The sequence below is a fragment of the Bacillus sp. lyk4-R2A-2 genome (assembly GCF_030209735.1).
GTDB classification, from domain to species: domain Bacteria; phylum Bacillota; class Bacilli; order Bacillales; family Bacillaceae; genus Bacillus; species Bacillus pumilus.
This window is the reverse complement of the sequence record NZ_JARVRK010000003.1, coordinates 1-56686: the sequence shown is the minus strand read 5'-3', so window position 1 is coordinate 56686 and position 56686 is coordinate 1. Positions and strand designations below refer to the sequence as shown.

72 protein-coding genes, 1 pseudogene and 2 other annotated features (1 of these 75 cut by a window edge) are annotated in these 56686 nt (G+C 42.1%); all 73 genes and pseudogenes read right to left on the bottom strand.

Annotation, left to right across the window (positions count from 1 at the left end; all coding sequences use genetic code 11):
• A protein-coding gene (locus tag QRN39_RS02655) for a serine hydrolase (protein ID WP_284906171.1) crosses the window boundary here: on the bottom strand, positions 1–927 show its 5' portion. 72 nt of this gene lie to the left of the window's left edge; the window shows 927 of its 999 coding nt (coding positions 1–927); the start codon lies at positions 925–927; its stop codon lies beyond the left edge, outside the window.
• Positions 928–1039: 112 nt separating this feature from the next.
• The gene (locus QRN39_RS02650; protein ID WP_212046746.1) at positions 1040–1513 is read right to left on the bottom strand and encodes a GNAT family N-acetyltransferase; all 474 of its coding nucleotides are present in this window, start codon (positions 1511–1513) and stop codon (positions 1040–1042) included.
• 31 nt (positions 1514–1544) lie between these two features.
• The gene (locus QRN39_RS02645; protein ID WP_284906170.1) at positions 1545–2291 is read right to left on the bottom strand and encodes an amidohydrolase family protein; all 747 of its coding nucleotides are present in this window, start codon (positions 2289–2291) and stop codon (positions 1545–1547) included.
• Between the two features lie 98 nt (positions 2292–2389).
• Entirely contained in the window at positions 2390–2905 is a 516-nt protein-coding gene (locus tag QRN39_RS02640) for a GNAT family N-acetyltransferase (protein ID WP_212046748.1), read from the bottom strand.
• Between the two features lie 189 nt (positions 2906–3094).
• On the bottom strand, positions 3095–3487 hold the full coding sequence (rpsI, locus tag QRN39_RS02635) for a 30S ribosomal protein S9 (protein ID WP_003217273.1): 393 nt from the start codon (positions 3485–3487) through the stop codon (positions 3095–3097).
• Between the two features lie 20 nt (positions 3488–3507).
• A complete protein-coding gene (gene rplM / locus QRN39_RS02630) occupies positions 3508–3945 on the bottom strand; it encodes a 50S ribosomal protein L13 (RefSeq protein ID WP_003217042.1) in 438 nt (145 codons plus the stop codon).
• Positions 3946–4111: 166 nt separating this feature from the next.
• Positions 4112–4855, bottom strand: coding sequence for a tRNA pseudouridine(38-40) synthase TruA (gene truA / locus QRN39_RS02625; RefSeq protein WP_113386637.1), 744 nt, complete (start codon positions 4853–4855; stop codon positions 4112–4114).
• An 11-nt stretch (positions 4856–4866) separates the two neighbouring features.
• Entirely contained in the window at positions 4867–5664 is a 798-nt protein-coding gene (locus QRN39_RS02620; RefSeq protein ID WP_003217024.1) for an energy-coupling factor transporter transmembrane component T family protein, read from the bottom strand.
• Positions 5661–6530: an energy-coupling factor ABC transporter ATP-binding protein gene (locus tag QRN39_RS02615; RefSeq protein ID WP_003216922.1), complete on the bottom strand. Its 870-nt coding sequence runs from the start codon at positions 6528–6530 to the stop codon at positions 5661–5663. The genes QRN39_RS02620 and QRN39_RS02615 overlap by 4 nt, the downstream gene beginning before the upstream one ends.
• Positions 6506–7348, bottom strand: a complete 843-nt coding sequence (locus tag QRN39_RS02610; RefSeq protein ID WP_050945818.1) for an energy-coupling factor ABC transporter ATP-binding protein — start codon at positions 7346–7348, stop codon at positions 6506–6508. The genes QRN39_RS02615 and QRN39_RS02610 overlap by 25 nt, the downstream gene beginning before the upstream one ends.
• Before the next feature lie 124 nt (positions 7349–7472).
• A complete protein-coding gene (rplQ, locus tag QRN39_RS02605) occupies positions 7473–7835 on the bottom strand; it encodes a 50S ribosomal protein L17 (RefSeq protein ID WP_003216944.1) in 363 nt (120 codons plus the stop codon).
• Between the two features lie 76 nt (positions 7836–7911).
• On the bottom strand, positions 7912–8856 hold the full coding sequence (locus QRN39_RS02600; RefSeq protein ID WP_003217009.1) for a DNA-directed RNA polymerase subunit alpha: 945 nt from the start codon (positions 8854–8856) through the stop codon (positions 7912–7914).
• 175 nt (positions 8857–9031) lie between these two features.
• Positions 9032–9427, bottom strand: a complete 396-nt coding sequence (gene rpsK / locus QRN39_RS02595; RefSeq protein WP_003217231.1) for a 30S ribosomal protein S11 — start codon at positions 9425–9427, stop codon at positions 9032–9034.
• 20 nt (positions 9428–9447) lie between these two features.
• Positions 9448–9813, bottom strand: coding sequence for a 30S ribosomal protein S13 (rpsM, locus tag QRN39_RS02590; protein WP_003217023.1), 366 nt, complete (start codon positions 9811–9813; stop codon positions 9448–9450).
• A 21-nt stretch (positions 9814–9834) separates the two neighbouring features.
• Complete coding sequence (gene rpmJ, locus QRN39_RS02585; RefSeq protein WP_003156543.1) at positions 9835–9948, bottom strand: 50S ribosomal protein L36; 114 nt, start codon at positions 9946–9948, stop codon at positions 9835–9837.
• A gap of 31 nt (positions 9949–9979) precedes the next feature.
• Positions 9980–10198, bottom strand: coding sequence for a translation initiation factor IF-1 (gene infA / locus QRN39_RS02580; protein WP_003217190.1), 219 nt, complete (start codon positions 10196–10198; stop codon positions 9980–9982).
• A pseudogene (locus QRN39_RS02575) lies at positions 10176–10483 on the bottom strand (KOW domain-containing RNA-binding protein). Before QRN39_RS02575 ends, infA begins: the two are co-directional and overlap by 23 nt.
• A 27-nt stretch (positions 10484–10510) precedes the next feature.
• Positions 10511–11257, bottom strand: a complete 747-nt coding sequence (gene map, locus QRN39_RS02570) for a type I methionyl aminopeptidase (protein ID WP_003217210.1) — start codon at positions 11255–11257, stop codon at positions 10511–10513.
• Positions 11254–11907, bottom strand: coding sequence for an adenylate kinase (locus QRN39_RS02565; RefSeq protein WP_253621931.1), 654 nt, complete (start codon positions 11905–11907; stop codon positions 11254–11256). The genes map and QRN39_RS02565 overlap by 4 nt, the downstream gene beginning before the upstream one ends.
• A gap of 55 nt (positions 11908–11962) precedes the next feature.
• Positions 11963–13255: a preprotein translocase subunit SecY gene (gene secY / locus QRN39_RS02560; RefSeq protein ID WP_012008710.1), complete on the bottom strand. Its 1293-nt coding sequence runs from the start codon at positions 13253–13255 to the stop codon at positions 11963–11965.
• A gap of 1 nt (position 13256) precedes the next feature.
• On the bottom strand, positions 13257–13697 hold the full coding sequence (gene rplO / locus QRN39_RS02555) for a 50S ribosomal protein L15 (protein WP_003216888.1): 441 nt from the start codon (positions 13695–13697) through the stop codon (positions 13257–13259).
• A 29-nt stretch (positions 13698–13726) separates the two neighbouring features.
• On the bottom strand, positions 13727–13909 hold the full coding sequence (rpmD, locus tag QRN39_RS02550) for a 50S ribosomal protein L30 (RefSeq protein WP_003217067.1): 183 nt from the start codon (positions 13907–13909) through the stop codon (positions 13727–13729).
• A 13-nt stretch (positions 13910–13922) separates the two neighbouring features.
• Positions 13923–14423, bottom strand: a complete 501-nt coding sequence (gene rpsE, locus QRN39_RS02545) for a 30S ribosomal protein S5 (RefSeq protein WP_003217179.1) — start codon at positions 14421–14423, stop codon at positions 13923–13925.
• 24 nt (positions 14424–14447) lie between these two features.
• Complete coding sequence (rplR, locus tag QRN39_RS02540; protein ID WP_003216951.1) at positions 14448–14810, bottom strand: 50S ribosomal protein L18; 363 nt, start codon at positions 14808–14810, stop codon at positions 14448–14450.
• 32 nt (positions 14811–14842) lie between these two features.
• Positions 14843–15379, bottom strand: coding sequence for a 50S ribosomal protein L6 (gene rplF, locus QRN39_RS02535; protein ID WP_003217186.1), 537 nt, complete (start codon positions 15377–15379; stop codon positions 14843–14845).
• A 31-nt stretch (positions 15380–15410) separates the two neighbouring features.
• Positions 15411–15809 (bottom strand): 30S ribosomal protein S8, encoded by a 399-nt coding sequence (rpsH, locus tag QRN39_RS02530; RefSeq protein WP_003217040.1) that lies wholly within the window; start codon positions 15807–15809, stop codon positions 15411–15413.
• Between the two features lie 31 nt (positions 15810–15840).
• Positions 15841–16026 carry a 30S ribosomal protein S14 gene (gene rpsN / locus QRN39_RS02525; protein WP_008356542.1) on the bottom strand — a complete coding sequence of 62 codons (186 nt, stop codon included), beginning with the start codon at positions 16024–16026 and terminating at the stop codon, positions 15841–15843.
• Between the two features lie 22 nt (positions 16027–16048).
• Positions 16049–16588 (bottom strand): 50S ribosomal protein L5, encoded by a 540-nt coding sequence (gene rplE / locus QRN39_RS02520; RefSeq protein ID WP_003217159.1) that lies wholly within the window; start codon positions 16586–16588, stop codon positions 16049–16051.
• Positions 16589–16613: 25 nt separating this feature from the next.
• Positions 16614–16925: a 50S ribosomal protein L24 gene (gene rplX / locus QRN39_RS02515; protein ID WP_003217151.1), complete on the bottom strand. Its 312-nt coding sequence runs from the start codon at positions 16923–16925 to the stop codon at positions 16614–16616.
• Positions 16926–16960: 35 nt separating this feature from the next.
• The gene (rplN, locus tag QRN39_RS02510) at positions 16961–17329 is read right to left on the bottom strand and encodes a 50S ribosomal protein L14 (protein ID WP_003216882.1); all 369 of its coding nucleotides are present in this window, start codon (positions 17327–17329) and stop codon (positions 16961–16963) included.
• A 39-nt stretch (positions 17330–17368) separates the two neighbouring features.
• Positions 17369–17632 (bottom strand): 30S ribosomal protein S17, encoded by a 264-nt coding sequence (gene rpsQ, locus QRN39_RS02505; protein ID WP_003216906.1) that lies wholly within the window; start codon positions 17630–17632, stop codon positions 17369–17371.
• Between the two features lie 25 nt (positions 17633–17657).
• Entirely contained in the window at positions 17658–17858 is a 201-nt protein-coding gene (gene rpmC / locus QRN39_RS02500) for a 50S ribosomal protein L29 (protein WP_003217155.1), read from the bottom strand.
• Positions 17848–18282, bottom strand: a complete 435-nt coding sequence (gene rplP / locus QRN39_RS02495; RefSeq protein WP_003217039.1) for a 50S ribosomal protein L16 — start codon at positions 18280–18282, stop codon at positions 17848–17850. The genes rpmC and rplP overlap by 11 nt, the downstream gene beginning before the upstream one ends.
• A gap of 1 nt (position 18283) precedes the next feature.
• The gene (gene rpsC, locus QRN39_RS02490; RefSeq protein ID WP_003217241.1) at positions 18284–18940 is read right to left on the bottom strand and encodes a 30S ribosomal protein S3; all 657 of its coding nucleotides are present in this window, start codon (positions 18938–18940) and stop codon (positions 18284–18286) included.
• 3 nt (positions 18941–18943) lie between these two features.
• Positions 18944–19285 (bottom strand): 50S ribosomal protein L22, encoded by a 342-nt coding sequence (gene rplV, locus QRN39_RS02485; RefSeq protein ID WP_007496316.1) that lies wholly within the window; start codon positions 19283–19285, stop codon positions 18944–18946.
• Positions 19286–19302: 17 nt separating this feature from the next.
• On the bottom strand, positions 19303–19581 hold the full coding sequence (gene rpsS / locus QRN39_RS02480; RefSeq protein WP_003216920.1) for a 30S ribosomal protein S19: 279 nt from the start codon (positions 19579–19581) through the stop codon (positions 19303–19305).
• 57 nt (positions 19582–19638) lie between these two features.
• The gene (rplB, locus tag QRN39_RS02475; RefSeq protein ID WP_003217065.1) at positions 19639–20472 is read right to left on the bottom strand and encodes a 50S ribosomal protein L2; all 834 of its coding nucleotides are present in this window, start codon (positions 20470–20472) and stop codon (positions 19639–19641) included.
• A gap of 28 nt (positions 20473–20500) precedes the next feature.
• Complete coding sequence (rplW, locus tag QRN39_RS02470) at positions 20501–20788, bottom strand: 50S ribosomal protein L23 (protein WP_003217016.1); 288 nt, start codon at positions 20786–20788, stop codon at positions 20501–20503.
• Positions 20788–21411, bottom strand: coding sequence for a 50S ribosomal protein L4 (gene rplD, locus QRN39_RS02465; RefSeq protein WP_284906169.1), 624 nt, complete (start codon positions 21409–21411; stop codon positions 20788–20790). Before rplD ends, rplW begins: the two co-directional genes overlap by 1 nt.
• 27 nt (positions 21412–21438) lie before the next feature.
• On the bottom strand, positions 21439–22068 hold the full coding sequence (gene rplC / locus QRN39_RS02460) for a 50S ribosomal protein L3 (RefSeq protein ID WP_003217069.1): 630 nt from the start codon (positions 22066–22068) through the stop codon (positions 21439–21441).
• A 37-nt stretch (positions 22069–22105) separates the two neighbouring features.
• Positions 22106–22414, bottom strand: coding sequence for a 30S ribosomal protein S10 (rpsJ, locus tag QRN39_RS02455; RefSeq protein WP_003156464.1), 309 nt, complete (start codon positions 22412–22414; stop codon positions 22106–22108).
• A 218-nt stretch (positions 22415–22632) separates the two neighbouring features.
• Positions 22633–23592, bottom strand: coding sequence for an alpha/beta fold hydrolase (locus tag QRN39_RS02450; protein WP_284906153.1), 960 nt, complete (start codon positions 23590–23592; stop codon positions 22633–22635).
• A gap of 109 nt (positions 23593–23701) precedes the next feature.
• Entirely contained in the window at positions 23702–24892 is a 1191-nt protein-coding gene (gene tuf / locus QRN39_RS02445; RefSeq protein ID WP_003217109.1) for an elongation factor Tu, read from the bottom strand.
• Positions 24893–25010: 118 nt separating this feature from the next.
• Entirely contained in the window at positions 25011–27089 is a 2079-nt protein-coding gene (fusA, locus tag QRN39_RS02440) for an elongation factor G (protein ID WP_050945820.1), read from the bottom strand.
• 54 nt (positions 27090–27143) lie between these two features.
• On the bottom strand, positions 27144–27614 hold the full coding sequence (gene rpsG, locus QRN39_RS02435) for a 30S ribosomal protein S7 (protein WP_003216884.1): 471 nt from the start codon (positions 27612–27614) through the stop codon (positions 27144–27146).
• Between the two features lie 120 nt (positions 27615–27734).
• Entirely contained in the window at positions 27735–28154 is a 420-nt protein-coding gene (gene rpsL, locus QRN39_RS02430; protein WP_003216962.1) for a 30S ribosomal protein S12, read from the bottom strand.
• A 112-nt stretch (positions 28155–28266) separates the two neighbouring features.
• Positions 28267–28515, bottom strand: coding sequence for a 50S ribosomal protein L7ae-like protein (locus QRN39_RS02425; protein WP_003216985.1), 249 nt, complete (start codon positions 28513–28515; stop codon positions 28267–28269).
• A gap of 145 nt (positions 28516–28660) precedes the next feature.
• Positions 28661–32260, bottom strand: coding sequence for a DNA-directed RNA polymerase subunit beta' (gene rpoC / locus QRN39_RS02420; RefSeq protein ID WP_050945821.1), 3600 nt, complete (start codon positions 32258–32260; stop codon positions 28661–28663).
• A 61-nt stretch (positions 32261–32321) separates the two neighbouring features.
• A complete protein-coding gene (rpoB, locus tag QRN39_RS02415; protein WP_003217223.1) occupies positions 32322–35903 on the bottom strand; it encodes a DNA-directed RNA polymerase subunit beta in 3582 nt (1193 codons plus the stop codon).
• Positions 35904–36158: 255 nt separating this feature from the next.
• Positions 36159–36764, bottom strand: a complete 606-nt coding sequence (locus QRN39_RS02410; RefSeq protein WP_034620762.1) for a class I SAM-dependent methyltransferase — start codon at positions 36762–36764, stop codon at positions 36159–36161.
• 96 nt (positions 36765–36860) lie between these two features.
• On the bottom strand, positions 36861–37226 hold the full coding sequence (gene rplL / locus QRN39_RS02405) for a 50S ribosomal protein L7/L12 (protein WP_003216952.1): 366 nt from the start codon (positions 37224–37226) through the stop codon (positions 36861–36863).
• Between the two features lie 41 nt (positions 37227–37267).
• Positions 37268–37768 (bottom strand): 50S ribosomal protein L10, encoded by a 501-nt coding sequence (rplJ, locus tag QRN39_RS02400; RefSeq protein ID WP_003217048.1) that lies wholly within the window; start codon positions 37766–37768, stop codon positions 37268–37270.
• Positions 37769–37837: 69 nt separating this feature from the next.
• Positions 37838–37978 (bottom strand) — a sequence feature (ribosomal protein L10 leader region).
• 48 nt (positions 37979–38026) lie between these two features.
• Positions 38027–38725, bottom strand: a complete 699-nt coding sequence (gene rplA, locus QRN39_RS02395; protein WP_003217271.1) for a 50S ribosomal protein L1 — start codon at positions 38723–38725, stop codon at positions 38027–38029.
• A gap of 99 nt (positions 38726–38824) precedes the next feature.
• Positions 38825–39250, bottom strand: coding sequence for a 50S ribosomal protein L11 (gene rplK / locus QRN39_RS02390; protein WP_003216956.1), 426 nt, complete (start codon positions 39248–39250; stop codon positions 38825–38827).
• A 171-nt stretch (positions 39251–39421) separates the two neighbouring features.
• A complete protein-coding gene (nusG, locus tag QRN39_RS02385; protein WP_003217197.1) occupies positions 39422–39955 on the bottom strand; it encodes a transcription termination/antitermination protein NusG in 534 nt (177 codons plus the stop codon).
• A gap of 170 nt (positions 39956–40125) precedes the next feature.
• Complete coding sequence (secE, locus tag QRN39_RS02380; RefSeq protein ID WP_003216942.1) at positions 40126–40302, bottom strand: preprotein translocase subunit SecE; 177 nt, start codon at positions 40300–40302, stop codon at positions 40126–40128.
• A 35-nt stretch (positions 40303–40337) separates the two neighbouring features.
• The gene (rpmG, locus tag QRN39_RS02375; RefSeq protein WP_012008694.1) at positions 40338–40487 is read right to left on the bottom strand and encodes a 50S ribosomal protein L33; all 150 of its coding nucleotides are present in this window, start codon (positions 40485–40487) and stop codon (positions 40338–40340) included.
• Between the two features lie 76 nt (positions 40488–40563).
• Positions 40564–41220 (bottom strand): RNA polymerase sporulation sigma factor SigH, encoded by a 657-nt coding sequence (gene sigH / locus QRN39_RS02370; protein WP_003217132.1) that lies wholly within the window; start codon positions 41218–41220, stop codon positions 40564–40566.
• A 63-nt stretch (positions 41221–41283) separates the two neighbouring features.
• Positions 41284–41796: a ribosome-dependent mRNA decay endonuclease Rae1/YacP gene (rae1, locus tag QRN39_RS02365; RefSeq protein ID WP_003216949.1), complete on the bottom strand. Its 513-nt coding sequence runs from the start codon at positions 41794–41796 to the stop codon at positions 41284–41286.
• A gap of 2 nt (positions 41797–41798) precedes the next feature.
• Positions 41799–42548, bottom strand: a complete 750-nt coding sequence (rlmB, locus tag QRN39_RS02360) for a 23S rRNA (guanosine(2251)-2'-O)-methyltransferase RlmB (protein WP_003217141.1) — start codon at positions 42546–42548, stop codon at positions 41799–41801.
• The gene (locus tag QRN39_RS02355) at positions 42532–42963 is read right to left on the bottom strand and encodes a Mini-ribonuclease 3 (protein WP_003217007.1); all 432 of its coding nucleotides are present in this window, start codon (positions 42961–42963) and stop codon (positions 42532–42534) included. Before QRN39_RS02355 ends, rlmB begins: the two co-directional genes overlap by 17 nt.
• A gap of 3 nt (positions 42964–42966) precedes the next feature.
• Positions 42967–44367 (bottom strand): cysteine--tRNA ligase, encoded by a 1401-nt coding sequence (cysS, locus tag QRN39_RS02350; protein ID WP_284906147.1) that lies wholly within the window; start codon positions 44365–44367, stop codon positions 42967–42969.
• A complete protein-coding gene (gene cysE / locus QRN39_RS02345; RefSeq protein ID WP_475647800.1) occupies positions 44364–45095 on the bottom strand; it encodes a serine O-acetyltransferase in 732 nt (243 codons plus the stop codon). Before cysE ends, cysS begins: the two co-directional genes overlap by 4 nt.
• A gap of 2 nt (positions 45096–45097) precedes the next feature.
• Positions 45098–45329: a binding site (T-box leader), on the bottom strand.
• Positions 45329–46780: a glutamate--tRNA ligase gene (gene gltX, locus QRN39_RS02340; RefSeq protein WP_284906144.1), complete on the bottom strand. Its 1452-nt coding sequence runs from the start codon at positions 46778–46780 to the stop codon at positions 45329–45331. It overlaps the preceding feature by 1 nt.
• A 94-nt stretch (positions 46781–46874) precedes the next feature.
• The gene (gene ispF, locus QRN39_RS02335) at positions 46875–47351 is read right to left on the bottom strand and encodes a 2-C-methyl-D-erythritol 2,4-cyclodiphosphate synthase (RefSeq protein ID WP_003216928.1); all 477 of its coding nucleotides are present in this window, start codon (positions 47349–47351) and stop codon (positions 46875–46877) included.
• 3 nt (positions 47352–47354) lie between these two features.
• On the bottom strand, positions 47355–48044 hold the full coding sequence (ispD, locus tag QRN39_RS02330) for a 2-C-methyl-D-erythritol 4-phosphate cytidylyltransferase (RefSeq protein WP_003217158.1): 690 nt from the start codon (positions 48042–48044) through the stop codon (positions 47355–47357).
• 13 nt (positions 48045–48057) lie between these two features.
• On the bottom strand, positions 48058–49158 hold the full coding sequence (locus QRN39_RS02325) for a PIN/TRAM domain-containing protein (protein WP_284906143.1): 1101 nt from the start codon (positions 49156–49158) through the stop codon (positions 48058–48060).
• Positions 49159–49311: 153 nt separating this feature from the next.
• Positions 49312–50391, bottom strand: coding sequence for a DNA integrity scanning diadenylate cyclase DisA (gene disA / locus QRN39_RS02320; protein WP_284906141.1), 1080 nt, complete (start codon positions 50389–50391; stop codon positions 49312–49314).
• A gap of 2 nt (positions 50392–50393) precedes the next feature.
• The gene (gene radA, locus QRN39_RS02315) at positions 50394–51773 is read right to left on the bottom strand and encodes a DNA repair protein RadA (protein ID WP_034620767.1); all 1380 of its coding nucleotides are present in this window, start codon (positions 51771–51773) and stop codon (positions 50394–50396) included.
• Positions 51774–51865: 92 nt separating this feature from the next.
• Positions 51866–54301: an ATP-dependent protease ATP-binding subunit ClpC gene (gene clpC, locus QRN39_RS02310; protein WP_003216969.1), complete on the bottom strand. Its 2436-nt coding sequence runs from the start codon at positions 54299–54301 to the stop codon at positions 51866–51868.
• A complete protein-coding gene (mcsB, locus tag QRN39_RS02305; RefSeq protein WP_003217181.1) occupies positions 54298–55389 on the bottom strand; it encodes a protein-arginine kinase McsB in 1092 nt (363 codons plus the stop codon). Before mcsB ends, clpC begins: the two co-directional genes overlap by 4 nt.
• A gap of 4 nt (positions 55390–55393) precedes the next feature.
• A complete protein-coding gene (mcsA, locus tag QRN39_RS02300; RefSeq protein ID WP_034620770.1) occupies positions 55394–55951 on the bottom strand; it encodes a protein-arginine kinase activator protein McsA in 558 nt (185 codons plus the stop codon).
• Positions 55952–55965: 14 nt separating this feature from the next.
• Complete coding sequence (locus tag QRN39_RS02295; protein ID WP_003217184.1) at positions 55966–56430, bottom strand: CtsR family transcriptional regulator; 465 nt, start codon at positions 56428–56430, stop codon at positions 55966–55968.
• Positions 56431–56686 lie beyond the last annotated feature (256 nt).

Sequence of the window (56686 nt, the reverse complement as noted above, 5' to 3'; positions counted from 1 at the left end):
GAATACTTCCTCAATCCAGTGAGAATTGTTCGCTTTCGGATCATTGATAAAAAGAGTGATGGATATAGAGGATGTTTCTGTTCTTCGATATAAAGCAGCTGTGAAAACAAACAATGTTGCTCCGCCTTTATACCAAAGATATTGATCTGTTTCCTTTTTGAATGTTTCTCCCAGTACGATTTGGCTAAAAAGACTTTTTTCTTCTGTTGTTAACAGCTCATCCTGCAGACGTTTCATAAGATGTGCATATTGATTCGTTGTAGACTTTGTCATCTTTTGCGTCAGTAATGATTGAATACGCAAGCTTAACAAGTTCTTTTTCATCAATTTTTCTTCTAACGCCTTTTTTTGCTCTTGGTTATTTTTCATGATATTAAAAATCTCAATCATCAGAGATTTGTATTGCTCATCAGTTACACCGCTCATTTTCTTTAATGCATCCCGCCGATGATTAGATACATAGGCTGGCCACAACAGCTTGGGTGTCAGCGGCATGAGTTCATCATGTTCTGTAAGACCCGCTTGTTTCATCCGATCATTGATCTTATCTAAGCCGAGCCGGTCAATCAAATAATCAGTACAAGCATTCGAACTGACTTGCATCATCCCTTTGGCAACATCTAATAAAGTTGCATGCTCAGAAAAATCGTTGACCTCCAGCCAGTATGTGTGAGCACCGCCATCGGTTCTATCAATATAAAACCGCTCTATGTCCGCCAATGCCACTTTTTCATCTAGCTTGCTGTCACCGCTAGAGACGGTTTTAACAAAATGAAACAAAACCATTAATTTCACCGTACTTGCAAGTGGTGTTTTTTGATTACCATTCCAATCTAATACCACATCTTCATTTTCAATGATTGTCGCTGATACGTCCTTTTTGTTTTTTGTGACAAATGTCAAAAGATCTTCCTTTGTTTTATTCAAATGTTTCTCCTTTCCCAACCACTATAGATTCTCATCTTTAATATAACAAATATTTGAAATAAAGGCACAAAAAAAGAAGTGGTTTGTGAATCCCCTCCGCTTCTTAATGATTTTATTCATGAGGCAGTTGCAGCTTCATCCCATCATGCGTAGCTTCAAAGCCCAACTTTTCGTAAAAACGGCGTGCATCTGGTCTCTGTTTGTCTGTTGTTAGCTGAATCATATGACAACCGCGGTCACTTGCGTGCTGAATAGCCTTTTTTATCAACATCGTGCCAATTCCTTTCCCTCTATGAGACGAGGCCGTACGAACTCCTTCTATTGAAGCTCTCCATCCTCCTTGATGTGCAAGAAATGGCGTCATGGTTAATTGGAGAACACCAACAGCTTCTTCCTGATCACACGCAACAATGAGTTCAATATTTGGATCAGCATCCATTGAATGAAAGGCTTCGATATAGCTTTCTAACAATGGTTGCGTGTAACGCTCTCTTTTTTGACCTAACATATCATCCGCGAGCATGAAGACGATTTTATCGAGATCATCCAGCTTGGCTTCTCTGAATGTCAGTTGACTGAACCCCATTGAACACACCTCCTATGAACTGAAGTGGAACTTATTGACCAAAATACCATTGATGCGCGTTCTTATATAAGATGTGATCAGCTGCTTTTTCATCAAAGAGCTGTTGAATCAACTCAACATCACCGTATTCAAATGGACGCTTCGCCCTTGTGGATGGAAGGTCTGTACCAAACATCAGTGCATCAGGATTCGTTTGATAAATGGATGTCAACGCATGTTCAACGTTTAAATCGACACGTCCAAAACCTGTTGCTTTTACCCGAACTCCTTTATCAACCAGCTTGAGCAAATGTGGCAAACCTTCTTCCGATAAGCCTAAATGATCAATCGAAACGGCTGGTAGCTGTTCAAGCGTAGATGAGATGTCAGGGAGATGCTTAGCGTCTATGTAGAGCTCACTATGCCATCCCGCCAGCTCATACACCCTTCTCGCAAAATAATCGAGCTTCGAAATATCCTCCGAACCGCCACGCTTCACATTAAAACGTAAAGCCTTCACCCCATGTTGATCCAAATGAACAATCTCATCATCAGTTGCCGTAAAAGGTAATTGAGTCACGCCGCAAAAATCTGGCCCCAGTTCATCTAGCGCTTTCAACAAATAGCCTTGATCAAAGCCTTGAAATGACCCTGAGACGATGGCTCCACCTACAATCCCCAGATCAGCCGTCTCTCTCCTATAATCATTCACCACATAACTAGGGGGTGTATACCCTTGGTTTTCTTGAATGGGAAAATCAAAATCAATGATATGAAAATGTGCATCAAAGATCCTCATGCTTGGCGCCCCTCTTCTGCTTATTTGATCTGATTATATCAATAGCGAAAGCCAAGGGATATTTGGAATGACGAATTACTTCATATCATGAAAACTTATCAAGTTTTCCATTCCTCACTTAAGATGGCATAGTAAAACTCATCCCACCACTCATTTCCTTGTGGGATACATTTTTCAAAATATCCTTCTCTTCTCATCCCCATTTTCTCCATCACTCTCCACGATGGCACATTTTCAGGCTGACAAGTGGCAATGATCCGATGTAAATTCATTGTGTGAAAGCCATGATGCAGTACAGCATAGGCTGCTTCAGATGCATAGCCTTTGTTTTGATATACAGGATTGAAAACCCAGCCAATTTCATACGTGTGATCACCAAAGTAAGGATGAAATGCGATATGCCCGATGCATGTATGATCTTCTTTTAATAGGACAGCGACATACTTAGCATCTTCATGACGATTATTTTTGACAAATTCCTTCGCATCTACTTTAGAAAATACATCTTCCGGAATATACTTCATCACTACCGGATCAGATGTATAAGCATAGACATCCTGCCAATCATCATCAGCAAATGGACGAATGAGACATCTTTCTGTCGTTAGATTCATAGGACAGCCTCCATCTTTTTTAACAAAAAACTTCTATACTCATATTTTATACGTATTCAAGAGGAAGAGACCAGTTATGATCTATCACATAAAAAGCACAAAAAAAAGCACCAGCACGAAGCTGATGCTTTTTTTATAAGGTTTGTTTGTAACAAACCTTTGTAAAACGTCCATACAATATAAAATTGATTAACGTTTTGAGAACTGAGGTGCGCGACGTGCGCCTTTAAGACCGTATTTCTTACGCTCTTTCATACGAGGGTCACGAGTAAGAAGTCCAGCACGTTTAAGTGATGTACGGTACTCAGGATCTACTTCTAGAAGAGCACGAGAGATACCGTGACGAATTGCTCCAGCTTGACCAGAGAATCCACCACCGTGAACAGTTACAAGAACATCGTAGCTGTTAGCTGTTTCTGTGATGTTCAAAGGCTGTTTCACGTCTTCGATTAAAGCAGCGAATGGAATGTATTCAGTAATTTCACGATTATTAACGACGATACGGCCTTCACCTGGAACTAAGCGAACGCGCGCTACAGAACTTTTACGACGACCTGTACCGTAATATTGAACCTGTGCCAAATTGTTAACCTCCCTTATAATTAACCGCGAAGTTCGTAAACTTCAGGTTGTTGTGCTTGATGTGGATGCTCAGAACCACGGTACACATTTAATTTTTTGAACATTTGACGGCCTAATGGACCCTTTGGAAGCATACCTTTGATAGCAAGCTCCAACATTTTTTCAGGGTAGTTTGTACGCATCTCAAGAGCAGTTCTTTGTTTCAAACCACCTGGGTGCATTGTGTGACGGTAGTAAATTTTGTCCGTCAATTTCTTACCTGTTAATTCGATTTTCTCAGCATTGATGATGATGACGTGATCACCTGTATCAACGTGTGGTGTATAAGTTGGTTTGTGCTTACCGCGCAAAAGTGATGCTACTTCAGTAGAAAGACGACCTAGAGTCTTGCCTGCCGCATCAACAACTAGCCATTTGCGCTCAATTGTGCTTGCGTTCGCCATTGGTGTTGTACGCATGAGTTTCCCTCCTAAATAAATCAATGATTTTTCCTTGAATCAAATGCTACGTTCTATTTCAAAACACAAGATAAGTCTTCCGGGGCTTATTTGTGGGGTTGAAATACATACCATATGATATCTTATAACTTTCTGCTTCCTGTGTCAAGAACATGTTACACCTGGTTTAGTTGTCATAGAAAACTTCCCATAAATACAGTCCGTGACTAGGCGCAGTCTTGCCTGCCGCTTCGCGATTTCGGGCGGCAAGCATGGCTTTTATCTCATCAGGGTGAAATTTACCAGATCCGATTTCAAGTAACGTTCCAGCGAAAATTCGCACCATGTTGTATAAAAATCCATTTCCTCTCACACGCATTTCAAGCCCGTCTGAGACGTTTTTCCACTCGAGGGTGTAAATCTCTCTCACCTTGTCCTGGACCTCTGTATTGGCCGCACAAAAGCTTGTGAAGTCGTGTGTGCCAATGAGGTGCCCAGCAGCTTCTCTCATTTTGTCTGCATCCAGCCGGTAAGGAAAGTGGCAGGCATACTGTCTCGTGAACACATTTTGGTGCGTTTCCGTTGAGACCTTATAACGGTACTCCTTCGAAACGACACTAAAACGTGCATGAAACGACTCATCCACTTCCTCAGCCTTTAGAACCCGGATGTCATCCGGCAGGAGACTGTTGAGGGCAAAAGGCCATCTTTCCATCGGAATCGAGAGCGGCGTGTCGAAATGGATGACCTGCCCCTTCGCATGGACGCCACTGTCCGTCCGGCCAGAAGCCACAATCGGAATCAGTTCATCCTGTTTATGCATTCTTGCAAGAGCAGACTCGATCTCCGTCTGAACAGTCCGCTGCCCAGGCTGCACCTGATAGCCTTTAAAATGTGTCCCATCGTAGGATACGGTACATTTGACCTTCATCTAGGAATCACCTAATTTCTCAGAAATACAAGGAGTGCTGTTAACAGGATGAATAGGAGCAGTGTGAACGTGTCTTTCATGCCCCAGACAAGCTGACGGTATTTCGTCCGCCCTTCTCCTCCGCGGTAGCCTCTCGCTTCCATAGCGGTCGCCAGTTCCTCTGCACGCTTAAACGCACTGACGAAAAGCGGGACAAGTAAAGGAACGATGGCTTTCATGCGATCTTTAAGAGGTCCGCTTGTAAAATCAACACCTCTTGCCATTTGCGCCTTCATGATTTTGTCCGTCTCTTCTAGTAAAGTTGGAATGAACCGAAGAGAGATGGACATCATGAGAGCAAGCTCATGAACGGGCAGTTTGATTTTACGGAATGGGTGAAGCAGCTTTTCCATACCGTCTGTCACTTCTATAGGCGTTGTGGTTAACGTCAGAAGTGTCGTCATCATGATGAGATAGACAAAACGGAGAGAAATGAAAATCCCCTGCTTTAGACCTTCTTCATAAATATTTAAAAAACCAAAGTGAAATAGCAAGGCGCCATCCTTTGTCATGAAGATATGCAGTATGAAGGTAAACAGGACAATCCATAGGATCGGCTTCATTCCTTTGAGAATAAAGTATAGCGGCACCTGAGAAACCATCACCACAAGGAGGGTAAAGACACCTAAAAGCCCGTAAGTGATGTAATTATTAGCAAAAAAGACAATAAAGACAAAAAAGAAAATTGATAACAGCTTTGTCCTTGGATCAAGACGATGGACAAAGGATGAACCTGGCACATACTTGCCGATAATCATACTATCCATCATGATGTCGTGTCCTCCTGATAAAGAGCTGTTAAGGCTTCTGCCATTTCATCCATGGTCAGAAGCGGCCTTGGAAACGTAATGCCCAGCTTTTTTTCTACAGTCTGCTGGAATTTAATCGTTTCTGGGAGGTCGAGACCAAACGAAGACATGTCTGTACGATTGGCAAACAATTCTCTCGGCGTACCTGTCGCCTTCACCGTTCCTTTATGCATCACAATCATTTGATCCGCATAATGAGCTGCATCCTCCATACTGTGTGTAACCAGAATCGTGGTGAGGTTTGCCTTTTGATGAAGCTCATAGAACATGTCCATGATTTCCTTACGTCCGCGTGGATCTAATCCTGCAGTCGGCTCATCCAGCACAAGCACTTCTGGCTCCATCGCTAGAACACCTGCAATCGCCACACGTCTCATTTGACCGCCGCTTAGTTCAAAGGGAGATCGAGATAATAAGGATTCAGGAAGACCAACTAGCTTCAGCATTTCCTTCGCCTTTGCTTCTGCCTTCTCCTGAGGAACACCGAAATTCATCGGACCAAAGCAGATATCCTTAAGGATCGTTTCTTCAAAGAGCTGATGCTCAGGAAACTGAAACACGATGCCTACTTTTTTCCGAAGTGACTTTAAATCCTTCTGCTTTTTATTGGCTTGTAAGATGGTATCCCCAAGCGCAATGCTCCCCTTCGTTGGTTTGAGCAAGCCATTTAAATGCTGCAGCAACGTGGACTTGCCAGAGCCCGTATGACCAATGACAGCGACATAGCTGCCCTCTTGAATGGAAGCATTGACATCATACAAAGCGAGACGCTCAAACGGCGTTTTCATTTGATAACGATGCTCTAATTCTTTGATCGTAATGTCCATAGCTCTTTCACCAATCCTTCTTGTGTCAAATGGGCATTTGCAAGCGGTACACCTTGCTGCTTCAATTGTTTGCTCAGCCGATAGGAGAATGGCAGATCAAGTCCAATTTGAACTAGCTCTTCGTCTAGTTCAAATACTTCCTCTGGGGTTCCCTCGGCAAATTTTTTCCCGCCATTCATGACAATGACCCGGTCTGCCTTGGCGGCCTCGTCTAAATCATGTGTAATGGAAATGACTGTGACCGTCCCTTGTTCCTTCAATAGTCTAACAGTCTCTAACACTTCTTCACGGCCAATCGGATCAAGCATCGATGTTGCTTCATCCAAGATCATGATGTCAGGGCTTGCGGCAAGTACACCTGCAATAGCGACTCTCTGCTTTTGCCCGCCTGATAGATGGTGCGGCTCTTGATCAAGAAACTCCTGCATATTGACCTGTTTGACAGCCCAATCTACACGTTCTATCATCAATTCCCGCTCAACCCCGTTATTTTCTAAACCAAAAGCCACATCATCACGAACCGTTGAGCCAACGAATTGGTTATCTGGGTTTTGAAAGACCATTCCGACCTTTTTGCGAATATCCCAGACACTCTCTTCTTTCAGCTCAATCTCTCCAACCTTGACCGTTCCAGCATCCGGTAAAATGAGCCCATTCAGTACACGGGCAAGTGTGGATTTACCTGAACCGTTATGACCAACAATGGCGAGCCATTCATTTTGATTCACATGCAATGACACTTGATCTAAAGCGGGCTTGTCCGCATCCTTGTGATAACGAAATACAATGTCCTTTACGTCAATTAATGTCTTCCCCATCTCTACCGGACCTCCTCTCAGCTCAACCTCTTCTTTGCTTCTTGCTAAAAAGCCGTAGTATCTAAAAAAGGGCATAGATCCAGTTATGAACTGTCCCGCCCTTTCTTAGATACACGCTATGTGATTAAACTAATTCAATGACAGCCATTGGTGCGCCATCGCCGCGACGAGGTCCAAGCTTCATGATACGAGTGTATCCACCTTGGCGATCTTCGTAGCGAGTTGCAACGTCAGCGAATAATTTTTGAAGTGCATCTTGGTTTGTTTCAGCGTTAGCTACTTCATTACGAATGTAAGCTGCAGCTTGACGGCGAGCATGAAGATCTCCGCGTTTGCCAAGAGTGATCATTTTTTCAACTACAGAGCGAAGTTCTTTCGCACGTGTTTCAGTTGTTTCGATGCGTTCGTTGATGATCAAATCAGTCGTTAGGTCACGAAGCATTGCTTTACGTTGTGCACTAGTGCGTCCTAGCTTTCTGTATGCCATGTGATGTCCCCTCCTTAGTTAGAGAATGCTGTATGAATAAAAAACACACGAAAATCCTAGTTCACAATGAAACTAGTCAATCGTCTTTACGAAGACCCAGTCCAAGTTCTTCTAGTTTCGCTTTCACTTCTTCAAGAGATTTACGTCCAAGGTTACGAACTTTCATCATATCCTCTTCTGTCTTGTTAGCAAGCTCTTGAACAGTATTAATACCCGCACGCTTCAAACAGTTGTAAGAACGAACAGAAAGATCAAGCTCTTCAATTGTCATTTCAAGCACTTTTTCTTTTTGGTCTTCTTCTTTCTCAACCATAATCTCAGCATGCTGAGCTTCGTCAGTTAACCCAACGAAAATATTCAGGTGTTCAGTTAAAATCTTAGAACCTAGAGCGATCGCTTCTTTCGGTCCTGTGCTTCCATCAGTCCATACATCTAGTGTTAATTTATCATAGTTTGTGATTTGCCCAACACGGGTGTTCTCCACTTGATAAGTCACACGAGAGACAGGTGTATAGATTGAGTCGATCGGAATCACACCGATTGGCTGATCGTCTCTTTTGTTTGCATCAGCAGGATTATACCCGCGACCTCTTTGTGCAGTTAAGCGAACACGGAAGCTCGCATTCTTGCCAAGAGTTGCGATGTGGAGATCTGGATTTAAAATTTCAATATCGCTGTCGTGTGTAATATCAGCAGCTGTTACAGTACCTTCATCTTGTACATCAATTTCAAGCGTCTTCTCTTCTTCAGAGTAGATTTTCAGTGCAAGCTTTTTAATGTTTAAGATAATCGTTGTAACATCTTCAACCACGCCTTCGATCGTTGAGAATTCGTGTAAGACACCATCTATCTGGATCGATGTTACAGCTGCACCAGGAAGTGAGGATAAAAGGATACGACGAAGGGAGTTCCCTAAAGTGGTACCATATCCACGCTCAAGTGGCTCTACGACAAACTTGCCATACTTGGCATCGTCGCTGATTTCAACCGTTTCGATTTTTGGTTTTTCAATTTCGATCATCTAATAAAACCCTCCTTCAAAACGTCGAAACCTCGAATAGAATCATATGAGATTCCATCCGAAATTCCTCATTGTTTAGTCCCGTATGTGCTCAGGCAACGAGTCGTGTATTCGTCTCATAAATAACTGTATCATAACCCATTATTGACAGGGACACAAAATCTATACAAACAAATTACACGCGGCGACGTTTTGGTGGACGGCATCCGTTATGAGGAACTGGAGTTACGTCTCTGATTGCAGTAACTTCAAGACCTGCAGCTTGAAGTGCACGAATTGCAGCTTCACGACCAGAACCAGGACCTTTAACAGTTACTTCAAGTGTTTTAAGACCATGTTCGATAGAACCTTTAGCAGCAGTTTCAGCAGCCATTTGTGCAGCGAAAGGAGTAGATTTACGAGAACCTCTGAATCCTAATGCACCAGCACTTGACCAAGAAATTGCGTTTCCATGAACATCAGTAATCGTTACAATCGTGTTGTTGAAAGTGGAACGAATATGAGCGATTCCAGCTTCAATATTCTTTTTCACGCGACGTTTACGCGTATTTTGTTTACGAGCAGCAGCCATTCTTTAACTACCTCCTTTACTTATTTTTTCTTGTTAGCTACAGTACGACGCGGACCTTTACGAGTACGCGCGTTGTTTTTTGTGTTTTGTCCACGAACAGGAAGTCCTCTACGATGACGGATTCCGCGGTAGCTTCCGATTTCAATTAGACGCTTAATGTTAAGTGAAACTTCACGACGAAGGTCACCTTCTACTTTAAGTTTGTCAATGATATCACGGATTTTACCAAGTTCGTCTTCAGTTAGATCGCGAACGCGAGTGTCTTCAGAAACACCTGCTTCTTTAAGGACTTGTTGCGCAGTCGTACGACCAATTCCAAAAACATATGTTAAAGAAATGACAACACGTTTATCACGTGGAATATCTACACCAGCAATACGAGCCATGATTTGGGCACCTCCTTGTTATTAGCCTTGTTTTTGTTTATGTTTTGGGTTTTCACAGATCACCATTACTTTTCCTTTTCTGCGAATAACTTTACATTTTTCACAGATAGGTTTAACAGATGGTCTCACTTTCATGTGTTTCCAACCTCCTTCTTCCGGAGTTGCTTTATTTGTAACGGTACGTAATTCTACCACGAGTTAAGTCATATGGAGATAATTCTACCGTAACTTTGTCTCCAGGTAAAATGCGAATGAAGTGCATACGGATTTTTCCTGATACATGAGCCAAAACTGTATGACCATTCTCTAGTTCAACTTTGAACATTGCATTTGGCAAAGTTTCTGCTACAGTACCTTCCACTTCAATTACATCGTCTTTCGCCATTCAAGTGTTCTCCCTTCTTCAAATCAGTAACTTGCTCTCTGACAAATGTCCAAATGAGTTTATCTCAATTGTCCATCTATCACCCGACCTGTTTTGAATATACTGTTCTGAACTTCCGGAGATACGCAACCATAAAAGGTTATATGATTGATATTTTTTCTTAGGAGAATGAAATTTACGCTTTTCTCCGTCTGCGATTAGTACATGGCAGCCACCGAACATGCCGATGACACCTGTATACTGATCTTGTTCTTTCCTTTGGACTATACAGACAACCTGCCCGATTTGGGCCTGAAAGGCTTCAGTGAAGACCTAAATCTTAGTCAGTATATCAAAACCTGTATCTGTAATCGCAATCGTATGCTCAAAGTGAGCACACTTTTTCCCATCAACCGTTACAACCGTCCAGTTATCAGCCAATGTTTTCACATATCGGCTGCCTGCGTTCACCATCGGTTCGATGGCCAACACCATTCCAGGTTTTAGCCGCGGGCCTTTGTTGGGCGGACCATAATGAGGAATTTGAGGGTCCTCATGAAGATCCTGTCCGACCCCATGTCCAACATATTCTCTAACAACTGAGAAATTCTCGTTTTCTACATACGTTTGTATGGCATGGGAAATGTTCGACAGACGTTCGCCTGGCTTTGCTTCCTGTAAGCCTTTATATAGAGATTCCTCTGTGACTTCCAGTAATTTGCGGTCTTCATCACTGATTACCCCAACTGGATAAGTCCAAGCAGAGTCACCATGATAGCCATTTAACTTTGCGCCAATATCGATACTAATGATGTCACCATCACGTAAAACCCGTTTACCAGGAATACCGTGAACGAGTTCTTCATTCACCGAAACGCAAATGCTCCCGCGAAAACCATTATACCCTTTAAAAGATGGGATTGCACCCTGCTTTGTAATAAAACGTTCGGCAATTTGATCCAATTCTTTTGTCGAAATACCTGGTTTTATGTGTTTCTTCAGCTCTTCATGAGTCAGTGCGACAATGCGTCCAGCTTCTCTCATAATCTCAAGCTCGCGAGGAGTTTTACAGATAATCATTTATTTAATCCCCCAAGCAGGCCCTTGATATCTGCATATACATCATTAATGTGTTTTGCACCATCAATGTTTGCAAGATATCCTTTTTCTGAATAGAAGTTCAGTAAAGGTTCAGTCTGCTTTAAGTTTACTTCAAGTCTAGTCGAAACGGTTTCTGCATTATCATCTGCACGTTGATAAAGCTCGCCTCCACACTTATCGCAAACATTTTCTTTCGCAGGTGGATTGAATACTAAATGATAGGTTGCTCCGCAATTTTTGCAAATTCTTCGGCCAGTCAGACGCTCCATCAATGCATCTTTATCGACTTTAATATTAATGACATAATCAATCGTTCTGCCAAGGTCCTTTAGAATGTCTTCTAAAGCTTCAGCCTGAGCGACTGTTCGCGGAAATCCGTCCAGAAGAAAACCTTGTTCACAATCATTTTTGCCAAGTCTTTCTCTAACAATACCGATTGTGACCTCATCAGGAACAAGCTCTCCTTTATCGATAAAGGATTTTGCTTCGAGCCCAAGTTGTGTCTCCTCTTTCATAGCAGCGCGGAACATATCTCCTGTTGAGATATGAGGGATCCCATAATCATCAACAATTCGTTCTGCCTGAGTGCCTTTACCAGCACCCGGAAGCCCCATTAAGACTAAGTTCATTTCGGATTTCCCCTTCCTTACTTAGAGAGGTTGGGCAGGAGCCCAGCCCTCTGTTTTATTTCATAAATCCACGGTAGTTTCGTTTCACTAATTGGCTTTCAAGCTGTTTCATTGTTTCAAGTGCAACACCTACAACAATGAGAAGACTTGTGCCGCCAATTTGTGCAGCGGAAGGTAATCCAGCGAATTGAATGAAAAAGATAGGAAGTATTGAAATCACGGCTAAGAAAATGGCGCCCACAAACGTGAGTCGGTACAAAATGCTCGTAATTCTATCTTGAGTCATTTTCCCTGGACGAACTCCCGGGATATAGCCACCCTGCTTTTGCAGATTTTCAGCCATTTGTTCAGGATTCACTTGGACAAAGGCATAAAAATATGTGAAAGCAACAATCAGTGCTACATAAATCGTCATACCGATTGGCTTAGTATAGTCAAAGTTGTTGGTTATCCAAGTTGTCACATTATTGGTTCCGAAGAACGATGCGACCGTCTGCGGAGTAATAATGAAAGAAACGGCAAAGATGACTGGAATCACCCCTGCTGGATTCACTTTCAATGGAAGATGCGTTGCTTGACTAGCAGACATTTGTGCACGGCCAGTTCCTTTTGAATATTGAATCGCAATCTTTCTCACTGCCATTTGAATGTAAATAACACCAATAACAATGACAAGAATAGCAATGACAATAAGGGCAATTTTCAGGATTTGCATGAACAGCTGTCCATCTCCACCTACAAACTGCTGAGCGTACACTTGTTTTAATGTTTGAGGGATACCTGCGATGATCCCGGCAAAGATAATAATCGAAATACCGTTACCAACACCGTGAGCAGTAATCTGCTCTCCCAGCCACATTAAAAATGCTGTTCCCGCAGTGAGTACGACCGCAATTAAGAGGTACGTTGAAACACCTGGGTTTTCAATCAGCATGCCTCCTGCCATATTGTTGAATCCATATGACATTCCTAACGCCTGGATAAAACCTAGAACAATTGTAAAATACCTTGTGAATTGTGCTAATTTTCGGCGGCCAACCTCTCCTTGCTTTGACCACTCAGTGAACTTCGGAACAACATCCATCTGCAAGAGCTGAATGATGATCGAAGCGGTGATATACGGCATAATCCCCATTGCAAGAATGGAGAATTGGAAAAGTGCCCCGCCCCCAAACGTGTTGAGGATCCCGAAAACACTCATTTGATCCTGTGCCTGGAGAACTTCGGCGTTCACATTAGGCACAGGGATGAAAGCACCTATACGAAAGACGATTAACATTAAAAGAGTGAATATAATCTTATTCCGTATATCTTTCACGCGCATAAAATTGGAGATTGTCTTAAACAAGTTAGATCACCTCGGCTGTACCGCCAGCAGCTTCAATAGCTTCTTTCGCAGAAGCAGAGAATTTATTGGCTTTTACAGTTAATTTTTTTTCTAATTTACCGTTGCCAAGAATTTTTACTCCTGCTTTTAACTTGCTTATTGCACCAGTCTCTAGAAGAAGTTCAGGAGTTACTTCCGTTCCTTCGTCAAAACTGTTTAATCTGTCTAAGTTGATTACCGCGTAATCTTTACGGTTGATGTTTGTAAAACCACGTTTTGGAAGACGTTGGAATAAAGGCATCTGACCACCTTCGAAACCAGGGCGTACACCGCCGCCAGAACGAGCGTTTTGACCTTTATGACCTTTACCAGAAGTTTTACCGTTACCTGATCCAATACCACGACCAACACGGTTGCGTACTTTACGTGAACCTTCTGAAGGCTTCAATTCATGAAGTTTCATTTGGGCACCTCCTTATCGATTAAAATGTTTTATTGTTCTTTAACAGAAACTAAATGAGACACCTTGTTAATCATGCCGCGGATCGCTGCATTGTCTTCATGTACGACTGTTTGGTTTGTTTTCTTAAGACCAAGAGTACGAACAGTGACACGCTGATCTTCTGGGCGACCGATTACACTGCGTTTGAGGGTAATTTCTAATTTATTTGCCATTAATGTTCCCTCCTTATCCTAACAGGTCTTCTACAGATTTTCCACGAAGCTTCGCAACGTCTTCAGCACGTTTAAGTTCACTTAAACCCTGAAGTGTTGCGCGGATCATGTTGATCGGTGTATTAGAACCTAGAGATTTAGAAAGGATATCAGCTAGACCAGCAAGCTCAAGAACCGCACGCACTGGGCCTCCAGCGATAACTCCTGTACCTTCTGAAGCAGGCTTCAATAGAACGTTTCCTGCACCGAATCGACCGATGATTTCATGTGGAATTGTAGTTCCAACCATTGGTACTTCAATTAAATTCTTTTTCGCATCTTCAACAGCTTTGCGGATCGCTTCTGGTACTTCTTGTGCTTTACCAGTACCGAAACCTACATGACCGTTTTTGTCACCGACAACAACTAAAGCTGCAAAACGGAAACGACGTCCACCTTTAACAACTTTCGCTACGCGGTTAACCGTAACTAAGCGTTCTTCTAACTCTAATTTGCTTTGGTCAATACGACTCATTCGGATGTGTCCCTCCTTCTTTTATTAAAATTTAAGTCCAGCCTCACGAGCAGCTTCAGCTAGAGCTTTTACACGTCCATGATATAAGTATCCTCCGCGGTCAAATACCACGTTAGAGATTCCTTTTTCAACAGCACGTTTTGCAACAAGTTCGCCAACTTTAGTAGCAGCTGCAGCGTCAGAACTATTCTCGATCTTTAACTCTTTATCAAGAGTAGAAGCACTTACAAGTGTTACACCGTTAACATCATCAATTACTTGAGCGTAGATGTTCTTGTTAGAACGGAAAACGTTAAGGCGAGGTCTTTCAGCAGTACCTGAAAGTTTCGCACGAACACGAGCGTGTCTTTTAAGACGAGTAGCGTTTTTGCTAGTTTTCGTAATCATCCGAGTCACTCCTTTCTTCACATTAAGCGATCTTACTTACCAGTTTTTCCTTCTTTACGGCGAACGAATTCACCTTCGTAACGAATTCCTTTACCTTTGTAAGGCTCTGGAGAACGGACAGCGCGGATGTTAGAAGCTAGAGCTCCCACACGCTCTTTATCGATACCTTTAATGACTACTTTCGTTTGAGATGGAACTTCGACTTCAACTCCAGCCTCAGGAACGATTTCAACTGGATGAGAGTATCCAACGTTAAGAACAAGTTTGTTTCCAGATTTAGCTGCACGGTAACCGACACCGATAAGTTCTAAACCTCTTTCGAAACCTTTAGATACACCTTCAACCATGTTTGCAATTAAGCTACGTGTTGTACCATGTAATGCACGGTGTTCTTTATGATCAGACGGACGGCTTACAGTTAAGACGCTGTCCTCAATTTTAATTTCCATATCAGGGTGAAATGTACGAGTTAGTTCACCTTTTGGTCCCTTTACTGTCACTGTGTTATCGTTGTTTGTCACAGTAACTCCTGAAGGGATCTCGATTAGTTTTTTACCTATACGAGACATACCAAGCACCTCCATTCATCTTAAACTTTTTTTACCATACGTAAGCAAGTACTTCTCCACCAGCTTGTTTAGCACGGGCTTCTTTGTCCGATAAAACACCTTGTGATGTAGAAATAATTGCGATTCCAAGTCCGTTAAGTACACGTGGTACTTCATTTGATTTCGCATATACACGTAAACCAGGTTTACTGATTCTTTTAAGACCAGTGATAACACGTTCGTTGTTTTGGCCATATTTAAGGAACATACGGATAATTCCTTGTTTGCTGTCTTCTACATATTCAACGTCACGGATAAAACCTTCACGCTTTAAGATTTCAGCAATTTCTCTTTTGATTTTTGAAGCCGGTACTTCTAGCTTCTCATGACGTACCATGTTCGCATTGCGAATACGAGTCAGCAAATCTGCAATCGGATCTGTCATAACCATTATTTAATAACCTCCTTCCCATTTATGGGGATTACCAGCTGGCTTTTTTAACGCCAGGAATTTGTCCTTTATATGCAAGTTCGCGGAAACAAATACGGCAAAGTTTAAACTTGCGAATTACTGAATGTGGACGTCCACAACGTTCGCAGCGCGTATACTCTTGAACTTTAAACTTTTGTTTGCGTTGTTGTTTCGCAATCATAGACTTTTTAGCCACGATTTCGCCTCCCTTTCATTGATTATTTCTGGAACGGCATACCTACTTGAGTTAATAGCTCACGTGCTTCTTCGTCCGTATTGGCAGTCGTAACGATAACGATATCCATACCGCGGACTTTTGTTACTTTATCGTAATCAATTTCTGGGAAGATTAACTGTTCTTTAATACCAAGCGTGTAGTTTCCACGACCGTCGAAAGATTTCTTAGAAATCCCGCGGAAGTCACGTACACGTGGTAAAGATACAGAAATAAGTTTATCAAGGAAATCGTACATGCGCTCTCCGCGAAGTGTTACTTTCGCACCGATTGGCATTCCTTCACGTAGACGGAATCCAGCAATAGATTTCTTCGCACGAGTAACGACAGGTTTTTGACCAGCGATAAACGTTAATTCTTCAACAGCAGTATCGATTGCTTTAGCGTTTTGAACGGCGTCACCAACACCCATGTTGATCACGATTTTTTCGATTTTTGGCACTTGCATTACTGATTTGTATTCAAACTTAGAAACTAATGCAGGTGTAATTTCTTTTACATACTTTTCTTTAAGGCGGTTCATGAGAAAGACCTCCCTTCCTTATTTACTATTTATCTAGAACTTGCCCAGATTTTTTCGCTACACGGACTTTCTTTCCGTCCTCAACTTTATACCCAACACGTGTCACTTCACCCGTTTTAGGATCAAGCGGCATTACGTTTGATACGTGGATCGGCGCTTCTTGTTCAGAAATTCCGCCCTGAGGGTTAGCTTGGGTTGGTTTAGAGTGTTTTTTCACAAGGTTAATACCTTCTACTAAAACACGGTCATTCTTAGGGAAAGCAGCAAGGATGACTCCTTGTTTACCTTTATCTTTACCAGAGATAACCACTACTTTATCGCCCTTTTTAACATGCATTTAATCGCACCTCCTTGAGTCGCGGATTGTATTCATTAAAGTACTTCTGGTGCTAGAGAAACAATTTTCATATAGTTGTTTTCACGAAGTTCACGTGCTACTGGTCCGAAGATACGAGTTCCACGTGGGCTCTTGTCGTCACGGATAATGACACATGCATTTTCATCGAAGCTGATGTAAGATCCATCGTTTCTGCGAGCTCCGCTCTTTGTACGAACGATAACTGCTTTCACAACTTCACCTTTTTTGACAACGCCTCCTGGTGTTGCTTGTTTAACCGTACAAACAATGACATCACCGATGTTAGCCGTCTTACGTCCAGAGCCACCAAGAACTTTAATCGTTAGTACTTCGCGTGCGCCAGAGTTGTCAGCTACTTTTAAACGAGTCTCCTGTTGAATCATTAATGTTACCTCCTTTCGGAAAAAGAAATCCGAACTTTATTAGATAATAACGGCTTCTTCGACAACTTCAACTAGACGAAAGCGTTTAGTCGCAGATAAAGGACGAGTTTCCATGACCTTTACGATGTCTCCGATTTTTGCTTGGTTGTTTTCATCATGTGCTTTGAACTTTTTAGAGTATCTTACACGTTTGCCATAAAGTGAATGCTTTTTGTATGTCTCAACTACAACAGTGATGGTTTTATCCATTTTGTCAGAAACAACACGACCTTGATACACTTTACGTTGGTTACGTTCGCTCATGTTTGCGGGGCCTCCCCTCTAATTATTATTTATTAGCAGCGATTTCTCTTTGACGAATCACAGTTTTCATGCGTGCGATTGATTTACGCACTTCACGAATGCGAGCAGTGTTTTCAAGCTGCCCAGTCGCTAATTGGAAACGAAGATTGAAAAGTTCTTCTTTAAGAGACTTTACTTTTTGTTCAATTTCAGCAGTGGTAAGGTCACGAATTTCATTAGCTTTCATTTGATTCACCACCAATTTCTTCACGTTTTACGAACTTCGTTTTAATTGGCAATTTGTGAGATGCAAGACGAAGAGCTTCACGAGCAACTTCTTCAGACACACCAGAAATTTCAAATAAAACTTTGCCTGGTTTTACTACAGCCACCCATCCTTCTGGAGCACCTTTACCGGAACCCATGCGGACCTCTAGAGGTTTAGCTGTGTATGGCTTAGAAGGGAAAATTTTAATCCAAACTTTACCGCCACGTTTCATGTAACGAGTCATAGCAATACGAGCAGCTTCGATTTGACGGTTCGTGATCCAAGAAGCTTCTTGAGCTTGGATACCGTACTCACCGAAATGTACTTCAGTACCACCTTTTGCACGTCCACGCATTTTTCCACGATGTTCTCTGCGATACTTCACGCGTTTTGGCAATAACATATTATTTTCCTCCTTCCGCAGTATTCTTCTTAGTTGGAAGGACTTCTCCACGATAGATCCATACTTTTACGCCAAGCTTACCATAAGTAGTGTCAGCTTCAGCAGTAGCATAGTCGATGTCAGCACGAAGTGTGTGCAACGGAACAGTACCTTCACTGTAATATTCAGAACGAGCAATATCTGCACCGCCAAGACGACCAGAAACCATTGTTTTGATTCCTTGTGCTCCAGCACGCATTGTGCGTTGGATTGTTTGTTTTTGTGCACGACGGAATGAAATACGATTTTCAAGTTGACGAGCGATGTTTTCAGCAACTAGCTGAGCATCAAGATCTGCTCTTTTGATTTCAAGGATGTTGATGTGTACACGTTTGCCAGTTAGGCTGTTAAGAGCTTTACGAAGTGCTTCAACTTCAGATCCGCCTTTACCAATTACCATACCTGGTTTAGCCGTGTGGATTGTGATATTTACGCGGTTTGCAGCACGTTCGATTTCTACTTTAGAAACAGACGCGTCAGACAAACGCTTGCTGATGAATTCACGGATTTTCAAGTCTTCATGTAAGAAGTCAGCGTAATCTTTTCCTGCGAACCATTTAGATTCCCAATCACGAATGACGCCAATACGAAGACCTACTGGATTTACCTTTTGACCCACGGATTATCCCTCCTTCTTTTCTGATACAACGATTGTAATGTGGCTAGTACGTTTGTTAATTGCGCTCGCACGACCCATAGCACGTGGACGGAATCTCTTAAGTGTTGGACCTTCGTCAACGAATGCTTGAGTAATCACTAGGCTGTTAGCGTCCAACTCGTAGTTGTGCTCAGCGTTTGCGATAGCAGATTTTAATACTTTTTCAATAATTGGTGAAGCAGCCTTAGGTGTAAGGTTTAAGATAGAAACTGCTTCTCCTACTTGCTTACCTCGGATCAGGTCCATTACTAGACGTGCTTTACGAGGAGCAATACGGACTGTTCTTGCGACAGCTTTAGCTTGCATTTAAAAGCCTCCTCTCATTAGCGTCTTGTTTTTTTATCGTCACTAGCATGACCTTTGTAAGTACGGCTTGGTGCGAATTCGCCCAATTTGTGACCTACCATATCTTCAGAAATGAAAACAGGTACATGTTTGCGTCCGTCATAGACAGCGATTGTGTGACCGATGAATTGTGGGAAAATTGTAGAACGACGAGACCAAGTTTTTACGACTTGCTTTTTGTCAGTTTCATTCAATTTCTCGACTTTAGCCATCAAATGATCATCAACAAATGGTCCTTTTTTTAAGCTGCGAGCCATTGTGGAACCTCCCTTCGTGATTGAACTACGGTCCTAAATGAACCGTAGACAACCCCGTTACTTGTTTTTACGACGACGTACAATGAATTTATCAGACTTGTTGGTTTTCTTACGAGTCTTGAATCCAAGAGTCGGTTTGCCCCATGGAGACATTGGTGATTTACGTCCGATTGGAGCACGTCCTTCACCACCACCGTGTGGGTGATCGTTAGGGTTCATTACAGAACCACGAACTGTTGGGCGTACGCCTTTCCAGCGTGAACGTCCAGCTTTACCGATGTTAATTAATTCGTGTTGCTCGTTTCCAACTTGACCGATAGTCGCACGGCAAGCAGAAAGAATCATACGAACTTCTCCTGAGTTCAAACGTACAAGAACGTATTTACCTTCTTTACCAAGAACTTGAGCAGAAGTACCAGCAGAACGAACTAATTGTCCACCTTTACCTGGTTTTAATTCAATGTTATGCACAACTGTACCAACTGGGATGTTGATAAGTGGAAGAGCATTACCTGGTTTGATGTCAGATTCTGGTCCAGAAGTAACTTCAGTACCAACTTGGATTCCTTTCGGAGCAAGAATGTAACGTTTCTCACCATCTGCATAGTTTACAAGAGCGATGTTCGCTGAACGGTTTGGATCATACTCGATTGTAGCAACGCGTCCAGGTATACCGTCTTTATCACGTTTAAAGTCGATGATACGGTATTGACGTTTATGACCGCCACCTTGATGACGAACAGTCATTCTACCTTGGTTGTTACGTCCGCCTTTTCTGTGAAGCGGCGCAAGCAACGATTTTTCTGGTTTGTCAGTCGTGATTTCAGCAAAATCTGAAGTAGTCATACCACGACGACCATTACTGGTTGGTTTATACTTTTTAATCGCCATTTTGAATTTCCCTCCTTCTTTTTAAGATTTACGCTTCAAAAATTTCGATTTCTTTGCTGTCAGCTGTTAATTTCACGATCGCTTTTCTGCGACGGCTAGTCATACCAGTGTAGCGTCCAACGCGTTTAGATTTTCCTTTGTAATTTTGAACGTTGACTTTCTCAACTTTCACTCCAAAGATTTCTTCAACAGCGTCTTTCACTTCTGTTTTGTTAGCTCTGACATCAACTTCGAACGTGTACTTCTTCTCTGTCATTAGATCAGCAGAACGTTCAGTAATGATAGGGCGCTTTAGAACATCACGAGGATCTTTCATTATGCAAGTCCCTCCTCTACTTTTTCAACCGCTGCTTTAGTGATCAGAAGTTTCTCGTGGCTGACAACGTCAAGAACGTTGATACCGTTAGCTTCAACAACTGTTACTCCAGGGATGTTACGAGCAGATAAAGCAACTGTTTCGTTTGCATCCGCAGTGACGATCAACGCTTTCTTCTCGACAGATAATCCTTTAAGGATGCCTGCGAATTCTTTCGTTTTCACTGCATCAAGAGTCAGATCTTCAAGAACGATGATGTTGTTGTCGATTACTTTAGAAGACAATACTGACTTGATAGCCAAGCGGCGAACTTTTTTAGGTAATTTATAAGAATAGCTGCGTGGTGTTGGACCGAATACGATACCGCCTCCGCGCCATTGTGGTGAACGGATAGAACCTTGACGAGCACGACCAGTACCCTTCTGTCTCCAAGGCTTACGACCTCCGCCACGTACTTCAGAACGAGTTTTTACTTTGTGAGTTCCTTGACGTAAGGAAGCTCTTTGCATAAGAATAGCATCGAATACTACGCTTTCGTTTGGCTCGATTCCAAACACAGAAGCGTTTAATTCGATTTCACCGTTAGTAGAACCGTTTTGGTTAAATAATGCTACTTTTGGCATGACTTGTTTCCTCCTTTCCTAAGAGAGTTATTTAGATTTAACTGCACTCTTTACAGTTACTAGAGATTTTTTAGCTCCTGGTACATTTCCTTTGATCAATAGAAGATTGCGTTCTGCATCAACTTTAACGATCTCAAGGTTTTGGACAGTGATTTGCTCTCCGCCCATACGACCTGGAAGAAGTTTACCTTTGAATACTCGGTTTGGATCAACAGGTCCCATTGAACCAGGACGACGGTGGTAACGTGAACCGTGAGTCATTGGTCCGCGTGATTGTCCGTGGCGCTTGATAGCCCCTTGGAATCCTTTACCTTTTGATGTTCCTGTTACATCTACGATATCTCCATTTGCGAAAATATCAACTTTGACTTCCTGACCAACTTCATACGCATCTAACTCCGCACCGCGTAATTCTTTTACGAAGCGCTTAGGAGCAGTTTCCGCTTTAGCAACGTGGCCCTTCTCTGGTTTGTTAGAAAGCTTTTCACGTTTGTCGTCAAAACCGATTTGGATTGCTTCATAGCCATCCGTGTCAGCAGTCTTCTTTTGAAGAACAACGTTAGCAGCAGCCTCAACAACAGTTACAGGGATAAGATCACCGTTTTCTGCGAATACTTGCGTCATACCAATTTTTCTACCTAAGATTCCTTTGGTCATTAGTCACACCTCCTATAATATGTGTTTTCTATTTGAATTAAAGTTTGATTTCGATATCTACACCAGATGGTAAATCTAAACGCATAAGTGCATCAACTGTTTGTGGAGTTGGATTCACGATGTCGATTAGACGTTTGTGAGTACGCATCTCAAATTGCTCACGAGAATCTTTGTACTTATGCACCGCACGAAGGATTGTGTAAACTGATTTTTCAGTTGGAAGCGGAATTGGACCAGATACACTAGCACCAGAACGCTTAGCCGTTTCAACAATCTTCTCAGCAGATTGATCAAGAATTCTATGATCATATGCTTTTAAACGAATACGAATTTTTTGTTTTGCCATTATTTTCCCTCCTTTTCGCCTACTTACGTTAGACAGTTCTCCGTGAGAAAAACCTGATCACCTTGCCATGGCAAAGCGGCCGGGTGTGTCAGCAACCTCTCACTTCATCGCAGTCAAAGACCAACATGCACTATTGTACCAAATTGGCCTGCGTGTTGCAATAATAAATCGGATAAATTTATGATTTGCACACTTTTCATATTATACAGGGGTTCAGCCTATAAATCAAGCTTTCCCTGAAGATGATGTACAGCCGTCTTTTTTATGGTACGAATAAATTCTTCTGGCTCTTCTAGATGCGGGGAATGTGCAGATTCTTTAAAGGCAAACCATTCTTTGACTGGTGCTGTTAATTGCTCAACATAAGGTTTTGATACAGCAGCTGGTGTAATCATGTCATATTCACCAATGATAAAGTAACAAGGTATTAATATAGTAGAAACTCGGTATTCAATGCTCTCATTCATCAATTCATCCCATAGCATGTCCTGACTAAGCTTCTGTCCTTTAAGGAAATTCCACTTATCTTTGAGCTGATATTCCTTACTAAAAAGAAACCCGCGTAGCATTTGAATCAGCGGCTTCCACCTATGTGTGAGACCTACGCTTCCGAGCTCTTTATATAGAGAGAACAGAGCATGAGCTGATATTCGTTTCCACGGAGGAGGCGTCAGTAATCGCAGGCAACAAGTAAACAACCGATTTCGTTCGCATTTCTCTAAAAGAAGCTTGTATGACACAATATCTTCTTTTATTACATCTACTACCTGACTAATTCCATAATAAGCGTGATATAGATCTGGGCGCTTATGTACTGCTTGTATGGCGATTAATGACCCCCATGAATATCCGGCGATGTACAATTTTGATTGACCTAGATATGAAAGGACTTTCTCTGTCAGTTCAATCGTATCTTCAATAAATTGCTGAATGGTCATGGAAGTATTGGGGAGGTTCTTTTGATAGGAAAGTCCCGCACCTCGCTGATCCCAATGAACCACTGTAAAATCTTGATTAAGTTCCTCATGAAATGAGTCGATATAGCTGATTTGAGCGGAGCCGGGCCCACCGTGTAAAAATAATAGAACAGGCTTCACTTCACTTGTGTGATCTTCTTTGATCATAATCCATTGGTCAACCCCGCCGATTAACCATTTCTTCAAATATGTCTTCGCCATTCCAGTGATCCTCTCGGTTCCATTTAGATTCTATAGCTTATAGTAGCCGTTCTGATCTGGAAAAGCAAAAAAAGAGACCCTTTTGCAAGGAGTCTCTTTTAAATGTTTATTACTTAATGATATTTGAAACGACGCCAGAACCTACAGTACGTCCACCCTCACGGATAGAGAAACGAGTTCCTTCTTCGATAGCGATAGTAGAGATAAGTTCAACTTCCATCTCAGTGTTATCGCCAGGCATAACCATTTCAGTACCTTCTGGAAGATGTACGATACCAGTTACGTCAGTTGTACGGAAGTAGAACTGCGGACGGTAGTTAGCGAAGAATGGAGTATGACGTCCACCCTCTTCTTTAGAAAGTACATAAACTTCAGCTTTGAAACGGCTATGTGGAGTGATTGTACCTGGTTTAGCAAGTACTTGACCACGTTGGATATCTTCACGAGATACACCACGAAGTAGTGCACCGATGTTGTCACCAGCTTCAGCATAGTCAAGAAGTTTACGGAACATTTCAACACCTGTAACAGTTGTTTTACCATTGTCTTCTTGAAGACCGATGATTTCAACTTCGTCACCGACTTTAACTTGTCCACGCTCAACACGACCAGTAGCAACAGTTCCACGACCAGTGATTGAGAATACATCCTCAACTGGCATCATGAATGGCTTCTCAATGTCACGTTCTGGAGTTGGGATGTACTCATCAACCGCATCCATAAGTTCAAAGATTTTTGCTTCGTAATCAGCATCTCCTTCAAGAGCTTTAAGAGCAGAACCTTTGATAACTGGAACATCATCACCAGGGAAGTCATAGTCAGAAAGAAGGTCACGAACTTCCATTTCAACAAGTTCAAGTAACTCTTCATCGTCAACCATGTCACATTTGTTAAGGAATACTACGATGTATGGTACACCTACGTTACGAGAAAGTAGGATGTGCTCACGTGTTTGTGGCATTGGACCATCAGCAGCAGATACTACTAAGATCGCGCCGTCCATTTGAGCAGCACCAGTGATCATGTTTTTAACGTAGTCAGCGTGTCCTGGGCAGTCTACGTGTGCATAGTGACGAGTGTCTGTTTCATACTCGACGTGTGAAGTTGAGATTGTGATTCCACGCTCGCGCTCTTCTGGAGCACCATCGATTTGGTCATATCCCATAGCTGATCCTTTACCAGACTTCTTATGAAGAACTGTTGAGATAGCAGCAGTTAGAGTTGTTTTACCATGGTCAACGTGTCCAATTGTACCAATGTTAGCATGCGATTTGGAACGGTCGAATTTTTCTTTAGCCATTCTAAAAATCCTCCTTAAAGGTTCATTGTATTTGGTATAGAGTGATAGAAAGTGAAGAGTTACCTCTCACTTTCTGATCTTCAATAGTAGTTATACTTTAGTTTAAAGGCAAAATCAATTATTCACCTTTATTTTTTTTGATGATTTCTTCACTGATGCTCTTAGGCACTTCTTCGTAGTGATCCATGTGCATAGTGAAAGTACCGCGTCCTTGTGTGTTAGAACGGAGTGAAGTTGCATATCCGAACATTTCAGAAAGTGGAACCATTGCGCGAACAACTTGAGCGTTACCGCGAGCTTCCATACCTTCTACACGTCCACGACGAGATGTGATATCACCCATGATGTCTCCCATGTATTCTTCAGGGATAACGACTTCCACTTTCATCATTGGCTCAAGTAGAACTGGGTTACATTTGCTGACAGCATTTTTCAACGCCATAGATGCAGCAATTTTAAACGCCATTTCGTTCGAGTCAACATCGTGGTATGATCCATCAAATAATTTAGCTTTGATGTCGATTAATGGGAATCCAGCTAATACACCATTTTCAAGTGAATCTTCAAGACCTGCTTGAATAGCTGGAATGTATTCACGAGGAACAACCCCACCAACGATTGCATTTTGGAATTCGAAGCCTGCGCCTTCTTCGTTTGGTTCGAATTCGATCCAAACGTGTCCGAACTGACCACGTCCACCAGACTGACGTACGAATTTACCTTCAACTTTTGCACCAGAACGGAATGTTTCACGGTACGCAACTTGAGGAGCACCTACGTTAGCTTCAACCTTGAACTCACGCTTCATACGGTCAACAATGATATCAAGGTGAAGCTCACCCATACCAGAGATGATCGTTTGACCAGTTTCAGGGTTTGTTTGTGTACGGAATGTTGGATCCTCTTCAGCTAGTTTAGCTAAAGCGATACCCATTTTATCTTGGTCAGCTTTTGATTTAGGCTCGATTGCTACATCGATAACTGGCTCTGGGAATTCCATAGACTCAAGGATAACAGTATCTTTCTCGTCACAAAGAGTGTCACCAGTAGATGTATCTTTAAGACCAACAGCTGCTGCGATATCTCCTGCATATACAGTAGAGATTTCTTCACGGCTGTTTGCGTGCATTTGAAGGATACGTCCAACACGCTCACGCTTGTTCTTAGAAGAGTTCTTCACGTATGAACCTGAAGCAAGTGTTCCAGAGTATACGCGGAAGAAAGTAAGTTTCCCAACATAAGGGTCAGTCATAACTTTAAATGCAAGAGCTGCGAATGGTGCGTCATCAGTAGACTCACGAACAACCTCTTCATTTGAATCTGGCAGGATACCTTTGATTGCAGCAACATCAGTTGGTGCAGGAAGGTAATCAAGCACAGCATCAAGTACAAGCTGAACACCTTTGTTTTTGAAAGCAGATCCAACAAGAACTGGGTAGAATTCAACATTCAACGTTCCTTTACGGATTGCAGCTTTCAATTCAGGAATTGTAATTTCTTCACCCTCAAGGTATTTTTCCATAAGCTCTTCATCAAGCTCAGCGACAGCTTCAATAAGGCTGTTGCGAAGCTCTTCAGCTTTGTCTTTATACTCAGCAGGGATTTCTTGTGCATCAGAGCGAGTTCCAAGGTCATCTTCGTAGAAGTATGCTACGTTATCTACAAGGTCGATGATTCCTTCGAATTGATCTTCAGCGCCGATCGGCAATTGAATTGCATGAGCGTTCGCTTGAAGACGATCTCTTAATGTGCCTACAGAGTAAAGGAAGTCCGCACCGGTTTTATCCATTTTGTTAACGAATACGATACGAGGTACTCCGTAAGTTGTTGCTTGGCGCCAAACTGTTTCAGTTTGTGGCTCTACACCTGATTGTGCATCAAGAACTGCTACCGCACCATCAAGTACACGTAAAGAACGTTCAACTTCAACAGTGAAGTCTACGTGTCCTGGTGTATCGATGATGTTTACACGGTAACCTTTCCATTGTGCTGTAGTAGCAGCAGAAGTGATTGTAATACCACGTTCTTGCTCCTGCTCCATCCAGTCCATTTGGGAAGCTCCTTCGTGAGTTTCACCAATTTTATGGATACGACCAGTGTAGTATAAGATACGCTCAGTCGTTGTCGTTTTACCAGCATCGATGTGAGCCATGATACCAATATTACGAGTTTTGTCTAAGGAGAACTCTCTTGCCATTGGGTAATTTCTCCTTCCTTATTAGGGAATAGTTTTTTTAGTTTGGTATAAATCCTACCAGCGGTAGTGAGCGAATGCTTTGTTCGCTTCTGCCATTTTGTGTGTATCTTCACGTTTCTTAACAGCAGCACCAGTGTTGTTAGCTGCGTCAAGGATTTCGTTAGCAAGACGCTCTTCCATCGTTTTTTCTCCACGAAGACGAGCGTAGTTTACTAACCAGCGAAGACCTAAAGTAGTACGACGGTCTGGGCGAACTTCTACAGGAACTTGGTAGTTAGCTCCACCTACACGACGTGCTTTAACTTCAAGAACTGGCATGATGTTTTTCAAGGCTTGTTCGAAAACCTCCATCGCTTCATTACCAGTACGTTCTTTGATGATATCAAATGACTTGTAGAGAATTGTTTGTGACTTTCCTCTTTTACCGTCGATCATCATTTTGTTGATCAAACGAGATACAAGTTTAGAATTGTAAATTGGATCTGGCAATACGTCTCTTTTTGCTACAGGACCTTTACGTGGCATCTGATAGCCTCCCTTCTCATTTAAAAGGATTTCTATCTGTCTCTCATCTCAATATCATTGTCAGTTGCCTGACTCCACTGATTTGATATCAACTTCTAAAAACCCTTATGTTTGTTTGTATTATTTACTTTGTTTAGGGCGTTTTGTTCCGTATTTAGAACGTCCTTGCATACGACCGTCAACTCCGGCAGTATCAAGCGCACCACGAACGATGTGGTAACGTACACCCGGTAAGTCTTTTACACGTCCGCCACGGATAAGTACTACACTGTGCTCTTGTAGATTATGTCCGATACCAGGAATGTAAGCTGTTACCTCAATCAGGTTAGACAAACGTACACGAGCATATTTACGTAGTGCTGAGTTTGGTTTTTTCGGTGTCATTGTGCCGACACGAGTACAAACCCCGCGCTTCTGTGGAGATGTTACGTTAGTGTGCTCTTTTTTGAAACTGTTGTATCCTTTGTTAAGTGCAGGAGACTTTGAGTTTTCAACTTTACTCACGCGTCCTTTGCGTATTAGCTGATTAATTGTAGGCATGTTGTTATTCCTCCCTTCGTTGCTTTTTTTATAACCCACATACCCAGGTGGTTCATTAAAAGGCAAAAAACAATGCTTTTGCATTTACACATGCAAAAACAAAACAAGTACGCTATAACATAATGGCAACAGCTGCTGCCCCAACTTCAATTCCGCAGGCTTTGCCGAGCTTTTTCATGGAATCTACCACTAAAATGTCTACACCCTTCTCTTGCGCTAGTTTTGTTACACTAGCTGTTAAAGCAGGATCAGCATCTTTCGCTACGACGATTTCCTTTACTGAATCTCGTTTCAGAGCTTTTACTGTTTGCTTCGTACCAATAATAATGGATTGAGCCTGTGATACTTTATCATAAGACATCGAATATCCTCCAAAGTAACAGGTTTTATTTTGAGCACCTTGGTTATATTATCATCATGGCAGAAGGATGTCAATATCATATGACAGATTATCTTGACATCCTTCACCATTTTTTGATGATTTTATAGGAATCTCACGAGAAAGATTACTCTACAGGCACCATATCGTCAGACGGTTGCACTTGTGAAACCGGCTTAACTTTACGGTAGTTTGGCATTCCTGTTCCAGCTGGAACAAGTTTACCGATGATAACATTCTCTTTCAAGCCAAGCAGTTCATCACGTTTTCCTTTGATCGCCGCATCTGTTAGGACACGAGTCGTTTCTTGGAAGGATGCTGCAGACAAGAATGAGTCTGTTTCAAGCGATGCTTTTGTAATACCAAGAAGAACTGGGCGGCCTGTTGCAGGGCGCTTGCCTTCGAATAGTACTTTTTTGTTCGCTTCAGTGAATTGATGTACATCAAGAAGTGTGCCTGGTAATACATCTGTATCCCCTGCATCAGCGACACGCACTTTACGAAGCATTTGGCGAACCATTACCTCAACGTGCTTATCTCCGATTTCTACCCCTTGCATACGGTATACTTTTTGTACTTCATGAAGCAGATATTCTTGAACAGCTGTCATGTCAGTCACTTTAAGAAGTTCTTTCGGATCGATCGAACCTTCTGTCAGTACTTGACCACGAGTAACTTTGTCACCTTCAACAACTTTCAGACGTGCATTGTAAGGAGCTGTGTAAGAGCGAGTTTCAACGTCGCCTTGAACCACAATTTCCTGCTGCTTGTCACGAACATCGTTAATTTCAGCAACGACACCATCAATTTCAGAAATCGTCGCTTGCCCTTTCGGATTACGCGCTTCAAATAGCTCTTGGATACGAGGTAAACCTTGTGTGATATCGTCTCCTGCTACCCCACCGGTGTGGAACGTACGCATTGTAAGCTGTGTTCCTGGCTCACCGATTGATTGAGCAGCGATGATTCCAACTGCTTCACCGACTTCAACGTCAGTACCAGTTGCAAGGTTACGGCCGTAGCATCGTTTACATACACCATGAGGCGTGTTACATGTAAATGCAGAACGGATCCATACTTCCTCAATTCCTGCTTCAACTACTTCAAGTGCTTTATCTTCATCAATTAGTTCGTTTTCGCCAACAATGACTTCGCCCGTTTCAGGATGAACAATTGGTTTTCTTGCAAAACGTCCAATTAGACGTTCTTCAAGTTTCTCAATAATTTCATTTCCTTCTCTAATGGACTTTGCCAAGATACCACGGTCTGTACCGCAATCTGTTTCACGGATGATAACATCCTGTGCAACGTCGACGAGACGACGCGTGAGGTAACCTGAGTCAGCTGTTTTAAGGGCTGTATCGGCAAGACCTTTACGCGCTCCGTGAGTGGAAATAAAGTATTCCAATACGGTTAAACCTTCACGGAAACTAGATTTGATCGGAAGTTCAATGATACGTCCAGCCGGGTTGGCCATCAGACCACGCATACCAGCCAGCTGAGTGAAGTTAGATGCGTTACCACGCGCCCCAGAGTCACTCATCATGTAGATTGGGTTGACTTCATCAAGGGACTTCATCAGTTTACCTTGGATGACATCTTTAGAAGAACTCCAGATCGAAATGACTCTCTCGTAACGCTCTTCTTCAGTAATCAAACCACGTCTGAATTGCTTCATGACGTTATCTACTTTTGCTTGCGCTTCTTCGAGGATCTTCTGTTTATCATCTAATACGACGATATCAGACACCCCAACCGTAATACCCGCTTTAGTAGAGTATTTGAAACCAAGATTTTTCATGCGGTCAAGCATTTTAGATGTCTCAGTGATATGGAATCTCTTAAAGATTTCCGCAATGATTTTACCTAAAATACCTTTTTTGAACGGCGCATTGATTTCTTGTTTCTCAATCGCAGCTTTGACATCTTCACCTTTTTCAAGGAAGAAGCGGTCAGGCGTTTTTTCTTCAATATTGCTCTTTGTCGGCTCATTCATGTAAGGGAATGATTCCGGTAAGATTTCGTTAAAGATTAGTTTTCCAACTGTTGTAATCAACAATTTAGAACGCTGTTCATCAGTGAATGTCACATTCTTCAACGAGTTAGCTGCAACAGCTACACGTGTATGAAGATGCACATACCCATTTTGATAAGCTAGAAGGGCTTCGTTCGTATCTTTGAAGATCATACCTTCTCCGATAGCACCTTTACGCTCAAGTGTAAGGTAGTAGTTACCAAGCACCATATCCTGAGATGGCGTAACAACAGGTTTTCCATCTTTCGGGTTCAAAATGTTTTGAGCAGCAAGCATTAAGATACGAGCTTCAGCTTGAGCCTCAGCAGATAATGGTACGTGAACCGCCATTTGGTCACCGTCAAAGTCAGCGTTGTAGGCTGTACATACAAGTGGATGCAGACGAATTGCGCGTCCTTCCACAAGTGTAGGTTCAAACGCTTGAATACCAAGTCTGTGAAGAGTCGGTGCACGGTTTAGTAAGACTGGATGCTCACGAATCACTGATTCTAAAACATCCCATACTTCCGGCTGCACGCGCTCAATTTTACGCTTCGCACTCTTGATGTTGTGAGCTAAACCTTTTTCAACAAGCTCCTTCATCACGAATGGTTTGAATAATTCAAGAGCCATTTCTTTCGGAAGTCCACACTGATACATTTTCAAATGTGGTCCTACGACGATAACGGAACGTCCAGAATAGTCAACACGTTTACCAAGCAAGTTTTGACGGAAACGTCCTTGTTTCCCTTTCAGCATATGAGAAAGAGATTTCAATGGTCTGTTTCCTGGGCCTGTTACTGGTCGGCCTCTACGTCCATTATCAATCAAGGCATCGACAGCTTCTTGAAGCATACGCTTCTCGTTCTGAACGATGATGCTTGGCGCGCCAAGATCTAATAAACGTTTCAGACGATTGTTACGGTTGATGACACGACGATAAAGGTCGTTTAAGTCAGAAGTAGCAAAACGTCCACCATCAAGCTGAACCATTGGACGTAATTCTGGCGGAATAACCGGAAGTACATCAAGAATCATCCATGATGGTTTGTTTCCTGAGTTACGGAAGGCTTCTAGCACTTCAAGGCGTTTAATCGCACGAGTACGACGCTGTCCTTGAGCAGTTTTCAGCTCTTCTTTCAGTGCATCTACTTCTTTTACAAGATCGATATCTTGAAGAAGTTTATTGATTGCTTCTGCACCCATAGCTGCTTGGAATGTATTACCGTATTTATCTAAATAAGCACGGAATTCCTTCTCAGAAAGAAGTTGTTTCTTCTCAAGCGGTGTGTTGCCAGGATCTGTCACGACGTATGAAGCGAAGTAAATCACTTCTTCTAACGCACGTGGTGACATATCAAGAACAAGACCCATACGGCTTGGGATACCTTTGAAATACCAAATGTGGGAAACTGGGGCAGCCAGTTCGATATGCCCCATTCTCTCACGACGGACTTTTGCCCGTGTTACTTCTACACCACAACGGTCACATACAACACCCTTATAACGAACGCGTTTATACTTTCCACAATGACATTCCCAGTCTTTTTGCGGTCCGAAGATACGTTCACAAAAGAGACCATCTTTTTCAGGTTTCAGTGTACGATAGTTAATCGTTTCAGGCTTTTTCACTTCACCAAAAGACCAAGAACGGATTTTATCAGGTGATGCGAGACCGATGTTCATATACTCAAAATTGTTCACATCTAGCAAGGGGCCTACCTCCCTTTTAATCTTCGGGTTATACCCTAGTCACTTGCTCTAATCGTTTCTGCTATTCTTTTGTGACTGCGTCACGTTCAAGATCGACAGGTGCGAGGTCTGCAGCATCTTCGTCATTAGATAACGCTAATCCGTCTGCTTTCTTCGTTTCCTCATCGTCTTCTAAATCTCTCATTTCTATCTCTTCTTCATCGCCAGATAGGATTTTGACATCCATACCTAAACTTTGAAGTTCTTTAATTAACACTTTGAATGATTCAGGGACACCTGGTTCAGGGACGTTATCCCCTTTGACGATGGCTTCGTATGTTTTCACACGACCCACAACGTCATCCGATTTAACTGTTAAGATCTCTTGAAGTGTGTATGCTGCACCGTAAGCTTCAAGTGCCCATACTTCCATCTCTCCGAAACGCTGACCACCAAACTGTGCTTTACCGCCAAGTGGCTGCTGCGTAACAAGTGAGTATGGTCCAGTTGAACGAGCGTGAAGTTTGTCGTCAACCATGTGAGCCAGTTTGATCATGTACATGATTCCGACTGATACACGGTTATCGAATGGTTCACCAGTTCGACCATCATAAAGGACTGTTTTCGCATCACGGGACATACCTGCTTCTTCAAGCGTTTCCCAAACATCTTCCTCACGCGCACCATCAAATACTGGTGACGCAATGTGGATGCCAAGGTAACGTGCAGCCATACCCATATGAAGCTCAAGTACCTGACCGATGTTCATACGAGATGGTACCCCTAGAGGGTTTAACATGATATCAATCGGTGTTCCATCTGGAAGATACGGCATATCTTCTTCTGGAAGGATTTTAGAGATAACCCCTTTGTTACCATGTCGTCCAGCCATTTTGTCACCTTCAGAAATTTTACGCTTCTGAACGATGTATACGCGGACTAATTGGTTAACACCTGGAGGTAATTCATCTCCATCTTCACGGTTAAAGACTTTGACATCGTGGATAATTCCGCCGCCGCCGTGTGGAACACGTAGAGATGTATCACGTACTTCACGAGCCTTTTCACCGAAGATTGCATGTAATAGACGTTCTTCAGCTGTTAGTTCTGTTACACCTTTAGGCGTTACTTTCCCTACAAGAAGGTCTCCGTCTTTTACTTCTGCACCGATACGGATGATTCCACGCTCGTCAAGGTTGCGTAAAGCATCTTCCCCAACGTTTGGAATATCACGAGTGATTTCTTCCGGTCCAAGCTTTGTATCACGAGCTTCTGATTCATATTCTTCAATATGGATAGACGTGTAGACGTCATCTTTTACAAGGCGCTCACTCATGATGATCGCATCCTCGTAGTTATAACCGTCCCAAGTCATGAAGCCGACCATGACGTTACGTCCTAGAGCCAATTCACCTTTTTCCATTGAAGGACCGTCTGCAAGGATTTCTCCTTTTACGACTTCATCTCCAACACTTACGATTGGACGCTGGTTGTAGCAAGTCCCTTGGTTAGAGCGGACAAATTTCAGCAAGCTGTATTTGTCTAGGTTTCCTTTGACTTGTTGTCCGTCGACATCTTCATAGCGGCGAACCCAAATATTTTTAGCTTCAACACGTTCTACAACACCTGGGTAACGGCAGATGACAGCAGCACCAGAGTCTTTACCTGATACATACTCCATACCTGTACCAACAATCGGTGATTCCGGCTGCATCAAAGGCACAGCCTGACGTTGCATGTTTGCTCCCATTAGAGCACGGTTAGAGTCATCGTTTTCTAGGAATGGGATACATGCTGTCGCTGCAGAAACAACCTGCTTTGGCGAAACGTCCATGTAGTCAACGCGGTTTCGAGGAACAACGGTGTTTTCTCCTCTGAAACGAGCAATGATATTATCATCGATAAACGAACCATCTTCACCTAATATAGCGTTCGCTTGTGCTACTACGTAGTTATCCTCTTCATCCGCAGTTAAGTAATCGATTCTTGGTGTCACTTTACCTGTTTCAGGATCAACCCGGCGGTAAGGTGTTTCAATAAAGCCGAAACGATTCACTTTTGCAAATGAAGATAGAGAGTTGATCAAACCAATGTTTGGACCCTCTGGTGTTTCAATCGGACACATACGACCATAGTGAGAGTAGTGAACGTCACGAACTTCCATTCCTGCACGCTCACGTGTCAAACCACCAGGCCCAAGCGCTGACAGACGACGTTTGTGCGTCAATTCAGCAAGCGGGTTTGTTTGATCCATGAACTGAGAAAGCTGAGAGCTACCAAAGAACTCTTTGATAGAAGCGATCACAGGACGGATGTTGATCAGTTGCTGAGGTGTGATCGTGTTTGTGTCTTGGATCGACATTCTTTCACGAACAACACGCTCCATTCTGCTTAAACCAATACGGAATTGGTTTTGCAGAAGCTCACCTACAGAACGCAGGCGACGGTTACCAAGGTGATCGATATCATCTGTGTCACCTACACCATGAAGAAGGTTGAAGAAGTAACTGATCGATGCAATGATGTCAGAAGGCGTGATGTTTTTCACAGCTTCCTCTACGTATGCATTCCCGATCACGTTGATCACTTGCTCGCCTTCTTGATCAGACGGTGCATAAATCTTAATAGATTGAAGTTCTACTTCATCTTCTACTACGCCACCATTTGGATAAAGCTTTCTAAATCCGATGCCGTTTTCTAAGTATGGAAGAACTTTATCAAGAACTCTTCTGTCTAAAATTTGACCTTTTTCTGCTAGAATTTCACCTGTTTCAGGGTCAACTAACGTTTCAGCCAATTTTTGATTGAACAGTCTATTTTTAATATGAAGCTTTTTATTAATCTTGTAGCGTCCAACATTTGCTAGGTCATATCTCTTCGGATCGAAGAAGCGAGAGTCTAGCAGGCTTTTCGCATTTTCAACAGTTGGCGGCTCTCCAGGACGGAGGCGCTCGTAGATTTCGAGAAGTGCTTTATCCGCATTCTCTGTATTGTCTTTTTCCAGCGTGTTGCGTAAGTATTCATTCTCGCCAATGAGGTCAAGAATCTCTTGATCAGAGCTGAAGCCGAGAGCACGCAAAAGAACCGTAACCGGCAACTTACGTGTGCGATCGATGCGTACATAGACTACATCCTTCGCATCAGTTTCGTATTCTAACCATGCGCCACGGTTTGGAATGACAGTCGCAGTAAAACCTTTTTTACCGTTTTTGTCTACTTTACCACTGAAATATACACTTGGAGAACGTACTAACTGAGAAACGATTACACGTTCCGCACCGTTAATGATAAAAGTACCTGTGTCTGTCATGATTGGGAAATCACCCATGAACACATCTTGGTCTTTTACTTCTCCAGTTTCTTTGTTAATTAAACGAACTTTTACTCTTAGTGGAGCAGAGTAAGTTACATCACGTTCTTTTGATTCTGCTACAGGATACTTAGGATCCCCTAGGCTGTAATCAATGAATTCAAGAGAAAGGTTACCAGTAAAATCCTCAATTGGGGATATATCTTGAAACATCTCTCTAAGACCCTCATCAAGAAACCACTGATAAGAAGAGGTTTGAATTTCAATGAGATTTGGTAATTCTAACACTTCGCTTATGCGTGCGTAGCTTCTGCGCTGGCGGTGTCGTCCATACTGAACTAGTTGACCTGTCAACTGATTCACCCCTCAAATCATGCGTATTATATGTGTAAAAAGTATTTCAGCCTTTCAAATGTCAGTAAAGAAATACTTTTACAAGACAAAAGAAAAAAGGGTTTCTAAAATAAGAAAACCACATCCAAAAACAAATACCGATTTTATTAGTTTTCCCAAATATGCATAATTTATACAAAACAGTTGTTTTTTAAGCCTATTAAGCAAAATATACACATTGGCATTTTATAATGTTAACACAGCTAGGAAACTGCGTCAAACTTTTTTAGCTTTGATAATATAGTAGCCTTTTTTTTTCAATACAACTTCGACTTCTCCAAAGAGCTGTTCTAATTTCTCAATCGCAGATGGTCCGCCCTGCTTTTTCTGAATAACCACCCACAACTCACCTTCCGGCAATAAATGATCAGCACTTTTTTCAAAGATCGCATGTACAACTTTCTTCCCTGCCCGTATTGGGGGATTGGTCAGTATAGAGGCAAAAGCAGCTGATGAATGAACATTCGAGAACAAATCACTTTGATAGATGCGGACATTATCAACGCGATTATGTTTAGCGTTTTCCTTTGAAAGTTCGACTGCTCTTTCGTTCACATCAATCATATGAATGGTGCGGCTCGTCATTTCGTTTGCTAACGATAAGCCAATCGGTCCATAACCGCAACCGACATCTAAGATATCGCCATCCACGTCAGGTTCTTCAAAAGCTTCAATTAAAAGCCTTGAACCAAAGTCGACTTCTTTCTTAGAAAACACTCCACTGTCACTTGTAAAAGTAAAGGTACGGTTTCTCAAGGTGAAGTCCCATGTCTGTTTATTGCTTTTCACTGATGGCTTTTCCGTATAATAGTGGTCACTCATGGTGAATGGACCTCCTCTGGATTCAATCGTTTCAGGAGAATAGAAAAGAAAAAGCCCGCCAGTAAAAGCGAGCTTTCCCAAAAGATTAGGCGAAGATTACTTAACTTCTACAGAAGCGCCAACTTCTTCAAGCTTAGCTTTAAGTTCTTCAGCTTCTTCTTTAGCAATACCTTCTTTAAGTGGTTTTGGAGTGTTGTCAACAAGTTCTTTAGCTTCTTTCAAGCCAAGACCAGTGATTTCACGAACCACTTTGATAACTTTGATTTTTTGGTCTCCAGCACCAGCAAGTACTAGATCAAAATCAGTTTTCTCTTCAGCAGCGGCACCACCAGCTGCAGCTACAGCTACAGGAGCAGCAGCAGTTACGCCAAATTCTTCTTCGATTGCTTTTACTAAGTCGTTTAACTCAAGTACAGTTGCTTCTTTAACTGAAGCAATGATTTCTTCGATATTTAAAGCCATTTGTAATTCCTCCATTTTAAGTTTTTTACGTTAAGTACGCATTAAGCGCCTTGTTCTTCTTTTTGATCTGCAACTGCTTTAGTAGCAAGAGCAAGGTTACGAACTGGAGCTTGAAGAACGCTAAGCAACATAGATAGTAAGCCTTCGCGAGACGGAAGTTCCGCAAGAGCCTTCACTTCTTCTACAGTCGCTACGTTTCCTTCGATGACACCAGCTTTGATTTCTAAAGCTTCGTGGCTTTTCGCAAATTCGTTGATGATTTTCGCAGGTGCGATAACATCTTCGTTACTGAATGCGATAGCGTTTGGACCTGTTAAGAAATCGTTTAAACCTGTTAGTTCAACTTGTTCAACTGCACGGCGAGTCAAAGTGTTTTTGTAAACTTTGAATTCTACGCCAGCGTCACGAAGCTGTTTACGAAGTTCAGTCACTTCAGAAACTGAAAGACCGCGGTAATCTACAATGACAGTAGACATACTGTCTTTAAATTTAGAAGTAATTTCATCAACGACAACTTTTTTTGTATCGATTGCATTGCTCATGGTTACACCTCCTGTACATTGTTTGTGTAACACTTATACCGATCAGGCCATCACGTTCCTAACGAACGGTTCTCCATATAAAAAGCCTCCATTAAGACATGGAGGCTGTATATACAAGCATACGTTAACGTAAGACTGTGACATATACACCTCGGCGGGTTAATTAAGCCATAAGGCCCCTGCTGTCTACGGTATAAATGGACATATTCTATTTTACAACATTTTGATATTATCAAAATGATTGTGATAAGTCAAGATTTATTTTGCAGAGAAAGAAGATGGATCCACTTTCACGCCAGGGCCCATAGTAGATGTAACAGAAACGTTTTTCACGTATACACCTTTAGCCGCTGCAGGTTTTGCTTTAAGGATTGTGTCATAGATTGTTGCAAAGTTCTCAACAAGCTTTTCGTCCTCGAAAGAAACCTTTCCGATTGGCGCGTGGATGTTACCAGCTTTATCAACGCGGTATTCTACTTTACCAGCTTTGATTTCATTGATTGCTTTTTCTACTTCAAATGTAACAGTTCCTGTTTTAGGGTTTGGCATAAGACCTTTTGGTCCAAGTACACGACCGATCTTACCAACTTCACCCATCATGTCAGGTGTTGCAACGATTACATCGAAATCGAACCAGCCTTGTTGGATTTTAGTGATGTAATCAGAATCTCCAACGTAGTCTGCTCCAGCAGCTTCTGCTTCTTTTGCTTTTTCGCCTTTAGCGAACACAAGAACGCGTTGAGTTTTACCAGTTCCGTTAGGAAGTACAACTGCACCGCGGATTTGTTGGTCGTTTTTACGAGGGTCTACGCCCAAACGAAAAGCAACTTCTACAGTCGCATCAAATTTCGCTGTATTTGCTTTTTTTGTAAGAGAAACAGCTTCAGCTACATCATACGCTTTAGTACGTTCGATTAGCTTAGCAGCTTCTACATACTTTTTACCTTTTTTAGCCATTATAAAAATCCTCCTTATGTGGTTTTAGCGGAATAACCTCCCACGAATAAGGGTTGCGAACTTGTCAAAACCAAACTCGCAACCCAACAAGACAATAAATTAATCTTCGATGACAATACCCATACTGCGTGCAGTACCTTCAACCATGCGCATAGCTGATTCAACGCTAGCAGCGTTTAAGTCAGGCATTTTTGTTTCCGCGATTTCGCGTACTTTATCACGCTTAACAGTTGCCACTTTATTACGGTTAGGTTCACCAGAACCAGACTCAATACCAGCTGCTTTTTTAAGTAAAACTGCAGCAGGTGGAGTTTTAGTAATAAATGTAAATGAACGGTCTTCAAAAACCGAAATTTCAACAGGAATGATAAGACCAGCTTGGTCAGCTGTACGAGCATTAAACTCCTTACAGAATCCCATGATATTAACACCGGCTTGACCTAGTGCAGGTCCAACTGGTGGAGCTGGGTTAGCTTTTCCAGCAGGAATTTGCAATTTAACAACTTTAACTACTTTTTTAGCCACGAGACACACCTCCTTAAAGTCCGTGATGTGGTAATAGGGGAATCCCCCTCCCACTCAACAACTTCATTCTTTATATGAATGACGAAATAACTAGCTAGCGATCTTGAGCGAACTCAAGACGTACCTTTGCTATATTACCACTTCTATACACTCATTTCAAGCTCTTTTGAATTACAATTTATCGATCTGCGTGAACTCAAGTTCCACGGGTGTTTCTCTACCAAACATATTAACGAATACTTTGACTTTGCTTTTATCGTAATCAATCTCTTCGATAGAGCCTGTGAAGTTCGCAAATGGTCCGTCGATGACCTTGACTGTTTCTTTCAATTCAAAGTCGATTTCTGTTTTGCGTTCTTCAAGACCCATTCTCTTCAGAATGGTTTCAGCTTCGCCTGGCAAAAGCGCTGTCGGCTTTGAGCCTGATCCAGCTGATCCAACGAATCCTGTGACACCTGGTGTATTACGAACAACATACCAAGAGTCGTCAGTCATCACGATTTCCACTAGGACATAGCCAGGGAATACTTTCTTTTTGACAACTTTTTTCTTACCATTTTTAATATCTGTTTCTTCTTCTTCTGGTACAACAACGCGGAAGATCTTATCTTGCATGCCCATTGATTCAACACGCTTTTCCAAGTTCGCTTTTACTTTGTTTTCATAGCCAGAGTACGTATGCACAACATACCAATTCTTTTCCATTTCGTTCAGGACTATTTAGTCCTTCCCTCCCCACATTTCGTAATGTCTATTTGACGAATCTCGAGTACCGGTAAATATTTTCAAGCAATTGAAAAAACCCGTAAAACGGGTTTTTTGGCAAGTCATATTATGATCTATTATAGCACGTTCAGCAGACCATTATTCAAGTATTAATGAATTAATTCGATTAATTGTGAGATTCCTATATCAAGAAAAGAGAAAAAGATTGCAAAGAATACGACTGTTAAAATAACAGTGATTGTGTAACGAATCATTTCGTTTTTCTTTGGCCAGCTGACCTTCTTCATTTCTTTCCCGACACTTTTTAAGAAACTGATAATACGCATTGTAAAAGACCTCCACAGATTAAAGAACGCAAATCTTACTTCGTTTCTAAATGTGTTTTATGTGAATTACAAGTCTTGCAATATTTCTTAACTTCTAATCTTTCAGCTGCTGAAGCATCACTTTTCATTGTCGTATAATTGCGGCTTCCGCAGTCTTTACAGGCTAGAGTAATCTTTTTCCTCATATTTACACCTATTTTCTCGACATCATTTCCTTAGTACCTTATCACAGTGTCGAAAAAGCTGTCAATATAGGTTTGATTAGAGACTAATCTCGCGAAGCTCTAAATATTTCTCTAATTTTCTCTTTACTCTTTGGAGTGCGTTATCAATTGATTTCACATGACGGTTTAAATCTTCAGAAATCTCTTGATAGGATCTGCCATCAAGGTAAAGCACAAGAACCTTTCTTTCCAGCTCGCTTAGTAGTTCACCCATCTTCATTTCGATATCATCAAATTCTTCTTTGCTAATGATTAAATCTTCTGGGTTAAGCGCTTTAGCACCGGAAATGACGTCCAATAATGTTCTGTCTGATTCTTCATCATATATTGGCTTATCTAATGATACATAGGAATTTAACGGGATATGTTTTTGGCGAGTAGCTGTTTTAATTGCGGTGATAATTTGGCGGGTAATACATAATTCTGCAAAAGCCTTAAATGAAGTAAGCTTGTCCTCTCTGAAATCGCGGATAGACTTATAAAGTCCGATCATCCCCTCTTGAACAATGTCCTCTCGATCCGCTCCAATCAAGAAATAAGATCTTGCTTTTGCACGTACAAAATTGCGGTATTTCGTTATTAAGTAATCTAGCGCATCACTATCTCCGACATGAACCCTTTCAATGACTTGTTCATCTTCCAACTGGCAAAATTGCTCTCTGATGGATTTATCCTTGCTGTTGTTTAGATTCACTTCGATCCCCCCGACCGCACCTAGATAGAAATATTATACATTAATGGTTGAAATATCGTCAAGCTATTCTAGATTCCCACGCCGCCATTTTTCAAACGTTTTCAATACATCTTCTGACAATTCAATCTTGGATGCTGGTTTATCAGAAGTAATCTTTTTGACTCTCGTTTCAATCTTTCGTTCGATCACTTCAATCTCTCTTAAAAGCTCTCGAGCCGACTTTCGAAGAGCTCCTTGTCCAAAGATTGCCCATTGTTCTGTAAAGTCTGAGGTCGCCACATGAATCTGCGTCCGAATATTATTCAAATCCTGGGCAAGCTTTTCAATCCGTTCATCAGCTGTTTCATTCTCTCTCGTAAAGATGACCTCTACTCGGTGATTGATCCGCTTTTTTTCGATTCCTTTGACCATATGGGCATCGAATACGACAATGACTCGATACCCTGTGTATGCTTGATATTCTGCTAAATTTTGAATCAGTATGTCTCTGGCTTCTTCAAAGCTGTTTTCCTTTAAGTGCTGCAGCCGTGGCCAAGCACCTATCATGTTGTATCCATCGACTAAGAGGATGTCCATCTCTATTCTCCTAACGGATAACGTTTTCGATACACTTCATACATCAATAGACTAGCGGCAACTGACGCGTTTAACGAAGTGACCTTTCCGGCCATAGGCAGCTTAATCAGAAAATCACACTTTTCTTTGATCAATCGGCCAATCCCTTTTCCTTCACTGCCAATCACGAGAGCAAGCGGCATCGTGCCATCAAATTGTCTGTAATCCTGTTTGGCAGACGCATCTGTTCCCGCAACCCAGATTCCTCTTTCTTTCATCTCATCAAGAGCTCTTGAAAGGTTGGTGACTTTGGCAACAGGAATATGTTCAATTGCCCCAGTGGATGCTTTGGCAACGGTTGTCGTTAAGCCGACCGCTCTCCTTTTCGGAATCACAATCCCATGTGCACCTACAGCATCTGCTGTACGCATAATGGAACCTAAATTATGCGGGTCTTCAATTTCATCTAAGATAAGAAAAAATGGCTGTTCATTCCGCTGTTCAGCGATTTGATATAGATCGTCCAATTCTGCATATTCATATGCTGCTACTTGTGCAACGATTCCCTGGTGCTGACCTGTTACCATTTGATCAAGCTTTTTCCTCGGAACATACTGAATGGTGATATTTTGTTTTTTTGCGAGTTCAATGACCTGCTGGGCTTGTCCTTTTACAGTGTTTTCTGCCATCCAGAGCTTGTATAACTCCCGATCTGACTTCAGTGTTTCAATCACTGCATTTTTCCCAATCACATAATCATGTTGCTGACTCATTTGTCTTCCTCCCTGACGTTCCGATTTCAATCGCCTGACTAATCAGCTCTTCTAAGCGTTCGTCCTGCTTTTCAATAAATAAATAACCCATGAGCGCTTCAAACGCCGTACTATAACGATACGTTTGAACGTCTGTGTTTTTAGGCACTGTGCCTGATTTTGCATTTCTTCCTCTTTTCAGCACCGCTTCTTCTGCTTCAGTGAAAAAGCCTTGCTGCTGTAGCGTAAATAAAATAGCTGCCTGAGATTTAGCTGAAACAATTTTGCTTGCTCGTTTGTGCAGCTCATTTGGTTTTGTCGCTCCCGTTTGGAGGAGGTGATGCCTCACATAGACTTCAAAAATGGCATCACCCATGTAAGCAAGCGCAAGTCCGTTTAACTGTTTACCATCTTTCAGCTTTTCAAAATTCAACATGACCTATTCTCCTCTTTTCCAGCGAGTACCTTGAGGAGTGTCCTCCAATACAATATTCATTCTCTTTAACTGGTCACGAATTTGATCAGATAGCGCAAAATCACGATTTCTTCTAGCCTCATTGCGTTTTTCAATTAACGCTTCTACTTCTTCATCGAGCGTATGCTTTTCTTCTAAAGAGAATCCAAGAACAGACGTGATTTCTTGGAACAAGCCGATAAATGCCTTGATCACTTCCTCCGAAGTATGATCATTTTCCATATAATAATTCGCCTGTTTCGCAAGTTCGAATAAAACAGAGATCGCATTTGCCGTATTGAAGTCATCATTCATTTCAGAAATAAATGTCGCTCGCTGCTCTTCAACCTTCGCCAGCCATTCAGCATTGTCTTCTGTAATATTCGTGCTGCTCTCGAGGCGATGATGTAAATTGGCATACGACGTTTTGAGCCGGTTAAACGCACTCTTTGTACTCTCTAGTAAATCCATTGAGTAGTTAATTGGATGACGGTAGTGAACCGACAACATAAAGAAGCGAAGCACGTCAGGATCTTGTTCTTTCACAATGTCATGCACAAGCACAAAGTTGCCTAGTGATTTTGACATTTTTTCGTTCTCAATATTAATATATCCGTTATGCATCCAATACTTTGCAAAAGGTTTCCCTGTCAAAGCCTCAGATTGAGCGATTTCATTTTCATGGTGAGGGAAGGTTAAATCCTGTCCGCCAGCATGAATATCGATCGTATCACCTAAATATTTTTTAACCATGGCTGAGCATTCGATGTGCCAGCCTGGCCGTCCTTCGCCCCACGGGCTATCCCACGAGATTTCTTGATCCTTTGCAGCCTTCCATAAAGCAAAGTCCAGCGCATCTCGTTTCTTCTCACCTACACGAATACGGGCACCTGTCTTCAGTTCATCAATCGACTGGTGAGAAAGCTTTCCGTAGCCTTCAAATGAGCGTGTGCTGTAATACACGTCGCCATCAGCTTCATAGGCGTAGCCCTTTTCAATCAATGTCGCAATAAATGCAATGATATCATCCATATTTTCCGTCACTCGCGGGTGAAGGTCAGCTTTTTTGCAGCCTAGTGCACTGACGTCTTCAAAGTAGGCTTGAATAAAGCGGTCAGCAATCGTCGGGACATCTTCCCCGAGTTCATTGGCTGCTTTGATGAGTTTATCATCCACATCTGTAAAGTTTGAGACAAAGTTCACATCATAGCCGCTGTATTCTAAATACTTACGTACAGTGTCATAAACAATAGCAGGCCTTGCATTCCCGATATGAATGTAGTTATAAACGGTTGGTCCGCACACATACATCTTGACCTTTCCTGGCTCAAGCGGGACGAATTCTTCCTTCTTACGTGTCAATGTATTATAAATATTGATTGTCATGATTGTTCTTCCTTTCTGCTCAATGAAGCCAGCTCATCTTTTAGCTTTTCCATTTCTCGTTCCAATTCTTTGAAACGATCGGAAATTGGATCTGGCAAATCTTGATGATTGAGATCACGATTGATTTTCTTACCATTTTGAACGACGACTCGCCCAGGTATACCGACAACAGTAGAATGGTCGGGTACGTCCTTTAACACGACCGATCCCGCCCCAATCTTGGCTCCTTTTCCGACTGTAATGGAACCAAGCACCTTTGCACCTGTCGCAATGAGCGCATCGTCTAAAATGGTCGGGTGCCGCTTTCCCTTTTCTTTCCCTGTTCCCCCTAATGTCACGCCTTGGAAAACAGTGACGTTGTCTCCAATTTCACATGTCTCCCCAATCACCACTCCCATACCGTGGTCAATGAAGAAGCGCCTGCCAATGGTTGCCGCAGGGTGAATTTCAACCCCTGTGAAAAACCGGCTGACCTGAGAAATGATCCGCGCAAGAAAGTACAGCTTCCGCTTATAAAATGCATGCGCGATACGATGAGCCCAAATCGCATGAAGCCCTGAATAGGTTAGCACTACTTCAATATAGCTTCTAGCAGCAGGATCTTGATCAAACACAGTATCAATATCTTCTTTCAGCATTTTGAAAAACACATGCTCCCCCCGTTCTTCCCCATCAATCTCTCTTCGGACTTGCTCTCTTTTTTGACAAATAAAAAACGCCTCTGCCATATGACAGAGACGTTTTGAAAACGCGGTTCCACTCTGTTTAGAAAGCCCTCATTTCGCAGCCTTCTCAACTTAATCCCATAACGGAGGGTACCGCCCTTGCATACTAACGTACTCGTGTTCCTCAAGGGTCTTGAGGGTGCATTTCCAACGTCTGCCCATAAGTCTCTTTCAGCCGGTGAAGACTCTTTCTGTGATGGACGAAAACATTGTACTTCTCCCTCGCAACGATTTCCTTATATTTGTTTAATGCGGTTTAATACCGTTTCTTTACCTAGTAGTTCAATACTTTGCGGAAGTTCTGGGCCATGCGTTTGTCCTGTGACAGCCACACGAATTGGCATGAATAGTTTCTTGCCTTTATGCCCTGTTTCTTTTTGTACTGCTTTAATAGCAGCCTTGATTTCATCAGGTGTGAAAGATTCAAGTCGTTCAAGCTGACCAGCAAAAGATGCCATGACTTCTGGTACTTGCTCCTCTGCTAGAACTTCCTTTGCCTCTTGATTATACTCAATTTGCTCCTTAAAGAACAACTCTGTTAACTCAACAATTTCTGCTCCATAGCTTAATTGTTCATGATACAGAGCAATCAGCTTGCGTACCCACGTGTTTTCTTCGTCTGACAGCTGCTCGCTTACCTTGCCTGCCTTTTGAAGATGCGGAAGCGTTAACGCAACAACCTGATCAAGATCAAGTGCCTTCACGTATTGGTTATTCACCCATTTTAGTTTATGCATATCGAACAGAGCTGGTGACTTAGAAAGTCGGTTTACATCGAAAATGTCGATGAATTGCTCTTTTGTAAACAGTTCTTCTTCGCCCACTGGAGACCATCCAAGTAGTGCAATGAAGTTGAATAGGGCTTCTGGTAAATAGCCCAAGTTTTTATATTGCTCGATGAATTGAATAATGGATTCATCACGCTTGCTTAATTTCTTGCGGTTCTCGTTCACAATCAGCGTCATATGTCCGAATAGCGGAACATCCCAGCCGAATGCATTGAAGATCATGATTTGTTTAGGCGTATTCGAAATGTGATCCTCTCCGCGGAGAATGTGAGTCATTTTCATCAAATAATCATCCACTGCTACAGCGAAGTTATAAGTTGGCGTACCATCTTTCTTCACAATGACAAAGTCACCGATGCCGTCTGTCTCAAATGAAATATCGCCTTTGACCATGTCGTCAAATTTGATAATTTCTCCTTTTGGCACTCGGAAGCGGATGCTTGGCTCTCTTCCTTCAGCAATCAGCTTGTCCTCTTCTTCTTTTGATAAATGACTGCATTCACCAGAATATCGAGGCATTTCACTGCGGGCGATTTGTGCTTCACGCTCTTCCTCTAGCTCTTCAGCCGTACAATAGCACTTATACGCCAAGTCCTTCTCTAGCAGCTCATCATAATACTTTTTATAAATATCATTACGCTCTGATTGTCTGTAAGGGCCGTAGCCGCCATCTTTATCAATGCTCTCATCCCAATCAATACCGAGCCATTGCAGGTGGCGAAGCTGGCTTTCTTCTCCGCCCTCTACATTACGCTTTTGATCCGTATCTTCGATTCGAATAATAAATTTGCCGCCTTGACTGCGTGCGAACAAATAGTTGAAAAGAGCCGTTCTAGCATTCCCAATATGTAAATGACCAGTTGGACTCGGTGCATAACGAACACGCACTTCATTTCCCATGAGTTTAACTTCCTTTCATCTGCATCATGTTGTCTGACACCAATTTTTTATAAACGTATTTTATCATCAAATCCCATTCTCATCAAAATGAGTTTTACTTTTTCTGAAGAAGCACAGTTGCCTGAGAGGCAATTCCTTCGCCTCTTCCTGTAAATCCGAGTTTCTCTGTCGTTGTTGCTTTCACATTCACCTGTGTGACATCTGCCTCAAGCGCTTCTGCAATCTTCTCACACATCGGTTGAATGTAAGGTGCCATTTTGGGCTTTTGCGCCATGATGGTGCAATCAATATTCACAAGTGTGTAGCCTTTTTCCTTTACTAGTGCCCACACATGTTGCAGTAATTTAAAAGAATCCGCATCCTTAAACTCAGGATCTGTGTCTGGGAAATGTCTGCCGATATCTCCTTCAGCAATCGCACCTAGGCAGGCATCTGCCACTGTGTGAAGCAGTACATCAGCGTCTGAATGCCCAAGCAGCCCCTTTTCATAAGGGATGGTGACCCCGCCAATAATCAAAGGTCTTCCCTCTGTTAATTGATGTACATCAAAGCCTTGTCCTATTCTCAACATGATCTAGTACCCTCTTTCCGCATCCATAATTGCCTTGGCAACCAATAAATCATCCGGTGTCGTCAGCTTAATATTGGTGTAATCTCCTTGGACAATATACACGTTTTCACCATGTAATTGTTCCACAAGACTGGCGTCGTCTGTTCCAAGGAAACCGGTCCGCTCTGCATATTCATGCGCCTCTTTTAAAATAGAATGACGAAAAGCTTGTGGGGTCTGGACTGCCCACAAGCTTTGACGTTCAATGGTTTGTTCCACTTTGCCTTCTTGAACGCGTTTGATTGTGTCTTTCACTGGTACCGCTACAACTGCGGAGCCTTTTTCAATCGCTGCTTTAACGAGCAAGTCAATCTGTGTATGCTTAATAAAAGGCCTTGCCCCATCATGAACAAGCACGATGTCCGCATCTTTCACAGCCTTTAATCCTTCGTATACACTTTGCTGACGTTCTTCACCGCCAGTGACAAGTGAAACAGGCGTTTGAAAAGCGTGTACCTTGAGTAGCCTTTCAAAGTCTTGACGCTCCTCTTCATTGATCGCTAGGATCATGCGTTTGCATTGAGCATGAGCGTCAAACACCTTTAGTGTATGAATAATAACCGGCATTCTTTTCAGCTCAATAAAAAGCTTATTGCGGCCGGCCTTCATTCGTTTCCCCTGCCCCGCAGCCGGAATAACTACTTCATAATACATGTTCGTTCTCCCTTTAGAGCGCCTTCTCCAGAAGTTTTGGCTTCGCAAAAATCATTCTTCCAGCAGCAGTCTGCAGCACACTTGTGACGAGCACATCGATGTCTTTTCCAATGTAATTGCGTCCTTCTTCGACCACAATCATCGTACCGTCATCTAAGTAAGCAACACCTTGGTTATGCTCTTTCCCATCTTTAATGACCTGTACCTTCATTTCTTCCCCAGGCAGCACAACCGGTTTCACCGCATTGGCTAGATCATTGATGTTTAACACTGCTACTTTTTGAAGTTCGCATACTTTATTTAAATTAAAATCATTTGTCACAACAACACCTGAAGTTAATTTAGCGAGCTTCACAAGCTTGCTATCAACCTCTTGAATGTCTTCAAAGTCACCTTCGTAAATTTCAACTTTGATATCTAATTCTTTTTGAATACGATTTAAAATATCAAGACCTCTTCGGCCTCTATTTCTCTTTAATACATCAGAAGAGTCTGCAATATGCTGTAATTCCTCGAGCACAAATTGAGGAATGACCATGACGCCTTCTAAGAATCCAGTTTGACAAATATCTGCGATTCTTCCATCAATGATAACACTTGTGTCTAAAATTTTCAGCTTTTTATCTTCTATTTCAGGTTCATCATCGGCTGCTCCTTTTTTCTTGGTGACCTTTGCAGATCGGGAGAACAGCCCCATCATTTCATCCTTCTTCTTAAAGCCTACCTGAAATCCAAGGTATCCTAAAAAGAAAGCCAGGAAAATCGGAATAATGGTACCAAAAATATGATATGGGATATTGTTTAGCGGGATCACGTTTACAATAAGATATGCTAGAATAAGTCCAAATACTAATCCGAAACTTCCAGAAATAAGATCAGGAAGAGGCGCCTTTAATAGAGAATCCTCAATCCATTTCACCCAATTAACCACATAGCCTGTGCACCATTTGCCGATGATAAAGAACACAGCGGCTCCTATTAGTGCTGAAGAGTAAGCATTTGTTATGAAAGGTATGTCCTTTACATTTAACAGCAGAAATAACTCTGGAATGATAAAAATCCCTACAACTGCACCAAAAATGATAAAAAACGCCTGAACGACTCTTTTTAACATACCTTCACCTCCTTTATTTTTCATCTGTCAATCCACCCTCACCTGACATTGATATATGTTTAAGTTTCCTATCATAATCAATAGAAAACAAAAGCATCATTAATATACCCATATTCATCCATTTTTAACCGTGTTTAAGAAAAATTTCTCTTCTTACAGCTGTCGGTCGATATAATGTTTTTCTTGCAGCCTTTTTAATCCTTTTTTTATCTTTTTCGCTCTTACTTCTCCAATTCCTTCTACTTCATCCAAATCTTGTACATCCGCTTCCATAATTCGATCTAACACACCGAACGCTTCAACCACGTTTTCGACGATTGGCATAGGCAGTCTAGGGATTTTGTGAAGCAGTCTGTAGCCTCTTGTGTACACATATTCGTCAATATTTGTAGAAGCTGGATACCCAAGTAACTTGTACAGAATGGAGTCATCTAAAAGCTCAAAGCTCGACATATCTTGGAGCTGTTTAAGCAGAACATATGGATCTTTAATCTTTTCTTTCACATAATCTTTAATAAATAAAGCCGCTTCCTGCTCCATATCTGTAATCAATTCATTGACTTGCAGACGGATCAAATGCCCTTCTGTTCCGAGCTCTTTGATATACATATTGATTTCATTTTTGATTCTGAGCACCATCTCGTAACGATGGAGCACGGATAATACATCACCAAAGGTCACAAGCTCTTCAAATTCTAGGGCGCTTAGCGTAGAAATGGCGTGATCTAAAATGGTTTTATATTTCTCAAGTGTTTGTATCGCTTGGTTGGCCTTCGTTAAAATAAAGCCAATATCTTTCAGCGTATAACGACGATTCCCTTGGTATAAGGTAATGACGTTCCTCCGTTCAGATATCGCAATGATTAAGCAGCCTGTCTGCTTCGCTACACGTTCAGCTGTACGGTGCCTCATGCCCGTTTCCGATGAATGGATGGTTGCATCTGGCATGAGCTGTGTATTCGCATACAAGATCTTTTGACCAGAATCGCTTAAAATAATGGCCCCGTCCATCTTAGCCAATTCATATAAATGTGCTGGAGAGAAGGCAGAGTTAATATGAAACCCTCCATCTACAACACTCTTTACTTTGTCGTTATAACCAACAACAATAAGCCCGCCAGTATTTGCCCTCAGGACATTTTCAATCCCAGCCCGAAGAGGTGTCCCTGGTGCCACAAACTGTACGATATCTAAGAGATCGAGTTCTTTCGCTCCTTTTTTCTCTTTTTCCATTTCTATGATCCCCCTAGTGAAATTCGAAGTGCCTCCGCTACATTTTCTACACCGACTAACTCAATCCCTCTCGGCTTTTTCCATCCATCTATATTCGCCTGAGGAATAAACATTCGCTTAAATCCAAGTTTCGCAGCTTCCTGCACACGCTGTTCAATTCTTGATACTCTTCTGACTTCTCCCGTCAGACCGACCTCTCCTATAAAACAATCCGCTTGATGCGGCGCTGCGTCTTTAAAGCTTGATGCAATACTGACCGCAATGGCCAAGTCAATCGCCGGTTCGTCAAGCTTCACACCGCCTGCGACCTTTAAATACGCATCCTGGTTTTGCAGCAGCAGACCGACACGTTTTTCTAAAACCGCCATGAGCAGTGACACTCGATTATGATCAAGACCAGTGGCCATTCTACGCGGATTTCCGAAGCTTGTCGGTGAAATTAATGCTTGTATCTCGACAAGAACAGGTCTTGTTCCTTCCATTGAGGCAACAACACACGAACCAGATACACCTGCCGAACGTTCTTCTAAGAAAATTTCGGATGGGTTTAATACTTCCGTGAGCCCTTCCTCTCTCATTTCAAAAATCCCTAGTTCATTCGTCGAACCAAATCGATTTTTCACCGCACGCAAGATACGAAACGTATGATGACGCTCGCCTTCAAAATAAAGAACCGTGTCCACCATATGCTCTAAAAGGCGTGGACCTGCGATCGAGCCTTCTTTGGTCACGTGACCAACGATAAATATTGGAATCCCATTTGTCTTGGCAATTTTCATCAGCTGTGCTGTACATTCTCTCACTTGAGATACAGACCCAGGAGCTGACGTAATATCGCTTTGATAAACGGTTTGAATCGAATCCACCACGACAAAAGCGGGTTTCATCTCTTGTATAGCAGACGTTATATACTCCATATCGGTTTCAGCCAAAACATGTAAAGAGGTGCTTTTTATGCCAAGGCGGTCCGCTCTTAGCTTCGTTTGTTTAATGGACTCCTCACCAGATATGTATAATACATTCTGATTTTTGTCTGAGAGCTGTGCTGATACTTGTAATAATAATGTGGACTTCCCAATCCCAGGATCTCCGCCAATGAGAACAAGAGAGCCTTTGACAATTCCACTTCCTAATACTCGGTTAAATTCTTCTAAATTCGTTTTGATTCGGGGTTCATCAGATGTTTCAATTGCAGATATAGGTGAAGGTTTTTGAATGGTTTGAACAGAATGATTAAAAGCACTTCGACGGTTTGCCGGCTCTTTGCGAACGACCTCTTCTGTCATACTGTTCCACGTGCCGCAGCCTGGACATTTCCCCATCCATTTGGCTGACTCATAACCGCACGATTGGCATATAAATTTTGATTTTGTCTTAGCCATAGATTGAAGAATACAACTCCTTATACTGGTCAGAAATAAGTAAAGGGAGGCATACACCTGACTGGTATGCCTCACACTTTTTTCTTACTATATTAGTTCGTAGCAGCCGTCGTTTTTACGACAATTTCTCCATCTTCCACATCTAATACGATTTGTTGACCTTTTTCAATATTGCCCTTCAGAAGCTCCTCAGAAAGTCGATCTTCCACATGCTTTTGAATCGCTCTTCTTAACGGACGCGCACCGTACTCAAGGTCTACACCTTCGTCGGCAATCTTCGCTTTTGCTGCTTCTGTCAATTCGATTGAAAGGTCTTGTTCTTTTAATCGTTTCGTCAATTGATCAGACATGAGAGACACGATCTCTTTTAGATGTTTCTTTTCAAGAGAATGGAAGACAATGATTTCATCAATACGGTTGATGAATTCTGGTCTAAACGCACGTTTCAACTCGCCCATCACTTTGCCTTTCATATCCTTGTAATTTTGACCTTCATCCTGCACATTAAAGCCAACATATTTATTTCGCTTCAGTTCACTAGCTCCAACGTTGGATGTCATGATTAAAATCGTGTTTCTAAAGTCAACAGTACGCCCTTTAGAATCAGTCAGACGACCATCCTCTAACACTTGCAGTAAGATGTTGAATACATCTGGATGCGCCTTTTCAATCTCATCTAAAAGCACAACAGAATAAGGTTTTCTTCTCACTTTTTCAGTCAGTTGTCCGCCTTCTTCATAGCCAACATAGCCTGGAGGTGACCCAACAAGTCTAGATGTAGAGTGTTTCTCCATGTATTCAGACATATCGATACGGATCATCGCTTCTTCATCACCGAAAATAGACTCTGCGAGTGCTCTTGCAAGCTCCGTTTTACCAACTCCTGTTGGGCCTAAGAAGATAAATGAGCCGATTGGACGTTTTGGATCTTTTAAGCCAGCACGCGCACGTCTCACAGCTTTTGCTACAGCGACAACCGCTTCATCCTGCCCAATTACACGAGAATGGAGTAATTGTTCCATATTTAGAAGCTTATCTGTTTCGGTTTGGGCAATTTTTGAAACAGGCACTCCCGTCCAGCTAGAGACAACCATTGCGATATCATCCACTGATACCTCTGAATTCTCCTGACCTTGCTTTTCTTTCCAAGATTTCTTTGTGACTTCTACTTTTTCACGCAAACGCTGCTCTGTATCGCGAAGAGAAGCTGCTTTTTCAAATTCCTGACTTTGAACAGCCGCATCCTTTTCCTTGCGTACTTCATCTAGCTTTTGCTCTAGTTCTTTTAGGTTAGGCGGTGTTGTGAAAGAACGTAAGCGGACTTTCGACCCTGCCTCATCAATTAAATCAATCGCCTTATCTGGAAGGAAACGATCAGATATATAACGGTCAGATAACTTCACCGCCGCCTCAATCGCTTCATCTGTAATGGACACACGGTGATGTGCCTCATAACGATCTCGAAGTCCTCTTAAAATTTGAATACTTTCATCAACAGATGGCTGATCTACTTGAATTGGCTGGAAACGTCGTTCAAGCGCAGCATCCTTTTCAATATATTTACGGTACTCATCTAACGTTGTCGCCCCAATACATTGAAGCTCTCCACGTGCTAAGGATGGTTTGAGAATATTAGATGCGTCAATCGCACCCTCTGCTCCACCAGCACCAATCAATGTATGAAGCTCATCGATGAAGAGAATGATATTTCCTGCCTGACGAATTTCGTCCATGACTTTTTTCAAGCGATCCTCAAATTCACCACGATATTTCGTTCCCGCTACAACAGTTCCCATATCAAGCGTCATCACTCGTTTATCGCGCAGGATTTCAGGCACTTCATTATGAATAATTTGCTGTGCCAGACCTTCAGCAATGGCTGTTTTACCAACACCAGGCTCACCAATCAGCACAGGGTTATTCTTTGTTCTTCTGCTTAAAACCTCGATGACACGCTGAATTTCTTTGCTTCGTCCAATGACAGGGTCCAAGCTATCTTCTTTCGCAATCGCTGTTAAATCTCTTGCCAAGCTATCTAATGTTGGTGTATTTGCATTGCTGTTAGAGCCAGCGGCAGATGCACCTGTTTCATTGCTGCCAAGCAGCTGCAGGACTTGCTGACGTGCTTTATTTAAGCTCACTCCGAGGTTATTTAACACGCGGGCAGCTACACCCTCTCCCTCGCGAATAAGACCTAATAGAATATGTTCTGTCCCTACATAGGAATGACCTAGCTTTCTTGCTTCATCCATTGAAAGCTCAGTGACCTTCTTCGCTCTAGGCGTATAATGAGGAATAGCTTGAGACACCTCTTGCCCTCTTCCAATCAAGCTTTCGACTTCTTTTTGGATTTTATCTGAAACAAGGCCCAGTGCTTCTAACGCTTTTGCGGCGATGCCCTCACCCTCACGAACTAGACCAAGTAAAATGTGTTCAGTACCAATGTTCTTATGGCCTAGGCGAATGGCTTCTTCTTGTGCAAGTGCTAATACCTTTTGAGCTCTTTCAGTGAATCTTCCAAACATCATATCGTTTCATCCTCCTGTCCATTCCTATGCATTTCTAAACGCAGCCTTTCTCTAATAATCGCTGCTCGTTTTATATCTCGTTCATTTGGCTCCAGAGCTCCTCCTGAATATTGTTGAAGAAAGCCAGGCTGTGTCAAAATCATGAGTTCATTCAGTATATTACTTGAAAGCCCCTTAATGATACCTAAATCAATTCCAAGGCGCACATCTGACAAACACTTTGCTGTTTCCTTTGATTCAATCATACGACAATTGGACAAAATCCCTAACGAACGATACACTCTGTCCTCAAGTTCAATTTTAGATGTTTGATATAACGCTTTTCGTGCAGATCGCTCTTGTTCAATGAGCTGAGCGGTCACACTATTTAAATCATCTACAATGTCTTCTTCTGATTGACCAAGTGTCATTTGATTTGAAATTTGAAAGATGTTCCCTATTGCTTCGCTGCCTTCACCATAAATTCCTCTGACTACAAGACCTAATTGATTAATCGCCGGAATAATCCGATTCATTTGTCTTGTGAGAGCTAAAGCTGGTAAATGCATCATGACCGAAGCCCTAATACCTGTACCTACATTGGTTGGACAGCTAGTTAAGTATCCTCGCTTTTCAGAAAACGCATAATCCACTTGCTCTTCAATCCAATCATCTATCTGGTTAGCCGCTTTCAGTGCATTGGCTAGTTGGAATCCTGGGAATAAGCATTGGATCCGAATATGGTCTTCTTCATTCAGCATCACACTGATTTCTTCATTTTCAGAAAGCAAACAACCGCCAAATCTTGATTCTGCTAAGTTTGGGCTAATCAAATGCTTTTCAACAAGTACCCTCTTTGCTAAAGGCTGTGTTTCATTCATTCGAATTAGAACAAAGTTTCCGATGTCCTTCACTTCCTGGCTAGCAAACTTTTGCTCGAATTGCTGGAGAACAGCTTCAGCCTCTTCCTGAGAAAACTGAGTTGGGAAACGAACATGCTCTAGATTGCGCGCTAGCCTGATTCGACTGCTTAGAACAATGTCACTTTCTGGTCCTTTTTGTTTCATCCATTGACTTAAAGCGTCTTGAATAAAATGCTGGAGCGACATGTTGTTAATCTCCCTCCCTCTGCTGAGATTGCTCATGCTCTAATGCACGAATTTGATCTCGAACTTCCGCTGCTTTTTCAAACTCTTCTTGTTCAATTAACTGCTTTAGCTCTTGCTGCATCAACTCAAGTTTCCGACGCACATGAAGACTACCGGCAATCCGTTTAGGCACTTTTCCATGATGGACTGTATTTCCACTATGGACTTTCCGTAAAACAGGGTTTAGATACTGATCAAATGAACGATAGCATTCTGCACAGCCAAAACGGCCTGTTTTTCTGAATTGTTGAAAGGTTAAGCCACATTTAGGACATTGATCCACTTCTCTCGCTTCTTGAAAAATGGATGATCCCTTATTCGCACTTGTGGTAAAGCTAGGATCAATATTCAGTAAGCCTGATAATAGGTTGTGAATCGAGAAACCTTGGTTTCCACTCATAGCATATGAATCACTGTTTTCTTTTGCACATTGTTCACATATGTGCATTTCCTGTTTTTCTCCATTTATAACTTTCGTAAAGTGAAAAGTGGCTGGTCTCTCATTGCATTCTTGACAAATCAATCTTTTCACCCGCTTTACTTTAATTTCAAAGCATTTAACATCGCTTTCATCATCCGAGCCCGTAATTCATCCCGTTCAGGTAAATCAATGTGCAAAACAGAACGGTCCATGACACTGATCATCATCTTTGCTTCTCTTTCAGATAAAATGTTATTTTCGACAAGACGCATGATGATATGATCAGAGGCAGCCTGTGATAAACGATGATATATTTGGGAAATAATATTGTTCAATAAGTCGACTTCATCATTCATTTTGACTTTAATGATGCGGATATAGCCACCGCCGCCACGCTTACTTTCAACGATATAGCCTCTCTCGCTCGTAAAGCGTGTATTGATAACATAGTTAATTTGTGAAGGTACGCATTGAAACTTATCTGCAATTTCATTGCGCTTAATTTCTAATATTTCTCGACCATTCTGATCCAAGACTTCTTTCAAATACTGTTCGATGATATCAGAAATATTTTGTGCCACTCCGCCTCCTCCTCCATTGACTTTGACTATATTTGACTTTAATCTTACTATAAATTTTTTCGGTCGATTTTTCAAGATAATCGCTCAACTAAGAATATTATTTCCACATTTATATGGTGTCAAACCTCTCAAAAACACAAAAAAGACCAGTTCCGTTCAAAAAAACAAAAAAGACCAGTTCCGTATGGAACTGATCCTTAGAAAAGCTTGGCGGCGTCCTACTCTCACAGGGGGAGACCCCCAACTACCATCGGCG

Coding starts and splice junctions, on each gene's coding strand:
- QRN39_RS02650 (WP_212046746.1), bottom strand. CDS start 1,513: ATGGGGTTCAGTCAACTGACATTCAGAGAAGCCAAGCTGGATGATCTC.
- QRN39_RS02645 (WP_284906170.1), bottom strand. CDS start 2,291: ATGAGGATCTTTGATGCACATTTTCATATCATTGATTTTGATTTTCCC.
- QRN39_RS02640 (WP_212046748.1), bottom strand. CDS start 2,905: ATGAATCTAACGACAGAAAGATGTCTCATTCGTCCATTTGCTGATGAT.
- rplM (WP_003217042.1), bottom strand. CDS start 3,945: ATGCGTACAACACCAATGGCGAACGCAAGCACAATTGAGCGCAAATGG.
- truA (WP_113386637.1), bottom strand. CDS start 4,855: ATGAAGGTCAAATGTACCGTATCCTACGATGGGACACATTTTAAAGGC.
- QRN39_RS02620 (WP_003217024.1), bottom strand. CDS start 5,664: ATGATGGATAGTATGATTATCGGCAAGTATGTGCCAGGTTCATCCTTT.
- QRN39_RS02615 (WP_003216922.1), bottom strand. CDS start 6,530: ATGGACATTACGATCAAAGAATTAGAGCATCGTTATCAAATGAAAACG.
- QRN39_RS02610 (WP_050945818.1), bottom strand. CDS start 7,348: ATGGGGAAGACATTAATTGACGTAAAGGACATTGTATTTCGTTATCAC.
- rplQ (WP_003216944.1), bottom strand. CDS start 7,835: ATGGCATACAGAAAGCTAGGACGCACTAGTGCACAACGTAAAGCAATG.
- QRN39_RS02600 (WP_003217009.1), bottom strand. CDS start 8,856: ATGATCGAAATTGAAAAACCAAAAATCGAAACGGTTGAAATCAGCGAC.
- rpsK (WP_003217231.1), bottom strand. CDS start 9,427: ATGGCTGCTGCTCGTAAACAAAATACGCGTAAACGTCGCGTGAAAAAG.
- rpsM (WP_003217023.1), bottom strand. CDS start 9,813: ATGGCTCGTATTGCTGGTGTAGATATTCCACGTGATAAACGTGTTGTC.
- rpmJ (WP_003156543.1), bottom strand. CDS start 9,948: ATGAAAGTGAGACCATCTGTTAAACCTATCTGTGAAAAATGTAAAGTT.
- infA (WP_003217190.1), bottom strand. CDS start 10,198: ATGGCGAAAGACGATGTAATTGAAGTGGAAGGTACTGTAGCAGAAACT.
- map (WP_003217210.1), bottom strand. CDS start 11,257: ATGATTATCTGTAAAACTCCTCGCGAGCTTGAGATTATGAGAGAAGCT.
- QRN39_RS02565 (WP_253621931.1), bottom strand. CDS start 11,907: ATGAACTTAGTCTTAATGGGGCTTCCGGGTGCTGGTAAAGGCACTCAG.
- rplO (WP_003216888.1), bottom strand. CDS start 13,697: ATGAAACTTCATGAATTGAAGCCTTCAGAAGGTTCACGTAAAGTACGC.
- rpmD (WP_003217067.1), bottom strand. CDS start 13,909: ATGGCAAATAAATTAGAAATTACCCTCAAACGCAGTGTAATCGGTCGC.
- rpsE (WP_003217179.1), bottom strand. CDS start 14,423: ATGAGTCGTATTGACCAAAGCAAATTAGAGTTAGAAGAACGCTTAGTT.
- rplR (WP_003216951.1), bottom strand. CDS start 14,810: ATGATTACGAAAACTAGCAAAAACGCTACTCGTCTTAAAAGACACGCT.
- rplF (WP_003217186.1), bottom strand. CDS start 15,379: ATGTCTCGTATAGGTAAAAAACTAATCGAGATCCCTTCAGGAGTTACT.
- rpsH (WP_003217040.1), bottom strand. CDS start 15,809: ATGGTTATGACAGATCCGATTGCAGATTTGCTGACTCGTATTCGCAAT.
- rplE (WP_003217159.1), bottom strand. CDS start 16,588: ATGAACCGCCTTAAAGAAAAGTATGTAAAAGAAATTACACCTGCATTA.
- rplX (WP_003217151.1), bottom strand. CDS start 16,925: ATGCATGTTAAAAAGGGCGATAAAGTAGTGGTTATCTCTGGTAAAGAT.
- rplN (WP_003216882.1), bottom strand. CDS start 17,329: ATGATTCAACAGGAGACTCGTTTAAAAGTAGCTGACAACTCTGGCGCA.
- rpsQ (WP_003216906.1), bottom strand. CDS start 17,632: ATGAGCGAACGTAACCAACGTAAAGTGTATCAAGGTCGTGTTGTTTCT.
- rpmC (WP_003217155.1), bottom strand. CDS start 17,858: ATGAAAGCTAATGAAATTCGTGACCTTACCACTGCTGAAATTGAACAA.
- rplP (WP_003217039.1), bottom strand. CDS start 18,282: ATGTTATTGCCAAAACGCGTGAAGTATCGCAGAGAACATCGTGGAAAA.
- rplV (WP_007496316.1), bottom strand. CDS start 19,285: ATGCAAGCTAAAGCTGTCGCAAGAACAGTCCGTATTGCTCCTCGTAAA.
- rpsS (WP_003216920.1), bottom strand. CDS start 19,581: ATGGCTCGCAGCTTAAAAAAAGGACCATTTGTTGATGATCATTTGATG.
- rplB (WP_003217065.1), bottom strand. CDS start 20,472: ATGGCGATTAAAAAGTATAAACCAACCAGTAATGGTCGTCGTGGTATG.
- rplW (WP_003217016.1), bottom strand. CDS start 20,788: ATGAAAGATCCTCGTGATGTTCTAAAGCGCCCTATCATTACTGAACGT.
- rplD (WP_284906169.1), bottom strand. CDS start 21,411: ATGCCAAAAGTAGCATTATTTAACCAAAACGGTTCTACTAACGGTGAA.
- rplC (WP_003217069.1), bottom strand. CDS start 22,068: ATGACCAAAGGAATCTTAGGTAGAAAAATTGGTATGACGCAAGTATTC.
- rpsJ (WP_003156464.1), bottom strand. CDS start 22,414: ATGGCAAAACAAAAAATTCGTATTCGTTTAAAAGCATATGATCATAGA.
- QRN39_RS02450 (WP_284906153.1), bottom strand. CDS start 23,592: ATGGCGAAGACATATTTGAAGAAATGGTTAATCGGCGGGGTTGACCAA.
- tuf (WP_003217109.1), bottom strand. CDS start 24,892: ATGGCTAAAGAAAAATTCGACCGTTCCAAATCGCATGCTAACATTGGT.
- fusA (WP_050945820.1), bottom strand. CDS start 27,089: ATGGCAAGAGAGTTCTCCTTAGACAAAACTCGTAATATTGGTATCATG.
- rpsG (WP_003216884.1), bottom strand. CDS start 27,614: ATGCCACGTAAAGGTCCTGTAGCAAAAAGAGACGTATTGCCAGATCCA.
- rpsL (WP_003216962.1), bottom strand. CDS start 28,154: ATGCCTACAATTAATCAGCTAATACGCAAAGGACGCGTGAGTAAAGTT.
- QRN39_RS02425 (WP_003216985.1), bottom strand. CDS start 28,515: ATGTCTTATGATAAAGTATCACAGGCTCAATCCATTATTATTGGTACG.
- QRN39_RS02410 (WP_034620762.1), bottom strand. CDS start 36,764: ATGAGTGACCACTATTATACGGAAAAGCCATCAGTGAAAAGCAATAAA.
- rplL (WP_003216952.1), bottom strand. CDS start 37,226: ATGGCTTTAAATATCGAAGAAATCATTGCTTCAGTTAAAGAAGCAACT.
- rplJ (WP_003217048.1), bottom strand. CDS start 37,768: ATGAGCAATGCAATCGATACAAAAAAAGTTGTCGTTGATGAAATTACT.
- rplA (WP_003217271.1), bottom strand. CDS start 38,725: ATGGCTAAAAAAGGTAAAAAGTATGTAGAAGCTGCTAAGCTAATCGAA.
- nusG (WP_003217197.1), bottom strand. CDS start 39,955: ATGGAAAAGAATTGGTATGTTGTGCATACGTACTCTGGCTATGAAAAC.
- secE (WP_003216942.1), bottom strand. CDS start 40,302: ATGCGTATTATCAGTTTCTTAAAAAGTGTCGGGAAAGAAATGAAGAAG.
- rpmG (WP_012008694.1), bottom strand. CDS start 40,487: ATGAGGAAAAAGATTACTCTAGCCTGTAAAGACTGCGGAAGCCGCAAT.
- rae1 (WP_003216949.1), bottom strand. CDS start 41,796: ATGGACATCCTCTTAGTCGATGGATACAACATGATAGGTGCTTGGCCA.
- rlmB (WP_003217141.1), bottom strand. CDS start 42,548: ATGAGTCAGCAACATGATTATGTGATTGGGAAAAATGCAGTGATTGAA.
- QRN39_RS02355 (WP_003217007.1), bottom strand. CDS start 42,963: ATGTTGAATTTTGAAAAGCTGAAAGATGGTAAACAGTTAAACGGACTT.
- cysS (WP_284906147.1), bottom strand. CDS start 44,367: ATGACAATCAATATTTATAATACATTGACACGTAAGAAGGAAGAATTC.
- cysE (WP_475647800.1), bottom strand. CDS start 45,095: ATGGCAGAGGCGTTTTTTATTTGTCAAAAAAGAGAGCAAGTCCGAAGA.
- gltX (WP_284906144.1), bottom strand. CDS start 46,780: ATGGGAAATGAAGTGCGTGTTCGTTATGCACCGAGTCCAACTGGTCAT.
- ispF (WP_003216928.1), bottom strand. CDS start 47,351: ATGTTGAGAATAGGACAAGGCTTTGATGTACATCAATTAACAGAGGGA.
- ispD (WP_003217158.1), bottom strand. CDS start 48,044: ATGTATTATGAAGTAGTTATTCCGGCTGCGGGGCAGGGGAAACGAATG.
- QRN39_RS02325 (WP_284906143.1), bottom strand. CDS start 49,158: ATGTTAAAAAGAGTCGTTCAGGCGTTTTTTATCATTTTTGGTGCAGTT.
- disA (WP_284906141.1), bottom strand. CDS start 50,391: ATGGAAAAAGAGAAAAAAGGAGCGAAAGAACTCGATCTCTTAGATATC.
- radA (WP_034620767.1), bottom strand. CDS start 51,773: ATGGCTAAGACAAAATCAAAATTTATATGCCAATCGTGCGGTTATGAG.
- clpC (WP_003216969.1), bottom strand. CDS start 54,301: ATGATGTTTGGAAGATTCACTGAAAGAGCTCAAAAGGTATTAGCACTT.
- mcsB (WP_003217181.1), bottom strand. CDS start 55,389: ATGTCGCTCCAGCATTTTATTCAAGACGCTTTAAGTCAATGGATGAAA.